The sequence below is a fragment of the Burkholderia plantarii genome (assembly GCF_001411805.1).
GTDB lineage: Bacteria > Pseudomonadota > Gammaproteobacteria > Burkholderiales > Burkholderiaceae > Burkholderia > Burkholderia plantarii.
In genome coordinates this window covers 3422162-3478876 of the sequence record NZ_CP007212.1, presented here as the reverse complement: position 1 = coordinate 3478876, position 56715 = coordinate 3422162, and the positions used below count along the sequence as shown (strand labels likewise).

The 56715-nt window shown below is 68.0% G+C and carries 51 protein-coding genes (2 of these 51 only partly in view); 28 read left to right on the top strand and 23 right to left on the bottom strand.

Features of this window, described 5'->3' with window-relative positions; all coding sequences use genetic code 11:
• On the top strand, positions 1-848 hold the 3' portion of the coding sequence (locus bpln_RS14885) for a 2-dehydropantoate 2-reductase (RefSeq protein ID WP_055139168.1). It extends 196 nt beyond the left edge of the window; 848 of the gene's 1044 nt are visible here — the last part of the coding sequence; its start codon lies off the left edge, out of view; its stop codon occupies positions 846-848.
• 75 nt (positions 849-923) lie between these two features.
• On the opposite strand, the gene bpln_RS14880 is transcribed toward bpln_RS14885, so the two are convergent.
• The 3 genes from bpln_RS14880 to bpln_RS14870 all read right to left on the bottom strand — a co-directional run bounded on the left by bpln_RS14880 (position 924) and on the right by bpln_RS14870 (position 5358).
• Entirely contained in the window at positions 924-2177 is a 1254-nt protein-coding gene (locus bpln_RS14880) for a sensor domain-containing phosphodiesterase (protein ID WP_042626734.1), read from the bottom strand.
• Positions 2178-2454: 277 nt separating this feature from the next.
• On the bottom strand, positions 2455-3888 hold the full coding sequence (gene mdtD, locus bpln_RS14875; RefSeq protein ID WP_042625826.1) for a multidrug transporter subunit MdtD: 1434 nt from the start codon (positions 3886-3888) through the stop codon (positions 2455-2457).
• A gap of 234 nt (positions 3889-4122) precedes the next feature.
• Positions 4123-5358, bottom strand: a complete 1236-nt coding sequence (locus bpln_RS14870) for a citrate synthase family protein (protein ID WP_055139167.1) — start codon at positions 5356-5358, stop codon at positions 4123-4125.
• 137 nt (positions 5359-5495) lie between these two features.
• Between bpln_RS14870 and bpln_RS14865 the strand changes: the two genes are divergently transcribed.
• Complete coding sequence (locus tag bpln_RS14865) at positions 5496-6911, top strand: CoA transferase (protein ID WP_055139166.1); 1416 nt, start codon at positions 5496-5498, stop codon at positions 6909-6911.
• A gap of 115 nt (positions 6912-7026) precedes the next feature.
• Here the strand turns inward: bpln_RS14865 and bpln_RS14860 are convergent, their stop codons facing one another.
• On the bottom strand, positions 7027-7773 hold the full coding sequence (locus tag bpln_RS14860) for a GntR family transcriptional regulator (RefSeq protein ID WP_055139165.1): 747 nt from the start codon (positions 7771-7773) through the stop codon (positions 7027-7029).
• Positions 7774-7943: 170 nt separating this feature from the next.
• On the opposite strand from bpln_RS14860, the gene bpln_RS14855 reads away from it, so the two are divergent.
• The gene (locus tag bpln_RS14855; protein ID WP_042625822.1) at positions 7944-8786 is read left to right on the top strand and encodes an aldo/keto reductase; all 843 of its coding nucleotides are present in this window, start codon (positions 7944-7946) and stop codon (positions 8784-8786) included.
• Between the two features lie 24 nt (positions 8787-8810).
• On the opposite strand, the gene bpln_RS14850 is transcribed toward bpln_RS14855, so the two are convergent.
• Complete coding sequence (locus bpln_RS14850; RefSeq protein WP_042625821.1) at positions 8811-9845, bottom strand: HoxN/HupN/NixA family nickel/cobalt transporter; 1035 nt, start codon at positions 9843-9845, stop codon at positions 8811-8813.
• A gap of 151 nt (positions 9846-9996) precedes the next feature.
• Between bpln_RS14850 and bpln_RS14845 the strand changes: the two genes are divergently transcribed.
• Both bpln_RS14845 and bpln_RS14840 read left to right on the top strand, forming a co-directional pair.
• Positions 9997-10458, top strand: a complete 462-nt coding sequence (locus bpln_RS14845; protein ID WP_042625820.1) for a MarR family winged helix-turn-helix transcriptional regulator — start codon at positions 9997-9999, stop codon at positions 10456-10458.
• A gap of 104 nt (positions 10459-10562) precedes the next feature.
• Complete coding sequence (locus bpln_RS14840; RefSeq protein WP_055139164.1) at positions 10563-11879, top strand: MFS transporter; 1317 nt, start codon at positions 10563-10565, stop codon at positions 11877-11879.
• A 150-nt stretch (positions 11880-12029) separates the two neighbouring features.
• Here the strand turns inward: bpln_RS14840 and fusA are convergent, their stop codons facing one another.
• From fusA to bpln_RS14825, 4 genes are all read right to left on the bottom strand, one after another.
• Positions 12030-14141: an elongation factor G gene (fusA, locus tag bpln_RS14835; protein WP_042625818.1), complete on the bottom strand. Its 2112-nt coding sequence runs from the start codon at positions 14139-14141 to the stop codon at positions 12030-12032.
• A 439-nt stretch (positions 14142-14580) separates the two neighbouring features.
• The gene (locus bpln_RS14830) at positions 14581-15090 is read right to left on the bottom strand and encodes a DUF192 domain-containing protein (protein ID WP_042626733.1); all 510 of its coding nucleotides are present in this window, start codon (positions 15088-15090) and stop codon (positions 14581-14583) included.
• Between the two features lie 184 nt (positions 15091-15274).
• On the bottom strand, positions 15275-15475 hold the full coding sequence (locus bpln_RS34045) for a hypothetical protein (RefSeq protein ID WP_080937235.1): 201 nt from the start codon (positions 15473-15475) through the stop codon (positions 15275-15277).
• 258 nt (positions 15476-15733) lie between these two features.
• Positions 15734-16312, bottom strand: coding sequence for a pseudouridine synthase (locus bpln_RS14825; protein WP_042625817.1), 579 nt, complete (start codon positions 16310-16312; stop codon positions 15734-15736).
• A gap of 223 nt (positions 16313-16535) precedes the next feature.
• On the opposite strand from bpln_RS14825, the gene icd reads away from it, so the two are divergent.
• On the top strand, positions 16536-17792 hold the full coding sequence (gene icd, locus bpln_RS14820) for an NADP-dependent isocitrate dehydrogenase (RefSeq protein WP_042625816.1): 1257 nt from the start codon (positions 16536-16538) through the stop codon (positions 17790-17792).
• Between the two features lie 168 nt (positions 17793-17960).
• Complete coding sequence (locus bpln_RS14815) at positions 17961-20189, top strand: NADP-dependent isocitrate dehydrogenase (RefSeq protein ID WP_042625815.1); 2229 nt, start codon at positions 17961-17963, stop codon at positions 20187-20189.
• 188 nt (positions 20190-20377) lie between these two features.
• On the opposite strand, the gene bpln_RS14810 is transcribed toward bpln_RS14815, so the two are convergent.
• Positions 20378-20605 carry a hypothetical protein gene (locus bpln_RS14810; protein WP_042625814.1) on the bottom strand — a complete coding sequence of 76 codons (228 nt, stop codon included), beginning with the start codon at positions 20603-20605 and terminating at the stop codon, positions 20378-20380.
• A gap of 626 nt (positions 20606-21231) precedes the next feature.
• Here bpln_RS14810 and bpln_RS14805 point away from each other — a divergent pair.
• The 6 genes from bpln_RS14805 to bpln_RS14780 all read left to right on the top strand — a co-directional run bounded on the left by bpln_RS14805 (position 21232) and on the right by bpln_RS14780 (position 27969).
• Entirely contained in the window at positions 21232-23622 is a 2391-nt protein-coding gene (locus tag bpln_RS14805) for an ATP-binding protein (RefSeq protein WP_042625813.1), read from the top strand.
• A 4-nt stretch (positions 23623-23626) separates the two neighbouring features.
• The gene (locus tag bpln_RS14800; protein WP_055139163.1) at positions 23627-24361 is read left to right on the top strand and encodes a methyl-accepting chemotaxis protein; all 735 of its coding nucleotides are present in this window, start codon (positions 23627-23629) and stop codon (positions 24359-24361) included.
• Positions 24358-24894 carry a hypothetical protein gene (locus bpln_RS14795; protein ID WP_055139162.1) on the top strand — a complete coding sequence of 179 codons (537 nt, stop codon included), beginning with the start codon at positions 24358-24360 and terminating at the stop codon, positions 24892-24894. Before bpln_RS14800 ends, bpln_RS14795 begins: the two co-directional genes overlap by 4 nt.
• Positions 24895-24929: 35 nt before the next feature.
• Positions 24930-25892 carry a chemotaxis protein CheX gene (locus tag bpln_RS14790; protein WP_042625810.1) on the top strand — a complete coding sequence of 321 codons (963 nt, stop codon included), beginning with the start codon at positions 24930-24932 and terminating at the stop codon, positions 25890-25892.
• A 23-nt stretch (positions 25893-25915) separates the two neighbouring features.
• On the top strand, positions 25916-26281 hold the full coding sequence (locus bpln_RS14785) for a response regulator (RefSeq protein ID WP_042625809.1): 366 nt from the start codon (positions 25916-25918) through the stop codon (positions 26279-26281).
• Positions 26282-26361: 80 nt separating this feature from the next.
• Positions 26362-27969 (top strand): multicopper oxidase family protein, encoded by a 1608-nt coding sequence (locus tag bpln_RS14780; RefSeq protein ID WP_042625808.1) that lies wholly within the window; start codon positions 26362-26364, stop codon positions 27967-27969.
• A 70-nt stretch (positions 27970-28039) separates the two neighbouring features.
• Here bpln_RS14780 and bpln_RS14775 read toward each other — a convergent pair whose 3' ends face one another.
• Together bpln_RS14775 and bpln_RS37370 are read right to left on the bottom strand one after the other, a co-directional pair.
• The gene (locus bpln_RS14775) at positions 28040-28243 is read right to left on the bottom strand and encodes a cold-shock protein (RefSeq protein WP_004196460.1); all 204 of its coding nucleotides are present in this window, start codon (positions 28241-28243) and stop codon (positions 28040-28042) included.
• A gap of 170 nt (positions 28244-28413) precedes the next feature.
• On the bottom strand, positions 28414-28608 hold the full coding sequence (locus bpln_RS37370) for a hypothetical protein (RefSeq protein ID WP_141755323.1): 195 nt from the start codon (positions 28606-28608) through the stop codon (positions 28414-28416).
• A 167-nt stretch (positions 28609-28775) separates the two neighbouring features.
• Here bpln_RS37370 and clpS point away from each other — a divergent pair, with 167 nt between their 5' ends.
• Positions 28776-29090 (top strand): ATP-dependent Clp protease adapter ClpS, encoded by a 315-nt coding sequence (clpS, locus tag bpln_RS14770; protein WP_013699144.1) that lies wholly within the window; start codon positions 28776-28778, stop codon positions 29088-29090.
• A complete protein-coding gene (gene clpA, locus bpln_RS14765; protein WP_042625807.1) occupies positions 29087-31384 on the top strand; it encodes an ATP-dependent Clp protease ATP-binding subunit ClpA in 2298 nt (765 codons plus the stop codon). The genes clpS and clpA overlap by 4 nt, the downstream gene beginning before the upstream one ends.
• A gap of 229 nt (positions 31385-31613) precedes the next feature.
• Here the strand turns inward: clpA and dut are convergent, their stop codons facing one another.
• The 5 genes from dut to bpln_RS14740 all read right to left on the bottom strand — a co-directional run bounded on the left by dut (position 31614) and on the right by bpln_RS14740 (position 37866).
• The gene (gene dut, locus bpln_RS14760) at positions 31614-32060 is read right to left on the bottom strand and encodes a dUTP diphosphatase (protein WP_042625806.1); all 447 of its coding nucleotides are present in this window, start codon (positions 32058-32060) and stop codon (positions 31614-31616) included.
• Positions 32061-32142: 82 nt separating this feature from the next.
• Entirely contained in the window at positions 32143-33354 is a 1212-nt protein-coding gene (coaBC, locus tag bpln_RS14755) for a bifunctional phosphopantothenoylcysteine decarboxylase/phosphopantothenate--cysteine ligase CoaBC (protein ID WP_055139161.1), read from the bottom strand.
• Positions 33355-33439: 85 nt separating this feature from the next.
• Positions 33440-33940 (bottom strand): signal peptidase II, encoded by a 501-nt coding sequence (gene lspA, locus bpln_RS14750; RefSeq protein WP_042625804.1) that lies wholly within the window; start codon positions 33938-33940, stop codon positions 33440-33442.
• Between the two features lie 2 nt (positions 33941-33942).
• Complete coding sequence (gene ileS, locus bpln_RS14745; RefSeq protein ID WP_055139160.1) at positions 33943-36780, bottom strand: isoleucine--tRNA ligase; 2838 nt, start codon at positions 36778-36780, stop codon at positions 33943-33945.
• A 105-nt stretch (positions 36781-36885) separates the two neighbouring features.
• Positions 36886-37866 carry a bifunctional riboflavin kinase/FAD synthetase gene (locus tag bpln_RS14740; protein WP_042625802.1) on the bottom strand — a complete coding sequence of 327 codons (981 nt, stop codon included), beginning with the start codon at positions 37864-37866 and terminating at the stop codon, positions 36886-36888.
• A 123-nt stretch (positions 37867-37989) separates the two neighbouring features.
• Here bpln_RS14740 and purN point away from each other — a divergent pair, with 123 nt between their 5' ends.
• The 6 genes from purN (at position 37990) to nadC (ending at position 44976) form a co-directional block, all read left to right on the top strand.
• Positions 37990-38649 (top strand): phosphoribosylglycinamide formyltransferase, encoded by a 660-nt coding sequence (gene purN / locus bpln_RS14735; RefSeq protein WP_055139159.1) that lies wholly within the window; start codon positions 37990-37992, stop codon positions 38647-38649.
• Positions 38646-40040: an RsmB/NOP family class I SAM-dependent RNA methyltransferase gene (locus tag bpln_RS14730; protein ID WP_055139158.1), complete on the top strand. Its 1395-nt coding sequence runs from the start codon at positions 38646-38648 to the stop codon at positions 40038-40040. The genes purN and bpln_RS14730 overlap by 4 nt, the downstream gene beginning before the upstream one ends.
• Positions 40041-40050: 10 nt before the next feature.
• Positions 40051-41448: a mechanosensitive ion channel family protein gene (locus tag bpln_RS14725; protein ID WP_082465296.1), complete on the top strand. Its 1398-nt coding sequence runs from the start codon at positions 40051-40053 to the stop codon at positions 41446-41448.
• Positions 41449-41666: 218 nt separating this feature from the next.
• Positions 41667-42863, top strand: coding sequence for a DesA family fatty acid desaturase (locus tag bpln_RS14720; RefSeq protein WP_042625799.1), 1197 nt, complete (start codon positions 41667-41669; stop codon positions 42861-42863).
• A gap of 110 nt (positions 42864-42973) precedes the next feature.
• Positions 42974-44101, top strand: coding sequence for a quinolinate synthase NadA (gene nadA, locus bpln_RS14715; protein ID WP_042625798.1), 1128 nt, complete (start codon positions 42974-42976; stop codon positions 44099-44101).
• Positions 44098-44976 (top strand): carboxylating nicotinate-nucleotide diphosphorylase, encoded by an 879-nt coding sequence (nadC, locus tag bpln_RS14710; RefSeq protein WP_055139157.1) that lies wholly within the window; start codon positions 44098-44100, stop codon positions 44974-44976. The genes nadA and nadC overlap by 4 nt, the downstream gene beginning before the upstream one ends.
• 119 nt (positions 44977-45095) lie before the next feature.
• Here the strand turns inward: nadC and nadB are convergent, their stop codons facing one another.
• The 4 genes from nadB to radC form a co-directional block, all read right to left on the bottom strand.
• On the bottom strand, positions 45096-46676 hold the full coding sequence (gene nadB / locus bpln_RS14705; RefSeq protein ID WP_055139156.1) for an L-aspartate oxidase: 1581 nt from the start codon (positions 46674-46676) through the stop codon (positions 45096-45098).
• Between the two features lie 199 nt (positions 46677-46875).
• Positions 46876-47043: a 50S ribosomal protein L33 gene (rpmG, locus tag bpln_RS14700; protein WP_007586229.1), complete on the bottom strand. Its 168-nt coding sequence runs from the start codon at positions 47041-47043 to the stop codon at positions 46876-46878.
• 17 nt (positions 47044-47060) lie between these two features.
• A complete protein-coding gene (gene rpmB / locus bpln_RS14695; RefSeq protein ID WP_004186391.1) occupies positions 47061-47294 on the bottom strand; it encodes a 50S ribosomal protein L28 in 234 nt (77 codons plus the stop codon).
• Between the two features lie 347 nt (positions 47295-47641).
• Positions 47642-48454 carry a RadC family protein gene (gene radC / locus bpln_RS14690; RefSeq protein ID WP_055139155.1) on the bottom strand — a complete coding sequence of 271 codons (813 nt, stop codon included), beginning with the start codon at positions 48452-48454 and terminating at the stop codon, positions 47642-47644.
• 127 nt (positions 48455-48581) lie between these two features.
• Here radC and bpln_RS14685 point away from each other — a divergent pair, with 127 nt between their 5' ends.
• From bpln_RS14685 to bpln_RS14655, 7 genes are all read left to right on the top strand, one after another.
• Positions 48582-49037 carry an FKBP-type peptidyl-prolyl cis-trans isomerase gene (locus bpln_RS14685; RefSeq protein WP_042625794.1) on the top strand — a complete coding sequence of 152 codons (456 nt, stop codon included), beginning with the start codon at positions 48582-48584 and terminating at the stop codon, positions 49035-49037.
• A gap of 2 nt (positions 49038-49039) precedes the next feature.
• The gene (gene ispH, locus bpln_RS14680) at positions 49040-50020 is read left to right on the top strand and encodes a 4-hydroxy-3-methylbut-2-enyl diphosphate reductase (RefSeq protein ID WP_042625793.1); all 981 of its coding nucleotides are present in this window, start codon (positions 49040-49042) and stop codon (positions 50018-50020) included.
• A 139-nt stretch (positions 50021-50159) separates the two neighbouring features.
• Positions 50160-51128: a hypothetical protein gene (locus bpln_RS35600; protein ID WP_158512036.1), complete on the top strand. Its 969-nt coding sequence runs from the start codon at positions 50160-50162 to the stop codon at positions 51126-51128.
• A 211-nt stretch (positions 51129-51339) separates the two neighbouring features.
• The gene (locus bpln_RS14670; protein ID WP_042625791.1) at positions 51340-52290 is read left to right on the top strand and encodes a branched-chain amino acid ABC transporter permease; all 951 of its coding nucleotides are present in this window, start codon (positions 51340-51342) and stop codon (positions 52288-52290) included.
• A gap of 10 nt (positions 52291-52300) precedes the next feature.
• Complete coding sequence (locus bpln_RS14665) at positions 52301-53473, top strand: ABC transporter permease subunit (protein ID WP_042625790.1); 1173 nt, start codon at positions 52301-52303, stop codon at positions 53471-53473.
• Between the two features lie 24 nt (positions 53474-53497).
• Complete coding sequence (locus tag bpln_RS14660; protein ID WP_042625789.1) at positions 53498-54271, top strand: ABC transporter ATP-binding protein; 774 nt, start codon at positions 53498-53500, stop codon at positions 54269-54271.
• Entirely contained in the window at positions 54271-54987 is a 717-nt protein-coding gene (locus bpln_RS14655) for an ABC transporter ATP-binding protein (protein ID WP_055139153.1), read from the top strand. Before bpln_RS14660 ends, bpln_RS14655 begins: the two co-directional genes overlap by 1 nt.
• A 140-nt stretch (positions 54988-55127) precedes the next feature.
• On the opposite strand, the gene bpln_RS14650 is transcribed toward bpln_RS14655, so the two are convergent.
• Positions 55128-55577 carry a GNAT family acetyltransferase gene (locus tag bpln_RS14650; protein ID WP_055139152.1) on the bottom strand — a complete coding sequence of 150 codons (450 nt, stop codon included), beginning with the start codon at positions 55575-55577 and terminating at the stop codon, positions 55128-55130.
• Between the two features lie 19 nt (positions 55578-55596).
• Positions 55597-56715 carry the 3' portion of an acetylornithine transaminase gene (locus tag bpln_RS14645; protein ID WP_055139151.1) on the bottom strand. 66 nt of this gene lie beyond the right edge of the window, so 1119 of the gene's 1185 nt are visible here — the last part of the coding sequence; the start codon falls outside the window, past its right edge — the gene reads right to left on this strand; the stop codon is at positions 55597-55599.

The window sequence follows — 56715 nt, the reverse complement described above, 5'->3', positions numbered from 1 at the left end:
ATACGCGCGCGCTGGCCGAGGCCGACGCGGTGCTCGTCACGGTCAAGTGCGCGGCCACCCCGGCCGCGGCCGCCGCGCTCGAACCGGTGCTGCGCCCCGGCACGGTGGTGATCAGCTTCCAGAACGGCGTGCGCCAGGCCGATGCGCTGCGCATCGCGCTGCCGGGCCGCACGGTGCTGGCCGGCATGGTGCCGTTCAACGTGATCGCGCGCGGCGACGGGGTGTTCCACCAGGGCTCGGCGGGGCAACTCGCGGTGGAGGCGTCGCCGCGGCTCGCGCCGGTGGCCGCCGCGTTCGAGCGGGCCGGGCTGCCGCTGCGCGTGCGCGAGGACATCGTCGCCGTGCAGTGGGCCAAGCTGCTGTTCAATCTCAACAACGCGATCAACGCGCTGGCCGCGATGCCGCTGCGCGAGCAGCTCGGCACGCGCGACTACCGGCGCTGCCTCGCGCTCGCGCAGGCCGAGGCGCTGCGCGTGATGCGCCGCGCCGGCATCCGCCCCGCGCGGCTCACGCCGCTGCCGGCCGGCTGGCTGCCGACCGTGCTGTCGCTGCCCGACGCGCTGTTCATGCGGCTCGCGGGCGCGATGCTGGCGATCGATCCGCTCGCACGCTCGTCGATGGCCGACGACGTCGCGGCCGGCCGCGCGACCGAGGTGAACTGGCTGAACGGCGAGATCGTGCGGCTCGCGGCCGAGCTCGGGCTCACCGCGCCGATCAACGCGCGGCTGCGCGAACTCGTGCAGCTCGCCACGCGCGATCGCGCGCGCACGCGCTGGCGCGCCGACGTGCTGCTGCATACGCTGCGCGATTCGGTCCACGATCTGCCGGTGATCGCCGACGAGACCTGAGCCGGCTCGTGAGCGAGAGAAGTCGTCCGATGGCGGCGAGCAGGCAACGAAGGCGCCGCGCCGTCGCCGTCGCGCTCACCAGTTGATGTCGACGCAGAGCACCTGCATGCCGTCCGCGCGCGGCACGGCCACCGAGGCGGTCACGCACAGATGCGCCTCGTTGATCGACAGGTAGGGCGGCGTCACGCGCACGCGTCCCGGCGCGCGCATCGCCTCGATGAAGTACGGGCGCCTCGCCCAGCTCGCGCCTTCCGAGTGCAGCAGCGGCCGGAAGCGTTTCGCGCGCTGCGAGGCGCGCGTGCGCGGCAGCACGTTGTCGCCGATCTGGCGGCCGGAGGAATCGAGCACGAAACAGCGCGCGGTGTCGGGGAGCGCGAGCAGCTCGCCGGTGGCGCTCTCGACCTCGTCGCCGGCGGCGAGCCGCGTGCCGGACTGCTGGAGCGCGATTACATACGGCGCGAGGCGTGCCTGCTGGCCTCGCTCGCGCTCGGCCACGCGCAGGCGCAGCGCGGCCGACAGCGTGTCCATCGCGCCCGCGGCGGCCTGCGGCTGCACCGGCTCGACGCTCGGTCCCGAGAAATACTGGCCCTGCACGAAATCGACGTTGCACTCGAGCGCGATCAGCGCGTCGCGCTCGGTGGACAGGCCGCCCATCATCACGAGCTGCCCCGATTCGTGCAGCAGCGAGACGAGCCCCGGCAGCACGCGTTCGAGATGCGAGTGCTCGCTCGCCTGCGCGAGGATGCCGCGATCGAGCGCGACGATGTCGGGATGCAGATGCCAGACGCGGTCGATGTTCGAATGCTTCGCGCCGAAGCCGCCCAGCGCGATCAGGAAGCCGGCCTTGCGCAGCCCGTCGACGATCGCGCCGAAGCGCGGGGTCTCGCCGCCCGCCTGCTCCGGCACTTCCAGCACCACGCGCTGCGGCGGCAGGCCGAGCGCCTTCAGGTTGGCGAGCAGCGCGTCGCCGTAGATGGTGTCCATCAGCGCGGCCGGATGCAGGCTCAGGAAGAGCCATTCGTCGTGGCTGTCGAACGCATGGAAATTGCCGAGGTGCAGCGATTCGGCGAGCCGGCCGAGTTCGAGCAGATCCCCGCGCCGCGCCGCCTGCGTGAAGACTTCATGCGACGGCACCGGCTGGCCGTCGGCGCCGCGCGCGCGCAGCGAGGCGTGATAGCCGATCGCGCGCCGGTGCGAGACCGAGAACACGGGCTGGAACACGCTGAACACCGTGTAGTCGCCGTACAGCACGGTGCGCCGGTTGCCGTCGTCGCCCGCGACGGGGCGCGGCGGCTGGAAGCCGGGGGGATCGATATCGATCATGGTCATCATGATGTCGGCCGGGAAGAGGATGACAGTTTACCTACCCGGAGTGACCGAGCAAGAAACATGCGCGCGAGAGGCTGCCTGCCCGAGTCCGGCCGCATGGCCCGCGCTGGCCGATCGCGCGATCCGGCGCCTTGGGCGGGCACCGATCCCAGGCGGTTTCGGTCGATGTCGTTCGATTCGCGCACCGTGTTGGTGCGGCCGGTTCGCGCCTCGATGCGCCGGCGCGTGCAACGGCGGCGGCGCGTTTTTTCATCGCGCCGTCCCGTTCCACCCGGCGTCAGGCGCGTTCCGAGGGATCGGTTTTCTTCGCGCTGCCGCGCACGTCCGGCGCGAGCTGCGCGAAGATCCACGCCGAGCCGGCCGTGATGATGCCGACGCAGAAGAACGTCGCATGGAACGCCGGCAGCGTGTGGGTGGGCGTCACGCTGCGCATCACGCCGGTGAAGGTCGCGAGCAGCGCGCCCGCCACCGTCACGCCGAGGCTCATCGACAGCATCTGCACCAGCGAGAACAGGCTGTTGCCGCTGCTTGCGCCGCCGGTGCCGAGGTCCTTCAGGGTGAGCGTGTTCATCGCCGTGAACTGCATCGAATTGAAGCCGCCGAACACGGCGAGCTGCAGCACCTGCACCCACACCGGCACGTTGTCGCGCATCAGCGCGAAGCTCGCCATCAGCAGCCCGACCATCACGGTGTTGACGAGCAGCACCTTGCGGTAGCCGTGACGCTGGATCAGGTGTGTGATCAGCCGCTTCGAGAACATCCCGACCACCGCCACCGGCAGCATCATCAGGCCGGCCTCGAACGCCGAATAGCCGAGGCTCACCTGCAGCAGCAGCGGAATCAGGTACGGCATCGCGCCGCTGCCGATCCGCGCGAACAGGTTGCCGAGCAGGCCGACGCTGAAGGTGTGGATGCGGAACAGTTCGAGCGAGAAGATCGGATGCGGCGCGCGCACCGCGTAGAGCCCGTAGGCGACGAACGCGGCGAGGCCGAGGATCATCAGCACCAGCACGGCGGCGTGGTCCATGCCGAGGTCGGCGAGTCCGTCCAGCGAGAGCGACACCGCGATCATGCCGACCGTCAGCAGCAGGTAGCCCTTCAGGTCGAAGCGGCCGGCGGCCGGGTCGCGCGAGTCGGGCATCGAGTAGAACGTCGCGATGCAGCCCACCACGCCCACCGGCACGTTGATCAGGAAGATCCAGTGCCACGACGCGATCTCGACGAGCCAGCCGCCCAGCGTCGGCCCGATCAGCGGGCCGATCAGGCCCGGGATCGCGACGAACGACAGCGCCGGCAGGTAGCGCTCGGCCGGGAACGTGCGCAACACGGCCAGCCGCCCGACCGGCAGCAGCATTGCGCCGCCCACGCCCTGCGCCACGCGCGAGGCCACCAGCTGCGGCAGCGTGTGCGCGCTCGCGCAGAGCAGCGAGCTGGCCGAGAAGATCAGGATCGCGCTGAAGAACACGCGGCGCGTGCCGAACGTATCGGCGAGCCAGCCCGAGACCGGGATCATCACCGCCATCGTCAGCGAGTAGGCGATCACCACCGACTGCATGCGCAGCGGCGATTCGCCGAGGCTCGCGGCCATCGACGGCAGCGCGGTATTGACGATGGTCGCGTCGAGCGTCTGCATGAAGAAGCCGGTCGCGACGACCCACAGCATCACGGTCAACGACGATTCGCTCGGGGTAGGGGCGGCGGGACGGGACATGGGCAGGCTCGTGGTCGCGAAACAGCCGTCATTGTAAAAAAATAAGCCGGCACGCGCAGGAGATTCGGGGGCGGATGGTTGGACGAGACCCGCGCGCGGCGCGCGGGAGGCCGCGGTGCGTGAGTGGTGAGCGTGGCGGCGTTGGTCGGGCCGTGGGGCAGCGCCGGAGCGGGCTGCCCGTGAGCCGCCGGCGCGGGATCACGCCGCCGGGTCACAGGCATGCATCGCGCCGTTTCAGGCCGGCGCCGCGTCGGCGCCCACGTAGCGCGCGCGTGGCCGGATCAGCTTGCCGTCGTGCTGTTGTTCGAGCGCATGCGCGATCCAGCCCGTCACGCGGCCGGCCGCGAACAGCACGAACGCGGCGCCGTCCGGCAGCGCCAGCGCGCGTTCGAGCAGCGCGAGCGCGAAATCGATGGTCGGCCGCTCGCCGGTGACCGCCCCGACGCGCGTGGCCACCTCCAGCCCCACCCGCAGCGCCGCGTTGCGCGGCGCGGCCACGCGCAGCGCCTCGATCAGGGAGGCCGCGCGCGGGTCGCCGGCCGGGTAGAGCGGATGGCCGAAGCCCGCCAGGCGCGTGCGGCCGCCGGCCTCGCGCATGTCCTGCGCGAGCCGCGCGGCGAGATAGCGGTCGAGATCGGCGGCGCGCCCGGCCTCGTCGAGCAACGCGCGGGCCAGCGCCGTCTCGCCGCCGTGGCGCGGCCCCGACAGCGCGGCGAGCCCGCCCGCGATCGCGCCGAACAGGTGCGTGCCGGTGGATGCGATGCAGCGCACCGCGAACGTCGACGGGTTGAGTTCGTGATCGGCGCACAGCACGAGTGCGCGGCGCAGCAGCCCGGCGCCGGCGCGGCCGCGCACCGCCCAGGCGATCGCGAACTGCCGGTGCGCCGGCAGCATCGACGGCACGGTGCCGGCCAGCGCGGCGACGGTCGCGCGCAACAGCGCCGCGGCCATCTCGCCCCGTGCCTCGCGGCCGGGGTCCGACAGGCGCGGCAACCGCGCCGCCGCGGCGGGCAGCATCACGAGCGCGCGATCGAGCGGCGCGCTGCCGGCCCATTCGCGCAGTGCGTCACGCCAGCGGGCGGCATCGAATCCCGACAGGCAGGCCTCGGCCCGCACGGCGCTGGGCGCGCAGTCCCACAGCAGCGCCGCCACGTCCTCGAGCGAGGCGGACGCGGCGAGCGCCACCGCGTCGCGGCCGCGATAGCGCAGCACGCCGTCGGCGATCTGCGTGATCCGCGATTCGAGCACCGGCAGCCCCCAGTCGAGCGTGCGTTCGGCCACGCCGCCCGCGCGTTTCGCGTCGGCGCGCCGACGCGCGAGCAGCGTGACCTCGTCGGCGTCGTAGCGGCGCCGCTTCGACGCGCCGTCGGGCCACGAGCCCAGCAGCCCGCGGCTCACGTAGGCGTAGAGGGTTGGCAGGCTCACGCCGAGCCGCCGGGCGGCTTCGGTCGCGCTGAGTCGGGCCGTCACGATCGCTCCCTGCGCGCCATGGCACGCGGTTGTCCGGATGACTATTTATGCATTGATTCCGCCGATCAAGATTGATCGGCCGGCGCGGCAATTCTAGACTCGTCCCACACTTTTCGAATCCGGCAGGAGACACGACGATGGATGCGCGACTGGCTTTGCAAACCCTGTGGCAGACGGCGCTCGGCGATCCGGCCGCGCTCGCGCGCGTCGATCTCGCCGACGACGGCGACCCTGGCGACGGCGGCGCGGCGCTGCCGTCGGTGCATCGGGTGGGCGCGCTGGCGGCCTCGACGATCGCGGCGGCGGGGCTGGCCGCCGCCGAATGCCTGCGCCTGCGCGACGGCCGGGAACAGCGCGTGGCCGTCTCGCAGCGCGACGCGCTCGCGGCGTTCCGCAGCGAACGCTACCTGCGTGTCGACGACGCGCCGCCGCCCGACCCGCGCGACCCCGTCACCGGTTTCCACGCGACGCGCGACGGCCGCTGGATCCAGCTGCATGCGAACTTCGCGCATCACCGGCAGGGCATCGTCAAGGTGCTTGGCTGCGCCGATACGCGCGAAGCGATCGCCGCCGCGATCCTCGAACGCGACGGCGCGGAACTCGACGCGACGCTGGCCGAGGCGGGGCTGTGCGCCGCCTTGATTCGCAGTCCGGAGGAATGGGCGGCGCTCGACGCGGCACGCGCGCTCGAACGCCAGCCGCTGTTCGAGATCGAGCGCATCGGCGACGCGCCGCCGCGCGCGATCGGCGCCGGCTCGCCCCACATGCCGCTCGCCGGGGTGCGCGTGCTCGATCTCACGCGCATCATCGCCGGCCCGGTGGCGGGGCGCACGCTCGCGCAGCATGGCGCCGACGTGCTGCTCGTCAACGGCCCGCACCTGCCGAACATCGCGGCGCTCGTGATCGACAACGGGCGCGGCAAGCGCTCCGCGCAGCTCGACCTGCGCGACGCGGCGGGCCGCGCGGCGCTCGACGCGCTCGCGGCCGGCGCCGATGTGTTCCTGCAGTCGTACCGGCCCGGCTCGCTGGCCGCGCGCGGCTTCGGCGACGAGGCGCTGGCGGCGCGCCATCCCGGCATCGTCTGCGTGTCGGTCTGCGCCTATGGATACGAGGGGCCGTGGGCGATGCGGCGCGGCTTCGACAGCCTCGTGCAGTCGGCGAGCGGCATCGCCTGGCGCGAGCAGCAGGCGACCGGCGCGGCCGGCCCCGTGCATCTGCCGTGTCAGGCGCTCGATCACGCCACCGGCTATCTGGCCGCGTTCGGCGCGATGGCGGCGCTGGCGCGGCGCGCGCGCGAGGGCGGCAGCTGGCGCGTGCGCGTCTCGCTCGCGCAGACCGGGCGCTGGTTGCAATCGTTCGGCACGCTCGACGCGGGCCGCGAGGTGCCGGACTGGCCGCTCGAGGCGGTGCGCGACTGCCTCGCCCCGCCGCTGGTGTCGCCGTTCGGCGTGGTCCACGGCGTGCGGCCCGCCGAGCGGCTGTCGCTGACGCCGCCGCGCTTCGCGCGTCCGCCCGTGCCGCCGGGCACCGATGCGCCGCGCTGGCTCGCCTGAGGGCGGCGGGTTCGATCCATCTGATGGATCGGACGGGCTTGGGGCGTGAGGCGCGGCGCCCGGCCCGCCGCGATCATGGAACCGGCGGCGGCCCCGCCGCCGCGCGCGCCCAAGGCTACTTGCGCAACTCGACGACGAAGTCGTAGTAGTCGTTGCGGCAGTAGGTGTCCGTCAGCTCGATCGCGCGCTGGTCGGTGGTGTAGCCGATCCGCGTGATCAGCAGCAGCGCGTCGTGCGGCGCGATGCCCATCTGCTGGGCGATTTCCTCGCTCGCGTTGACGGCGCGGAAATGCTGCAGCGCGCGCACGATCGGCGTGCCGCGCTGTTCCAGCCAGCTGTAGAGCGAATCGCCGATCGAGGCCGGATCGGGGATCAGCGTGGCCGGGAACGTCGAGTTCTCGACCGCCATCACGATGTCGTCGGCGAGCCGCAGCCGCTTGAGCCGCGTGACCGACGCGGCGGGCGAGAGCCCCAGCTGGATCACCTCGTCGCGATTGGCGGGCTGCACGCTGCGCGCGATCCAGCGCGAGCTCGGCGTGAAACCGCGGCGGCGCAGCATCTCGCTGAAGCTCGACAGCCGCGAGAGCGGATCCTCGTAGCGCGGCTGGATGAAATTGCCGGCGCCGTGGGTGCGGCGGATCAATCCTTGCTCGACCAGCAGCGCGATCGCCTTGCGCGCGGTGATCCGCGACACGCCGAGCGCCTCCGACAGCACGCGCTCGGACGGCAGCGCCTCGCCGGCCGTCCAGCGGTTCTCGTGGATCGCTTCGCCGAGCTTGCGCGCGAGTTGCAGGTACAGCGGCGTGTCGTTGTCCGGGTCCGGGCGCAGATCGTGCCAGCGGTCTTCCGTCGGTGGCTTCATGAGGGGGGCGTGAAACAGGGTGGGGTCATTTTATGACATTCGCGCGCCGTGGTTGCGGCCGGCCGGCCCGCCTCGGTGATAGTCCGTATGCCGGCGCGCCGGACGCGGCGCCGCGCGCGACTCGCTACACTGGCAGTCCGGCATGGTGCCGGACTACTGGCGAGGACGAGATGGCGAACACGATCGACATGATTGCGCTGCCCGACGGCGAGCGGGTGGCGAAGCTCGGGCAGGGCACCTGGGAGATGGGCGAGCGGCCCGCGCGCCGTGCCGCCGAGATCGCCGCGCTGCGGGCCGGCATCGAGGCGGGACTGACGCTGATCGACACGGCCGAGATGTACGGCGACGGCGCCACCGAGGAACTCGTCGGCGAGGCGATCCACGGTCTGCGCGACGGGCTGTTCCTGGTCAGCAAGGTCTATCCGCACCATGCCGACCGCCGTCACATGATTGCCTCGTGCGAGGCGAGCCTGAGGCGGCTCGGCACCGACCGGCTGGATCTCTACCTGCTGCACTGGCGCGGCGGCGTGCCGCTCGACGAGACGCTGGAAGCGTTCGAGAGCCTGCGCGCGGCCGGCAAGATCCGCCATTGGGGCGTCAGCAACTTCGACACCGACGACATGGAGGAGCTGGTCGCCGCGGGCGGTGCCGGCTGCGCGACCAACCAGATCCTCTACAACCTCGCGCGGCGCGGGCCGGAATTCGACCTGCTGCCGTGGCAGGCCACGCGGCACATACCGGCGATGGCGTACAGCCCGATCGACCACCTGCGCCTGCCCAAAGGCACCGTGCTCGACGAGATCGCGCGCGAGCGCGACGCCACGCCCGAGCAGGTCGCGCTGGCCTGGGTGCTGCGCCGTGACGACATGATCGCGATTCCGAAGGCGGGCAGCGTCGAGCACGTGCGCGCGAACCGCGCGGCGCTCGACCTGGTGATCGACGACGCGGCGCTGGCCCGGCTCGACGTGGCGTTTCGCCCGCCGCGCGAGAAGCAGCCGCTGGAAATGCTGTAGGCGGTTGGGGACGGCCCGCGCCGTTCAGACGAGCTGCGAGCTGGCGCGGCGCCAGCGATGGAACAGGATCGAGCCGACCCAGCAGGCGAGGAACAGCCCGACGATCGCATAGCCGATCATGCCGAAGCGATCGTTGATCGCGGCGATCAGGTCCCAGCCGCCGCCGGCCAGCCCGAGCCGGTCGGCGACGAGGCCGAGCGCCTCGACGCCGCCGATCACGAGCGCGACCGCGGCCGAGACGAAGGTGATGCTGAGGTTGTAGGCGAGCTTGCGCCGCGGGTCGTCCATCGCCCAGCCGTAGGCGTGGACCATCAGCACGTTGTCGGTCGAATCGATCAGCGTCATGCCGGCCGTGAACAGCGCCGGGAACACCAGCACCGCGTGCAGCGGCAGCCCCTGGTTGGCCTGCGCGGCGGCGATCGCGAGCAGCCCGATCTCGGTGGCCGTGTCGAAGCCGAGCCCGAACAGCAGGCCCACCGGATACATGTGCGCGCTCTTCGTGACGAGCCGGAACAGCGGGCGCAGCAGGCGCGTGAGCAGGCCGCCCGCCGCGTGACGGTGGCCCGCGTGATCGTGATCGGCGGCCGGTGCGTCGGGATGCGCGGCGGTCGCGCGCGCGCGCCGGTAGCGGCGCCAGATGTCGCGCAGGATCACGAGATTGACGATCGCGAGCACGAGCAGGAAGCTCGCCGACACCGCCGTGCCGATCGTGCCGCCCACCGCCTTGAAGCCGTCGAAGCGCGTGCGCAGTGCGAGCGCGGAGATCGCGATGCCGAGCGTGGCGACGATCACGATCGTCGAGTGGCCGAGCGAGAAGAACAGACCGACCGAGAACGGCCGCTTGCCTTCCTGCATCAGCTTGCGCGTGACCGTGTCGATCGCGGCGATGTGGTCGGCGTCCACCGCGTGGCGCAGGCCGAAGCCATAGGCGAGCGCGGCGGTGCCGAGCAGCAGCGGATGGTCGCGCAGCGCGACGAGCGCCCAGATCCAGGCGGCGAGGTTTGCGCCGAGGAGCGAGGCGTAGAGCGTGAACAGCTGGCGGCGAGGCGAGACGGGCATGGCGTGGCGTCGGATCGGTCGCCGGGATCGGCGGATTCGGGGATTCTGACACGAGCAAAATTCCGGCGGTATGGCCGGACGAGCCGCGCACGCGAAACCGATTATGCAGTTTAACTGTGCAGTTTTCCTGTAAAATTGATAACGTGCGCGAATGGTTGAAATCCCCAATTCCTTCGACCCCACCGCTTCCTCCGGCGACGCCGAGCTGGCCGGCGAGCTGCGGATCGCGCTCGGCAAGCTGATGCGGCGTCTGCGCGAGCAGGCGCGCAGCGGCGATTTCACGTCCTCGCAGCGTTCGGTGCTGCTGCGGCTCGAACGCGACGGGCCGGCCACCGTGTCGGCGCTCGCGCGCGCCGAAAGCGTGCGTCCGCAGTCGATGCGCGCCACCGTCGCCGCGCTCGAGGCGCAGGGCGCCGTGGTCGGCACGCCCGATCCGGCCGACGGCCGGCAGACGCTGATGGCGCTTGCCGACGCGTTTCGCGAGCGCCTGCAGGCGAGCCGCGCGGCGCGCGAGGACTGGCTCGGCCGCGCACTCGACGCGCAGCTGTCGGCGCGCGAGCGGCGCGAGCTGGCGGCGGCCGTCGCGCTGCTGCAGCGGCTCGCGGAGTTCTGAGCCATGCGCGCGCATGCCGCTTCGATGCCGGTCGTTGCGCCGAACGCGCCGGCCGGCGCGCGTCTCCGCGATGACCCGAGTCGCCGTTGCCGTGGAGAACGCGAATGAACCTGGCCCGCTCGTTCCGTTCGCTACGCAATCCGAACTATCGGCTCTGGGCCGCCGGCGCGCTCGTCTCGAACGTCGGCACCTGGGTGCAGCGCACCGCGCAGAGTTGGCTCGTGCTTACCCAGCTGACGCGCCACGACGCTTCGGCGGTCGGCATCGTGATGGCGCTGCAATACGCGCCGCAGATGCTGCTGCTGCCGTGGACCGGCTATGCGGCCGACCATTTCGACCAGCGCAAGCTGCTGCGCGCGACGCAGGCGCTGATGGGCGTGCTCGCGTTCGGGCTCGGCGTGATCGTGGTGGCCGGCGTGGCGCGGCTGTGGCACGTGTACCTGTTCGCGCTGCTGTTCGGCAGCGTGGCCGCGTTCGACGCGCCGGTGCGGCAGACCTTCGTCACCTCGCTGGTCGGCGACGCCGACCTCGCCAACGCGGTCGCGCTCAATTCCACCGTGTTCAACGCGGCGCGCATGATCGGCCCCGGCGTGGCGGGGCTCGTGATCTCGTCGATCGGCACCGGCTGGGCGTTCGTTGCGAACGGCCTGTCGTTCGGCGCGGTGCTGGTGTCGCTGTCGCGGCTGCGCGTCTCCGAGCAGCATCCGGGCGCGCGTTCGCGGCGCGCGCAGGGCGGCCTCGCGGCCGGCGTGCGCTACGTGCGCGGCCGGCCCGACCTGCTCGCGATCCTCGCGATGCTGTTCCTGATCGGCACCTTCGGGCTCAACTTCCAGATCTACATCGCGACGATGGCCGTCGACGTGTTCCATGCCGGCGCGAGCGGCTTCGGGCTGCTGTCGTCGATCATGGCGATCGGCACCATCGCGGGCGCGCTGGTGGCCGCCGGCCGCGACCGGCCCACGCTGCGCACGCTGCTTGGCGGCTGCGTGGTGTTCGGCATCGGCTGCGCCTGCGCGGCCCTCGCGCCGGGCTTCTGGATCTTCGGCGCGATGCTGGTGGTGGTCGGCGTCGCCGCGCTGACCATCACCAATTCGTCGAACAGCCTGATGCAGCTGTCCACCGAGCCGGGCATGCGCGGCCGCGTGACGGCGCTGCGCGTGGCGATCGTGATGGGCGGCACCCCCATCGGCGCGCCGATCGTCGGTTGGGTGGCGGACCGCTTCGGGCCGCGCTGGTCGCTCGGCGTGGGCGCGGCGGCCGGCATCGCGGCCGCCGTGGTGGCGCTGCGCGCGATGCGTCGGCAGGCCCGCGAAGCGCGGGCCGAGGCCCGGACAAGCGACGAATCCGGAGGGCATGGAAGCGATGCCGCAGTCGAGCACGAGGCGGACGGCGGCGCCTCCCGCCCGCCCCCGTCGCACTGAGGCGCCGCGCCGGGAGCGGCCGCGGCGCAGGCTTGCGCGGGCATCGACGCGCGATTCTCCGCGCCATGAAAAAGCCCGCCTGGAGCGAACTCCGGACGGGCTTTCCGTCAGGCGCGCCTCATCGCAACGAGGCGCGCCCGCTCACCGGTTTCAGCGCCCCTTCGCGCTGATCACCGCTTCCGACACGTTGGCCGGCGTTTCCGCGTAGTGCTTGAACTCCATCGTGTAGGTCGCGCGGCCCTGCGTGGCCGAGCGCAGCGAGGTCGAGTAGCCGAACATCTCCGAGAGCGGCACCTCGGCGCGCACCACCTTGCCGCCGCCGCCGGCGATGTCGTCCATGCCCTGCACGATGCCGCGCCGGCTCGACAGGTCGCCCATCACGTTGCCCATGAAGTCCTCGGGCGTCTCGACTTCCACCGCCATCATCGGTTCGAGCAGCACCGGCTTGGCGCGGCGCATCGCTTCCTTGAACGCCATCGAGCCGGCCATCCGGAACGCGTTTTCGTTCGAATCGACGTCGTGGTACGAGCCGAACGTCAGGTGGACCTTCACGTCGACGATCGGGTAGCCGGCCAGCACGCCGCTCTTGAGCGTGTCCTGGATGCCCTTGTCGACGGCCGGGATGTACTCGCGCGGAATCACGCCGCCCTTGATCTCGTCGAGGAACTCGTAGCCCTTGCCCGGGTTCGGCTCCAGCGTGACGACCGCGTGGCCGTACTGGCCGCGCCCGCCGGACTGCTTGACGAACTTGCCCTCGACGTCCTTGGCCGTGGTGCGGATGGTCTCGCGGTACGCCACCTGCGGCTTGCCGACCGTGGCCTCCACGCCGAACTCGCGCTTCATGCGGTCGACCAGGATCTCGAGGTGCAGCTCGCCCATCCCGGAGATGATCGTCTGGCCCGATTCCTCGTCGGTCTGCACGCGGAACGACGGGTCTTCCTGCGCGAGACGGTTCAGCGCCAGGCCCATCTTCTCCTGGTCGGCCTTGGTCTTCGGCTCGACGGCCTGCGAGATCACCGGCTCCGGAAACTCCATGCGCTCGAGGATGATCGGCGCGTTGACCGCGCACAGCGTGTCGCCGGTGGTGGCGTCCTTGAGGCCGACCGCCGCGGCGATGTCGCCCGCGCGCACCTCCTTGATTTCCTTGCGCTCGTTGGCGTGCATCTGCAGGATCCGGCCGAGGCGCTCCTTCTTGTCCTTGGTCGCGTTGAGCAGCGTGTCGCCCGATTCCACCACGCCCGAATAGACGCGGAAGAAGATCAGCTGGCCGACGAACGGGTCGGTCATGATCTTGAACGCGAGCGCCGAGAACGGCTCTTCGTCGCTCGGATGGCGCTCGGCCTGCTTTTCCGGGTCCTGGTAGTCGTGGCCAAGGATCGCCGGCACGTCGACGGGCGACGGCAGGTAGTCGATCACGGCGTCGAGCATCGCCTGCACGCCCTTGTTCTTGAACGCGCTGCCGCACAGCATCGGCACGATCTCGTTGGCGATGGTGCGCTGGCGCAGCGCCGCCTTGATCTCGTCCTCGGTCAGCGAGGCGTGGTCGGTCAGGTACTTGTCGAGCAGCTCCTCGCTCGATTCCGCGGCCGCTTCCACCATCTTCTCGCGCCACTCGTGCGCGAGCTCGACGAGGTTTGCCGGGATCTCTTCATAGCTGAACTTCACGCCCTGGCTTTCGTCGTCCCAGAGGATCGCCTTCATCTTGACGAGATCGACCACGCCCTGGAAATGATCCTCCGCGCCGATCGGGATCTGGATCGGCACGGCCACGCCCTTCAGGCGGTCGCCGATCTGCTTCTGCACGCGGAAGAAGTCCGCGCCGATGCGGTCCATCTTGTTGACGAACGCGATGCGCGGCACCTTGTACTTGTTGGCCTGGCGCCAGACCGTCTCGGACTGCGGCTGCACGCCGCCCACCGAGTCGTACACCATGCAGGCGCCGTCGAGCACGCGCATCGAGCGTTCCACCTCGATCGTGAAGTCGACGTGCCCGGGGGTGTCGATGATGTTGATCCGATGCTCCGGATAGTTACCGGCCATGCCTTTCCAGAACGCGGTCGTCGCGGCCGACGTGATCGTGATGCCGCGCTCCTGCTCCTGCTCCATCCAGTCCATCGTGGCCGCACCGTCATGCACTTCGCCGATCTTGTGGCTCACGCCGGTGTAGAACAGGATGCGCTCGGTCGTCGTGGTCTTGCCGGCGTCGATGTGAGCGCTGATCCCGATATTTCTATAGCGCTCGATGGGGGTTTTGCGGGGCACGTGAACCTCCTGTGGTTCCTGAACGAATCGAACCGGCCGACATGACCGGTCCGCTACTGCATTTTCGAGATTTCAAGCATAGCCTGTACAGGTTGCTTTTGCAGGTGGGGGCGCCGGGCGGCGAATCAACCGGTGGCGCGGCAGGGGCGTTCGGGCGGCGGGCGGCGGGGTGGGGGCGGCCGCGCCGATTCAGCCGGCAAGGCTCGGGAGGCGGCTCGGCAGCGCCTGGGGGCGGGCCGCAAACCCTCGCGGGTGGCCGCGATGCGCGACGCTGGCACCGTCCCGGCCGGCCCGGCCGGCCGCGCACTGTATACAATTAGCGCTGGATCACGGCCGGCGGCGGGAATCGTGCGGCGGCGCCTGCGCGGCTGGCGCGAGGTTGCACCTGCCGGCAATCCCGCCGGCCCGGTGCCCCGTCGCGTCGCGCCTTGGTCGAGCCTTATTGCGGCGCCGGCAGCCCGTCGATCTTCATGCCGGGCTTGATTCCCTTCGCGTCGAACCAGCCCTTGCTCATTTCGAGCGCATAGACGCCATTGTTGCGCGGGCAATGATTGTCGGTGGTCTCGGCGCGCATTTCGTCGATGTCGGTGATCGTGCCGTCGGCGCGCATGAACGCGATCGACAGCGGGATCAGCGTGTTCTTCATCCAGAAGCAATGCACGGCGTTCTCGCCGAACGCGAACAGCATCCCTTCGTTCGGGGCGAGCTGGCTGCGGTACATGAGTCCCTGCTCGCGGTCCGCGTCGTTGGCGGCGATCGCCGCGTCGATCACGTACATGCCCACGCGCAGCTTGGTGCGCGGGAACTCGCTCGGCTGCTTGGCACCCGGCGGGATGCCGTTCGACTGCGCGACGGCGGGCGCGATGCCGCCCGCGGCAAGCGCGAGCGCGACGGGGAACACGGCGGTCCGCACGAGGCGGGCGAGCATGGGGCGCGGGGAGAGTCGCACGACGAGGCTCCTGATCGGGTAATCGAGGGCTGCATGGTACGCGATGCGCGCGCTCCGGTGCAGCAATGGCATGACGGCAGGGTGACGGTGCAAAAAGAAAAGGCAGATCGCCTCGCGGTGATCTGCCCTTCAACGGCGCGGGAACCGGACTACGGGCTCCCTGCGCTGCTTACGGCCTGCTTACTTAGTTCGAAGCAGCTGCCGGTGCTGCTGCGTCGCTGGCAGCGGCCTTCTTCTTTGCGTGCTTCTTCGTTGCGTGCTTCTTGTGCGTTGCCTTCTTCGCCGGTGCCGAAGCGGCTTCCGGAGCGGCAGCCGGTGCCGAAGCTTGTGCGAATGCAGCCGTTGCGAACAGGCCAGCGACCAGAGCGGCGATCAGTTTGTTCATCTTGTGTTTCCTCAGCTTTAGTTAATTAACCAAATGACCCGGCATAGGAGTCAGTTCGTCTAACGAGGCCATCCACCTTTCGGTTGACAGACGCGGCAAGAAAAAAAATTCCTTGGCGCTGCGGACACGCGGCTGCGATTCGTGCGTCGCGGACGACGCGGGTTTCGCGGCTTGGCGCCAATGCCGGATAGCTTCGGTCGGCATCTGCGTGAAATAACGGACGGTCGGGAGGATTGGTTGACGCGAGTCACGAAACTTTCATTCGACCGGCGCAAAACCTTCCCAGGGCGCGCGCGGCGGCAGTTCGACGGTCTCGCCGGGCGCGAGGCCGAGCGCGAACAGGTCGAGCGCGCCGACGCCGACCCGCACCAGCCGCAGCGTCGGGAAACCGACCGCGGCCGTCATCCGGCGCACCTGGCGGTTCTTGCCTTCACTGATCGCGAGTTCGATCCAGGTGGTCGGGATCGCCGCGCGAAAGCGCACCGGCGGTGTGCGCGGCCACAGCGCGGCGGGCGGCTCGACGAACGACGCGTGGCACGGGCGCGTGACGTAATCGCCGAGATCGACGCCGCGCGCGAGCGCCTTCAGCGCGGCCGCGTCGGGCGCGCCCTCGACCTGCGCCCAGTAGCGCTTGACGAGCTTGTGGCGCGGCTCGGCGATGCGCGCCTGCAGCGCGCCGTCGTCGGTCAGCAGCAGCAGGCCCTCGCTGTCCGCATCGAGCCTGCCGGCCGGATAGACGCCCGGGGTGCGCACCCAGTCGCCGAGCGACGGCCGGGTTTCGTGCGGCGAGAACTGGCAGATCGTGCCGAACGGCTTGTTGAGGGCGAGGAGGGGCATCGGGCGGGCTGCGCGGCTCGCGCCGCGTCGTATGGCAAATGGCGGAATCTTAATGCATAATACGGAACGGCAGGTCTTTTGTCTTATATAAGACTTGGTGACGGGCGGCGGCTTCGCGGCGGCACGGCCGGTCCGGGCGCTAGAATAGCGGCAACGTTTCTGTGCATCAGCCAGGCAAACAACCCGCTTTCCAATCAGCCCAGCCATATCACTGGAGTCGACCATGCCGTATCAGCACATCGTCGTGCCGGACGGCGGTGACAAGATCACCGTCAACGAGGACTTTTCGCTCAACGTGTCGGACCAGCCGATCATCCCGTACATCGAGGGTGACGGCTCGGGTGCCGACATCACGCCGGTGATGCTGAAAGTCGTGAACGCCGCGGTCGAGAAGGCCTACGGCGGCCGCCGCCGGATCCACTGGATGGAGATCTACGCCGGCGAGAAGGCGACGCGGATCTACGGCGACGATGTCTGGCTGCCCGAGGAGACGCTGCAGGCCGTGAAGGAGTACGTGGTCTCGATCAAGGGGCCGCTGACCACGCCGGTCGGCGGCGGGCGCCGTTCGCTGAACGTGACGCTGCGCCAGGAGCTCGACCTCTACGTCTGCCTGCGCCCGGTGCGCTATTTCAAGGGCGTGCCCTCGCCGGTGCGTGCGCCGGAGAAGACCGACATGGTGATCTTCCGCGAGAACTCGGAAGACATCTATGCCGGCATCGAGTGGCCGGCCGGCTCCGAGCAGGCGAAGAAGGTGATCCGTTTCCTGCAGGAGGAGATGGGCGTGAAGTCGATCCGCTTCCCCGACAGCTCGGCGCTCGGCGTCAAGCCGGTGTCGCGCGAGGGCACCGAGCGCCTGGTGCGCAAGGCGATCCAGTACGCGCTCGACCACGAGCGCAAGTCGGTGACGCTGGTCCACAAGGGCAACATCATGAAGTACACCGAGGGCGCGTTCCGTGATTACGGCTACGCGCTCGCGCAGAAGGAATTCGGCGCCGAGTTGATCGACGGCGGCCCGTGGATGCGCTTGAAGAATCCGAAGACGGGCGGCGAGATCGTCATCAAGGACGCGATCGCCGATGCTTTCATGCAGCAGATCCTGCTGCGCCCGGCAGAATACGACGTGATCGCCACGCTGAACCTGAACGGCGACTATCTTTCCGATGCGCTCGCCGCGCAGGTCGGCGGGATCGGCATCGCGCCGGGCGCCAACCAGTCCGATTCGGTCGCGATGTTCGAGGCGACCCACGGCACGGCGCCGAAGTACGCGGGCAAGGATTACGTGAACCCCGGCTCGGAAATCCTGTCTGCGGAGATGATGCTGCGCCACCTCGGCTGGACCGAGGCGGCCGACCTGATCATCTCGTCGATGGAGAAGTCGATCCAGCAGAAGCGCGTGACGTATGACTTCGCGCGGCTGATGGAGGGCGCGACGCAGGTGTCGTGCTCGGGTTTCGGCAACGTGCTGATCGAGAACATGTAGGCACGATGCGGTAGTGCCGGATCCGTTCCGGCCACCCCGGCGCCAGGCCGATGCCGCCGGGGTGAGCACTGAGGTTGGTCGGCGCTTCTTCTCGGTCGGTTCGATCGCGGCCCGTTGGGTTCGCTGTCAGCGATCTTCTGTCAATTTTCTCGTAGCAACGCATCAACCATGTCCACCTCGTCCAAGATCATCTACACCCTCACCGACGAAGCTCCGGCGCTGGCGACCTATTCGCTGCTGCCGATCGTCAAGGCCTTCACCCGCTCGTCGGGCGTGGCCGTCGAAACCCGCGACATCTCGCTGGCCGGCCGCATCATCGCCGCGTTCCCCGAGGCGCTCACGCCCGAGCAGAAGATCAGCGACGATCTCGCCGAGCTCGGCCAGCTGACGCTGCGCCCCGAGGCGAACATCATCAAGCTGCCGAACATCAGCGCCTCGGTGCCGCAGCTGAAGGCCGCGATCGCCGAACTGCAGGCGCAGGGCTACAAGCTGCCGAACTATCCCGACGAAGCGACCAGCGACGCCGAGAAGGACGCCAGGGCCCGTTACGACAAGATCAAGGGCAGCGCCGTGAACCCGGTGCTGCGCGAAGGCAACTCGGACCGCCGCGCGCCGCTGTCGGTCAAGAGCTACGCCCGCAAGCACCCGCACAAGATGGGCGCCTGGACCGCCGATTCGAAGTCGCACGTCGCGCACATGAGCGACGGCGACTTCTACGGCAGCGAGAAGTCGGCGCTGATCGGCGCGGCCGGCAGCGTCAGGATCGAGCTGACCACGGCCGACGGCACCAAGAAGGTGCTGAAGGAAAAGACCGCGGTCAAGGCCGGCGAAATCATCGACGCCTCGGTGATGAGCCGCACCGCGCTGCGCAGCTTCATCGAAGCGCAGATCGCCGACGCGAAGGCCAAGGACGTGCTGTTCTCGGTCCACCTGAAGGCGACCATGATGAAGGTCTCCGATCCGATCCTGTTCGGCCAGTTCGTGTCGGTGTTCTACGAGGACGTGCTGACCAAGCACGCCGAGACGCTCGTCAAGATCGGCTTCAACCCGAACAACGGCATCGGCGACCTGTACGCGCGCCTGAAGGACGTGCCGGCCGAAACGCGCGCCGAGATCGAAGCCGACATCAAGGCCCAGTACGAAAAGCGCCCGCACCTCGCGATGGTCAATTCGGACAAGGGCATCACGAACCTGCACGTGCCGAGCGACGTGATCGTCGACGCCTCGATGCCGGCCATGATCCGCGATTCGGGCGGCATGTGGGGCGCGGACGGCAAGCTGCACGACGCCAAGGCCGTGATTCCGGACCGCTGCTACGCGGGCGTCTACCAGGCCGTGATCGACGACTGCAAGCAGCATGGCGCGTTCGATCCGGTCACCATGGGCAGCGTGCCGAACGTCGGCCTGATGGCGCAGGCGGCCGAGGAATACGGTTCGCACGACAAGACGTTCCAGATCACCGCCGACGGCGTGGTGAGCGTGACCGACGAAGCCGGCAACGTGCTGCTCGAGCAGCCGGTGAAGTCGGGTGACATCTGGCGCATGTGCCAGACCAAGGACGCGCCGGTGCAGGACTGGGTCAAGCTGGCCGTGAACCGCGCGCGCGCCTCGAACACGCCGGCCGTGTTCTGGCTCGACGCCGCGCGCGCTCACGACGCGCAGATCATCAAGAAGGTCGAGCAGTACCTGAAGGATCACGACACGAGCGGCCTCGATATCCGCATCCTGCCGCCCGTCGAGGCGACGCGTTTCTCGCTCGAGCGCATCCGCGCCGGCAAGGACACGATCTCGGTGACCGGCAACGTGCTGCGCGACTACCTGACCGACCTGTTCCCGATCATGGAACTGGGCACCAGCGCGAAGATGCTGTCGATCGTGCCGCTGATGGCCGGTGGCGGCATGTTCGAAACCGGCGCGGGCGGTTCGGCGCCGAAGCACGTCCAGCAGTTCAACGAGGAAGGCTTCCTGCGCTGGGATTCGCTCGGCGAATTCCTCGCGCTGGCCGCCTCGCTCGAGCACCTCGGCAACGCGTACCACAACCCGAAGGCGCTGGTGCTCGCGAAGACGCTCGACCAGGCCACCGGCAAGTTCCTCGACGAGAACCGCTCGCCGGCACGCAAGGTGGGCGGCATCGACAACCGCGGCAGCCACTTCTACCTGAGCCTGTTCTGGGCGCAGGCGCTGGCCGCGCAGACCGAGGACGCGGAGCTGGCCGCGCAGTTCGCCGGTGTCGCGAAAACGCTGGCGGAAAACGAGGCCCGCATCGTCGAGGAACTCGGTGCGGCGCAGGGCAAGCCGGTCGACATCGGCGGCTACTACCGTCCGGACGCCGCACTGACGAGCCAGGCGATGCGCCCGAGCGCGACGCTCAATGGCGTGATCGACGCGCTGGCGTAAGCCGCGCGGGCGGTGCCGAGGCCGGGGTCCGGCGCGCGAGCGCGCGGCGGCGCTAGCGAGGCACCGAAACCAGAGCGGCGCGCGCGGTGAGCTACACCGCGCGCGCCGCGCAGCCGTCCGCGCGAGGATCGCGCGGCGGCGGCGAACGGCGGACGCGTGTGACGAGGCACGCGCCCGCCGTTCGCCGTTTACACATGAACGATTTCCCAATCGTCGATCTGCCCGGGAATCTCGAGCGTCGACGTGTCGACCTCGTCGAGCGCCTCGCAGTGCGCACCGCGCGCGAGATGATCGACCGCGTGCTCCGGGCTCTTGAACTCGCCCAGCGATTCATTGCCGAACGTCGCCTCCCAGCCTTCGTTGCCCGGCAGGATGTAGAACGACCCCTGGTCCGATCCATAGCGAAATCCCTTCATTTCAGCCTCCGTCCATCATTCAAGAAAGAAATCGATGCGTTCCCGCCGCGCGGCGGGAACCGGCTCGTCGACGTCCGCGCCGATAGCGGGCGAGGGGGCCAGCGGATCGCGGCCCTCGCGTTGCGTCGATCCATGGAAACCAGTCTACGTGGGCGGCGCGCGCTGATCGAGCGCGTAGAGCGGCTGCTCGAAACAAAAATTAACTATTAAAAACAATGGTTTGTGAGCGATGTTTCGAATGGCGGAACGTGTTGCGACATCGCGAAAACGTCCTTTGGTGCTCCGCATCATGATTTTTTACGACACGCGGCAGCGTTCCGTATCGTGAAAAATAGCGGACTTCGGCGGCGGGCGAGCAGGGGGCGACGACAGGGGTAGCGGGCGGGATGAAAAAGGGCGCGATCGAGCCGCCATTCGGCGGTCGGTTAACGGCGGTGATTTTCGAAACTTGAGGCTTCGTTCGCGAAACGGCGGCGAAACCCTTCATTTCGTGCTCGATTCCCGGGGGGTCATCTTCAAGTCATATGGCGGTAGCCATAATGCGCCCGCCCGGCGATTCGTCCGATTTTCAAAGTCGAGCGGACGGGCGGGCCGGACTCACACACATGGCTGCTACGGGGATTCACATGACCATCCGACATCGCATTACGTTGCTTGTCGCACTGATGTTCGTTGCGCTCGCAGCGATCGGCGGCTACGCCGTCTATCAGGCGCAGCGCAGCGCGGCAAGCGTTCGTCAGGTGACGCAGGGCGTCGTACCGAGCGCACTCGCTTCTTCCGATCTCGTCGCCGACCTGAAGGACGTTCAGATCGCGATGATGACGCTCGTCTACGCCCCCGACGCGAACATGGCGTCGCAGGCGCTCACGGAACTGAATACCAAGGAAGCGTCGCTGCGCGCGGCGCTCGACGTGCAGAGCCGCTCGGCGACGGGCCAGGCACAGACCGGGCTGATCTCGCAGGCGCGCGACAGCCTCACCAACTACTTCGACGCGATCCACGACACGGCAAAGATGAAGTCGGAGGGCAAGAACGAACTGGCGCAGGCCTACCTGTTCGCCAACGTCGCCCAGTACCGCGACGAGCTCGAAGGCATCATCGAGACGCTGCGCATCGAGAAGAACCGCCAGAAGGACGAGGCGATCGCCACGCTGAACGGCATGCTGGCCACCACCACGATGACGATCGCGATCGTCGCGGGCATCGTGATCGTGGTGCTGATCGGCGTCGGCCTGATGCTCTATCGCCAGATCGTGCGCCCGCTCGGCCGGATGCAGGAGATGATGAGCGAGATCGCGTCGAGCCAGGACTTCACGCGCCGCGTGCCGGTGGGCCGGATGGACGAAATCGGCCGCTCGATCGTCGCGTTCAACGGCATGATCGAGACCATCCAGCGCAACGCCGCGCAACTCAAGCAGCGCACCGCCGACATCCAGGCGATGCTGCAGAACATGCAGCAGGGCATCCTGACGATCGTGCCGGGCGGCACCGTGCATCGCGAGTACTCGGCGTTTCTCGAGCGCATCTTCGAGACCGGCGACATCGCCGGCCGGCCGGCCATGCAACTCGTGTTCGCCGATTCGGACGTCGGTTCGGATGGCCTCGCGCAGATCGAGGCGGCGATCGACGCGTGCCTCGGCGAGGACGGCATCAACTTCGAGTTCAACCAGCACCTGCTCGTCAACGAGATCGGCAAGCGCATGCCGAACGGCGCCGAGAAGCGCCTCGACCTGTCGTGGTCGGCGATCACCGACGAGACCGGCACCATCGTGCGCCTGATGCTCTGCGTGCGTGACGTGACCGAACTGCGCGCGCTGTCGGCCCAGGCCAACGAGCAGCGCCGCCGCCTGGAGATGATCGGCGAGATTCTCGCGGTCAGCCAGGACAAGTTCCACGACTTCGTCGAGAGCGCCACCGGCTTCCTGCACGAGAACGAGCGCATCATCCGCCAGCACGAGCGCGCCGACAGTTCCGCGCTCGCCGAGCTGTTCCGCAACATGCACACCATCAAGGGCAACGCGCGTACCTACAGCCTCCAGCATCTGACCAACATCGTCCACGAGGCCGAGCAGGTCTACGACGAGCTGCGCAGCGCGGACGCGGCGCGCGAGTGGGACCAGCACGAGCTGATGAGCGACCTGGCGCGCGTGCGCGAGGCGCTCGATCATTACGCGACCATCAACAACGTGAGCCTGAACCGTCGCGGCCCGGCCACCGGCGCCGAGCCGGATCGCTATCTGGTGGTGGAGCGCGCGCGGATCCATGAAAGCCTGCGCCTGCTCGATTCGGCCGATCCGTCGGACCCGCACAACTGGCTGACGATGCGCGATTCGGTGCGCGACACGCTGCGCCTGCTCGGCACCGAAACGCTCGGCGGCATGATCGCCGGCGTGACCGAATCGCTGCCGGCGCTGGCCGCCGATCTCGGCAAGGCGGCACCGGTGGTGCGCATCGACGACAACGGTTATCGCGTGCGCAGCGAAGCGGCGACGGTGATCAAGGACGTCTTCATGCACCTGCTGCGCAACGCGCTCGACCACGGCATCGAAGCGCCCGAGGCGCGGCGCGCCTCGGGCAAGGCCGACGAAGGCACGATCGACATCGAGGTCGGCGTCGACGCCGGCATGCTGCAGATCACCGTCAGCGACGACGGTCGCGGCCTCGCGCTGGCGCGGATCCGCTCGATCGCCGGCGAACGCGGCTGGCTCGACGACGCGGCCCTGGCGAACGACGACGATGCCGTCGCCGCGCTGATCTTCCGCCCCGGCTTCTCGACCGCCAGCGCCGTCACCGACGTGTCGGGCCGCGGCGTCGGCATGGACGCGGTGCGCAGCTTCGTGGTGCGCGCCGGCGGCAGCATCTCGCTGCGCTTCACGGACGATCGTCAGGGCGCCGCGTTCCGGCGCTTCCAGACCATCGTCAGCCTGCCGGACAACTACGCCGTCGACAGCGTCGGCATCGAGGTCGCGAACGCCGACGAAGCGGCGCGCGACGACCAGGCGATCGATCGGGCGTAACACGATGATGGGTGGAATCTGGGTAGCAGGACTGGTGGTGGTCGCGATCGCGGCCGTCGGATTCGGCTGCGTGATGTACCTGCGCGCGACGCGCGCGCAGGCCGAAGTGGGCCGGCTCGAGGCCGAGCAGGACGCGGCCGGCGCGCGCGCGGCGGCGGCGGAAGCCGACTGGGCGGCGCGCCGCGTCGAGGACGCGGAGCAGGCGGCCGCGCGCGAGCAGTCGCTCAACGAGTCGCTAGAGGACGCCGCCGCGCAGATCGCAGCGGTGCGCGAGTCGCTCGCGAAGGCCGAGGACGAGCGTGACGCCGCGCGTGCGCTGGCCGGGCGGATCGCCACCGAGTCGGCGCGGCTGCGCGGCCTGACCGGCACGTTCGAGCGCTGGCACGAGCAGATGAGCTCGCTGATGACGCAGAACCAGGACATGCACGCGAAGAATCACGAGCTCTCGTCGATCGTCGCGCACGTGCTGATCGTCTCGCTGAATGCCTCGATCGAGGCCGCGCGCGCCGGCACGGCGGGGCGCGGCTTCTCGATCGTGGCGAGCGAGGTGCGTTCGCTCGCCTCGCGTTCGCAGGAGCTTTCCAAGAGCTACCAGGACAGCCTGAACCGCAACGACCTCGTGACCACCGCCACGTTCCAGGACATCCAGGCGGGCGGCAAGATGATCACCGCCTCGCTCGGCAACGTCGACCTGCTGGCGACGCAGCTGCGCGACCGGCTCGAACGGAGCGAATCGTGATCGGCGCGAACGCGCGCGAGAGCTTCGAGCGGATCTTCTTCGGCGCGGCGCGGGCGCGGCTCGCGACCGACGGCGTCTGCGAGATCACGCCGCGCGCGGCGCCGGACGTGTCGCGCGGCGTCGAGGTGATCGTGCTGACCATCTCGTCGCTGCGCTTTCGCCTGCTCCTGCTGCTGCACTACCGCGACGACGAGGCGACGCGCGCCTGTTACATCGGCAGCGACGGCGCGACCGGGCGGCGGCCGCTGCGCGAGGCGTTCATGGAAGTCGCGAACCTCTGCTGCGGCGCGATCAACCAGGCGCTCGTCGGGCATTTCCCCGATCTCGGGATGTCGACGCCGTATGGCCTGAACGGCGCGAGCGCCGCGCATCTGATCGAGCTGAAGCCCGACCACGTGGCCGCGTATGACCTGATGGTGGGCGGCTCGGTGCGGCTGGGCGCGACGCTCTGCGTCTGCGCGAACGCGCACGTCGACTTCGTGGCCGAGACGCTCGACGTCGATTCGGGCGCGGGCGAGCTCGAAATGTTTTGATGGAAGAACCGAACGAACCCTCGGCAGGAGAAGGAATGACGACACACGATACGCCCGTCAGCAAGGTGCTGGTGCTCGACGACAGCGAGACCCATCTCGATGCGATCCGCCGGTTCTGCGACGAGCACAATCTGGTCGGGCTCAAGGCGCGTCGCAACCGGCTGCTGAAGGTGCTGCGCTCGAACATCGACCTCGGCGCGGTGCTGCTCTCGTTCGACTACGGCGGTTCGGCCGACGAGGCCGCCGCGGTGGCCGCGCAGATCGACGCGCTGCGCCCCGAACTGCCGATCATCGTGCGCCGTCCCGACGGCAGCGGCGACGAAGGCCTGCCCGAAGCGCTCAAGCGCGTGGCCTGCGCGAGCTACGCGCTGCCCGATCTCGAGCCGCTGCGCCGCGCCGTCGACGAATATCTGTTCAGCCTCGCCTACCCGAACGCGCTGGTGCGCGGCATCGAGGAGATCACCGAGGCGCGCCTCGCCACGATCTTCCGCGGCATGACGATCGAATGCGAAACGCCGTGCATCGTGCGCGACCAGATCATCTTCGGCGAGGTGTTCAGCCTGATCGCGCTGGAAAGCGCGTGGTGCCGCGGCTACATGATGATGCAGACCGACGAGCAGCCGATGCTCGACTTCGTCGCGGCGATGCACCCGGACGACAAGGCGCCGGACTTCCGCGACCTGAACGGCGTGCTCGGCGAGCTGACGAACCTGGTCTGGGGCGCGTTCAAGGATCGCTTCCTCGGCAGCGGCGGCGTGCCGGCCTCGAGCTCGGTGCAGGTGCCGCTGCTCGTGAACCACAAGCACAAGTACATCTCGTTCGGGTCCGAGAACCCGCAACTGTGTTTCAAGTATCGGGTGACCGACGACAAGTCGGGCCGCACCGTCACGCTGCACCAGCGTTTCGTGTTCAGCCTGCAATGGTCGCCGGAGTCGTTCGACGATCATGCGCAGGCGGTCGGCGAGATGGTCGACGCGGGCGAGCTCGACTGGTTTTAAGCAACAGACGGAAGACAACGAACATGGCAAAGATTCTGGTAGTGGACGATTCGAGCACGGTACGCGACGAAGTGGCGGGTTTCCTGCGCAAGAACGGGCTCGAGGTGGAAACGGCGGTGGACGGCAAGGACGGCCTGGCGAAGCTGAAATCGAGCCCGGGCATCCGCCTGGTGGTCAGCGACGTGAACATGCCGAACATGGACGGCCTGACGATGGTCGAGAAGATCCGCAGCGAACTCGGCAATGCGTCGGTCAACGTCGTGATGCTGACCACGGAAAGCAGCCCGGCGATGAAGGAGCGCGGCAAGGCGGCCGGCGTGCGCGGCTGGATCGTCAAGCCGTTCCGCGGCGAGGCGGTGCTCGAGACGTTCCGCAAGCTCGCGGTCTGACGCGAAACTGCGCGCTTTGCCGCTGCCGCGGCGTGCGCGCCGGTGTATCGTCATTGCTTCTCTGACACGGGACTCGATCGATGATACGCAGGCAATTTCTCCGCCGCGCGCTCGGTGCGGCGGCTTCGCTCGCATTCGTGCGCGGCGCGCTCGCGAAGACGCCGGCGGCGGATGCGTCGCATGGCATGGCGCCGATGCGCGGCATGGCGGGCATGGACGGCATGCAGGCGGCGCCGGCGGCTTCGGCCACGGCGGCCGGTGACGGCACACTCGCAGCCGCCGACGCGCTGCCCGCCGGCGCGCCGCTCGCGCCGCTGCGCGTGCTCGCCAACGAAAGCACGACACCGGGGCAATTCCGCGCGACGCTCGTCGCGCAGCCGGTCGCGCGGCAGCTGCTGCCCGGCGCCGCGCCCACCACCATGTGGCTCTACGGCGAGGCGGTGACGGGTTCCGCCGTCGGCCCGCTGATCGAGCTGCACGAGGGCGACGCCGTCGAGATCCGCGTCGTCAATCATCTGCCGCAGCCGACCACGATTCACTGGCATGGCCTGCCGGTGCCGCCCGACCAGGACGGCAACCCGCTCGCGCTGATCGAGCCCGGCGCGTCGCGCACCTACCGCTTCACGTTGCCGGAGGGCAGCGCCGGCACTTACTGGTACCACCCCCATCCGCACATGATGACGGCCGAGCAGGTGTTTCGCGGCCTGGCCGGGCCGATCGTGGTGCGCGCGGCTGACGATCCGCTCGCCGGCTGGCCCGAGCGCCAGCTGTTCGTGTCGGACCTGAAGCTGGCCGCCGACGGCACGATCGCCCCGAACGACATGATGGACTGGATGAACGGCCGCGAAGGCCAGTTCGCGCTCGTCAACGGCGCGCGCCGCCCGCATCTGGAGGTGGCCGGCGACGAGCGCTGGCGCGTCTGGAACGGCAGCAGCGCGCGCTTCCTGAACCTGTCGTTCGACGACGGCCGCGCCTTCGAGCAGGTCGGCACCGACGGCGGCCTGTTCGAGCGGCCGCGCCGCGTAACGGCGCTGCTGCTCGCGCCGGGCGAGCGCGCCGAGCTGCTGGTGCGCGCGGGCGGGCACGCCTCGCGCGCCGTGCTGCGCGCCGCCACCTACGACCGCAGCAAGATGGCCATGGCAATGTCCGATGACGATGATTCGTCGTTGCCGCCCGATCCGCCGCTGCCACTCGCGGACCTGAGCTTCGCGCCGGCGCCGGCGCGCGCCGTGCCGGCCGTGCTGCGCGCGGTGCCGCCGCTCGGCAAGCCGGTGGCGCGCAAGTCGGTGACGTTCGGCGAGGCGATGGACATGAACGCGATGATGGCCTCGGCGCCGGGCACGCGCCCGGCCGGCATGCGTTTCATGGTGAACGGGCAGACCTGGTCGCCGCATCGCGCGACGTTGACGAGCCGGCGCGGCGACGTCGAGCTGTGGAGCATCACGAACACCACCGACATGGACCACCCGTTCCATCTGCACGGCACGCAGTTCCAGGTGGTCGAGCGCGAACTGCGCGGGCGACGCACGCCCGAGCCCTACCGGGCGTGGCGCGACACCGTAAACGTCAGGAAGGGCGAGACGGTGCGGATCGCCACGGTCCAGCACGAGGCCGGCGAGCGGATGTTCCACTGCCACATCCTCGAACACGAGGATCTTGGCATGATGGGCACCTTGAAGGTTGTCTGAGGCCGCCCGCTTGGGGCTGGCGAAAAAAAACCCGGCTAGAAGCCGGGTTTTTATCGAGAATCCAATGCGTTCAGGCTGCCTGGATATTCGAAGCCTGCTTGCCCTTCGGGCCTTGGACGACCTCGAAGCTCACCTTCTGGCCTTCCTTCAGGGTCTTGAAACCCTGCATGTTGATGGCCGAGAAATGTGCAAACAGATCTTCGCCGCCTTCATCGGGCGTAATGAAGCCGAAGCCCTTCGCGTCATTGAACCACTTGACGATACCAGTTGCCATACCTACTTCCCCTGTCACTCAGTCGTTACCACGAGCACGCTCGAAAAGCTAAACGACCGGCAAATGCAGCCGTTCCCCCCTCACAAGCTCACCTCGGCCCATTTTCCGTCGTCAAGAAAGACAAAAAGAAAAAAGTGCCAGCTTGATTGTTGGCGCTCTTTATTTGAGTGTCAAGGGGAATTTGTCGGCGGTTTGAGGGTCGTTGTAAAGAACCCATTTTCAGGGTTTATCCGGCTTTCCAGCGTCATGCGCGTGCCAAGCAGCAATACTTGAAAAGCCCCATAATCGGCCCATATGCCAGACTCGGACGACAGGCCTTCGAGCTTGCCGGGAATATGGGATACTCGATCCGAGCGTCGCGTCACGGTAGCGGTTCCGTGGTCGCATGCATGACGGGGGGGCCGGTGCCGCGAGCCGGATCTCACGTCGCGCACACCACGCAGATCTGTGAGCATGCAGTCAGAACGGTGCCGGCCGCAAGGCTGGTTAATGACAGGATTGCGGGCCTGTCCGAGTTGTTTAGAATGGGTGTATGGCGATCATCCCGGACAAGCAGGACAACACCGTCCTGGAACGCAGCGAGCAGAAGCTGAAGCCGCCTTCGATGTACAAGGTGGTGCTGCTCAACGACGATTTCACCCCGATGGAATTCGTCGTGATGGTGGTGCAGGAGTATTTCAAGAAAGACCGCGAAACCGCTACGCAGATCATGCTGAAGGTACATCGCGAGGGACGGGGGGTATGTGGGGTCTATACGCGGGACATCGCGTCGACCAAAGTTGAGCAAGTCGTTACCCATGCGCGGCAGGCAGGGCATCCGCTGCAGTGCGTGATGGAGGAAGCATGATTGCCCAGGAATTGGAAGTCAGCCTGCACATGGCGTTCATGGAAGCGCGCCAGGCGCGGCACGAATTCATAACGGTCGAACACCTGTTGCTTGCGCTGCTGGACAACCCGACGGCGGCCGAAGTGTTGCGTGCATGCGCGGCCAACATCGAGGACCTGCGCCAGAACCTGCGCAATTTCATCCACGACAACACACCGACTGTGCCCGGTACCGACGACGTCGACACCCAGCCGACGCTCGGTTTCCAGCGCGTGATCCAGCGCGCCATCATGCACGTCCAGTCGACGTCGAACGGCAAGAAGGAAGTCACCGGTGCGAACGTGCTGGTGGCGATCTTCGGCGAGAAGGATTCGCACGCCGTCTATTATCTGCAGCAGCAGGGCGTGACGCGCCTGGACGTCGTGAACTTCATTTCGCACGGCATCGCGAAGACAGGCAGCGCCGACGCGGCGAAGGCGGGCGAAGGCACGCCGGAGTCCGAGGATGCGAATGCGCAGAAGGAAACGCCGCTCGCGCAGTTCACGCAGAACCTGAACCAGGCAGCGAAGGACGGCCGCATCGATCCGCTCATCGGTCGCGAGACCGAGGTCGAGCGCGTCGTGCAGGTGCTCTGCCGCCGCCGCAAGAACAACCCGCTGCTGGTCGGCGAGGCCGGGGTCGGCAAGACCGCGATCGCCGAGGGCCTGGCATGGCGCATCACGCGCGGCGAGGTGCCGGACATCCTCGCGAACGCGCAGGTGTTCTCGCTCGACATGGGCGCGCTGCTGGCGGGCACGAAATACCGCGGCGACTTCGAGCAGCGTCTGAAGACCGTGCTGAAGGAACTGAAGGAGCGGCCGCACGCGATCCTCTTCATCGACGAAATCCATACGCTGATCGGCGCGGGCGCCGCCTCGGGCGGTACGCTCGACGCGTCGAACCTGCTCAAGCCGGCGCTGTCTTCGGGCAACCTGAAGTGCATCGGCGCGACCACCTTCACCGAATATCGCGGCATCTTCGAGAAGGACGCGGCGCTGTCGCGGCGCTTCCAGAAGGTCGACGTGAACGAGCCGAGCGTCGAGCAGACGGTGGCGATCCTGCGCGGGCTCAAGTCGCGCTTCGAGGAGCATCACGGCGTCAAGTATTCGTCGGGCGCGCTGTCGGCGGCCGCCGAGCTGTCGTCGCGCTTCATTACCGATCGGCACCTGCCGGACAAGGCGATCGACGTGATCGACGAAGCCGGCGCCGCGCAGCGGATCCTGCCGAAGTCGAAGCAGAAGAAGACGATCGGCAAGGCCGAGATCGAGGAAATCATCTCGAAGATCGCGCGGGTCCCGCCGCAAAGCGTTTCGCAAGACGATCGCAGCAAGCTGCAGACGCTCGATCGCGACCTGAAGAGCGTGGTGTTCGGCCAGGATCCGGCGATCGACGCGCTGGCTGCCTCGATCAAGATGGCGCGGGCGGGCCTCGGCAAGCTCGACAAGCCGATCGGCGCGTTCCTGTTTTCCGGCCCGACCGGCGTCGGCAAGACCGAAGTGGCGCGCCAACTCGCGTTCACGCTTGGCATCGAGCTGATCCGCTTCGACATGTCGGAATACATGGAGCGCCACGCGGTGAGCCGGCTGATCGGCGCGCCGCCGGGCTACGTCGGTTTCGACCAGGGCGGCCTGCTGACCGAGGCCGTCACGAAGAAGCCGCACTGCGTCCTGCTGCTCGACGAAATCGAGAAGGCGCATCCGGACATCTTCAACGTGCTGCTGCAGGTGATGGACCACGGCACGCTGACCGACAACAACGGCCGCAAGGCGGATTTCCGCAACGTCATCATCATCATGACGACGAACGCGGGCGCCGAGTCGATGCAGAAGGGCACGATCGGTTTCACGACGCGCCGCGAAACCGGCGACGAAATGGCCGAGATCAAGCGCCTGTTCACGCCGGAGTTCCGCAACCGTCTCGACTCGACCATCAGCTTCCGCTCGCTCGATGAGGAAATCATCATGCGCGTGGTCGACAAGTTCCTGATCCAGCTGGAAGATCAGCTGCATGAGAAGAAGGTGGATGCGCTGTTCACCGACGCGCTTCGCAAGTACCTGTCGAAGCACGGCTTCGATCCGCTGATGGGTGCGCGGCCGATGCAGCGTCTGATCCAGGACACGATCCGTCGCGCGCTGGCCGACGAGCTGCTGTTCGGCAAGCTGGTCAGCGGCGGCCGCGTGACGGTGGACGTCGACGAGAACGATACCGTGCAGTTGTCGTTCGACAACTCGGCCGAGCCGCCGAAGCCGAGCGAAGAGACAGTCGAAGTCGAGTAATTCGATCGGGTCCGGCGACCCGGTCCGCACGCGGCGACGCGTGATCCGAACGGCGCGGGATTCATCCCGCGCCGTTTTCCGTTTCTTGCGCGGCCGATCGTTGAGTGTTCGATTCACGCGTGCGCTCGGAGCGCGCCGCCGGTCCGCGATTCGAATGGAATAAACACACTAATCGCCGCCCCGTGCGGCTGCCTCGGTGGCCCGAACGGCGGGCGCCGTCCGGCGTGTGTCAGCCGCGGCCGGTACTGCCGAAGCCGCCTTCACCGCGCTCGCTCTGCGCGAATTCCTCGACGACATTGAAGCTCGCCTGCACCACCGGCACGATCACGAGCTGGGCGAGGCGCTCGAACGGATCGAGCGTGAACGCGGTCTGCCCGCGATTCCAGGTCGAGATCATCAGTTGGCCCTGGTAGTCGGAGTCGATCAGGCCGACCAGATTGCCGAGCACGATGCCGTGCTTGTGGCCGAGGCCCGAGCGCGGCAGGATCAGCGCCGCGTAGCGGGCATCGGCGACGTGGATCGCGAGCCCGGTCGGCACCAGCGTCGTCTCGCCCGGTTGCAGCGTGACGGGGGCGTCGAGGCAGGCGCGCAGGTCGAGGCCCGCGCTGCCCGGCGTTGCGTAGTTCGGCAGGTACTCGCGCATGCGCGCGTCGAGAATCTTGAGGTCGAGTTTCATGCGGCGGGTTGCTGGCAGGAGTCGTGGAATTGAAACGTGCGCCGGGACGCGGCTTGGGTCGCGACCCGGCGGCTTGCGTGAATCAGATCAGGCGCGTGTCGGGCAGGCGCTTTGCGATCTCGTCGATCAGCGTGTGCGCAAGCGTGGCTTTCGGCGCGCGCGGCAGGCGTGTCGTGCCGCTGGCCTCGAACAGCACGACTTCGTTGTCGTCGAGGCCGAACGTCAGCGGGCCGAGGTTGCCGATCAGCAGCGGCACCTGCTTGCGCCGGCGCTTTTCCTCGCCGTGGACGTCGAGGTCGCCGCTCTCGGCCGCGAAGCCGACGCAGTACGGCGCGTCGGGCAGCGCCGCGACCGTGGCGAGAATGTCGGGATTCTCGACGAAGTTCAGCACCGGCATCCGCTGGCCGGCCGTTTTCTTGATCTTGTGCTCGGCGGGTTGGTCGACGCGCCAGTCGGCCACGGCGGCCACCGCGATGAACAGGTCCGCGTCGGCCACCGCATGCATCACCGCGTCGTGCATCTGCTGCGCGGTCTGCACGTCCTCGCGGTAGACGCCCCAGGGCGTCGCGAGCGGCACCGGGCCGGCCACCAGATGCACCTCGGCGCCCGCCTGCTGCGCGGCGCGCGCGAGCGCGAAGCCCATCTTGCCGCTGGAGCGGTTGGTGAGCCCGCGCACCGGGTCGAGCGGCTCGAAGGTCGGGCCGGCCGTGATCAGCACGCGCTTGTGGGCGAGCCGCTTCGGCCGGAAGTGCGAGACGATCGCCTCGTAGATGGCGCCCGGTTCGAGCATGCGCCCGTCACCGACCTCGCCGCAGGCCTGCGCGCCCGAATCGGGGCCGAGCACGGCCACGCCGTCGGCGCGCAACTGCGCCGCGTTGCGCTGGGTGGCGGGGTTCTGCCACATCTGGCGGTTCATGGCCGGCACCACCAGCAGCGGGCAGTCGCGCGCGATGCAAAGCGTCGAGAGCAGATCGTCGGCGAAGCCGTGCGCGAGCTTGGCGAGGAAGTCGGTCGAGGCCGGCGCGATCACGATCGCGTCGGCTTCGCGCGACAGATCGATGTGCGCCATGTTGTTGTCGACGCGCGCGTCCCACTGGCTCGTGAACACGGGCCGTCCCGACAGCGCCTGCATCGTGACCGGCGTGATGAACTGCGTGGCCGCCTCGGTCATCACCACCTGCACGGTCGCGCCTGCCTTGGTCAGCAGGCGCGTGAGCTCGGCGATCTTGTAGCAGGCGATGCCGCCCGTCATGCCGATCACGAGATGTTTTCCTGCGAGTTCCTGATGTTCCAACTGGACCTCCGGTAACGAAACGGGCCGGCGCCACGCGGCCCGGCCCCGTCACGCGCCGCGCGGCTCGGGCGCGACGGCGCGGTGCTCAGCGCGTGCCGCGCACGCGGCGCAGCTCATCGTAGACGAGCAGCACGGCGCCGATCGTGATCGCCGAGTCGGCGAGGTTGAACGCCGGCCAGTGCGAGCCGCGCAGGTGGAAATCGAGAAAATCGATCACGTGGCCATACATCAGCCGGTCGATCACGTTGCCGAGCGCGCCGCCGAGGATCAGCGCGAGCGACAGGCTGAACAGGCGCTGGTGGCCGTGGCGCTTGAGCAGGTAGCAGATCACCAGCGTCGCGGCGATGCCGAGCGCGGTGAACGCCCAGCGCTGCCAGCCGCTCGCGGCCGACAGGAAGCCGAACGCGGCGCCGCGGTTGAACACCAGCGTGAGGTTGAAGAACCCGGTGATCGGGTGCATCACGCCGTAGCCGAAGGTCTTCAGCACCGCGATCTTGGTCAGCTGGTCGAACAGGATCACGATCAGCGAAATGCCAAGCCACGGCGCGAGCGAGCCGCTCGCGGATTTCGACAGGGTTTTCGCCATGTTTATGCAGCGCTCCGGGTTTCACCGTTTTCAAAGAGGTTGGAGAAGCAGCGGCCGCACAGCGTCGGGTGGTCCGCGTGCGCGCCGACGTCGGCGCGGTAGTGCCAGCAGCGCTCGCACTTCGCGTAGGTCGAGGCCGCCACCACGACCGCTTCGTCGGCTGGCGCCTCGACGCCCACCACCGTGGCCGCCGAGGTGATCAGCACGAACTTGAGATCGTCGCCGAGGCTCTCGAGCGCCTCGCGGCGCGCGCCGCTCGCGCGGATCTCGACCTCGGCCTGCAGCGACGAGCCGATCCGGTTCGCGGTGCGGGCTTCCTCGAGCGCCTTCGTCACGTCGGCGCGCACGGCGCGCAGCAGCGTCCACTTGTCGATCAGCGCGGCCGCGCCGTCGATCTCCGGATAAGCGTAGTAGGTTTCCGTGAAAATCGTGTCGCTGGCCGGCTGGAACACCTTCCACGCTTCTTCCGCCGTGAACGAGAGGAACGGCGCGAGCACGCGCAGCAGTCCCTGCGTGACGTGATAGAGCGCGGTCTGCGCCGAGCGGCGTGCGATCGACTGCGGCGCGCTGGTGTAGAGGCGGTCCTTCAGCACGTCGAGGTAGAAGCCGCCGAGATCCTCCGAGCAGTACGTCTGCAGCTTCGCGACGATCGGGTGGAATTCGTACTTTTCATAGTGGGCGAGCAGCTCGGCCTGCAGCTGCGCCGAGAACGCGATCGCGTAGCGGTCGATCTCGAGCCATTCGGCGGCCGGCAGCGCGTCCTTCGCGTAGTCGAAGTCGGACAGGTTCGCGAGCAGGAAGCGCAGCGTGTTGCGGATCCGGCGATAGCCTTCCGTCACGCGCTTGAGGATTTCCTCGGAGATCGCCAGCTCGCCCGAGTAATCGGTCGAGGCGATCCAGAGCCGCACGATCTCGGCGCCGAGCCGGTTCGACACTTCGTGCGGATCGATGCCGTTGCCGAGCGACTTGCTCATCTTGCGGCCTTCGCCGTCCACCGTGAAGCCGTGCGTGAGCAGGCCCTTGTACGGCGCGCGGCCGTCGATCATCGAGGCCGTCAGCAGCGACGAGTGGAACCAGCCGCGGTGCTGGTCCGAGCCTTCCAGATAGAGGTCGGCCGGGAACTGCAGCGCGTCCTTGTGCGAGCCGCGCAGCACGTGCCAGTGCGTCGTGCCCGAATCGAACCAGACGTCGAGCGTGTCGCGGTTCTTCTCGTAGAGGTTCGCCTCGTCGCCGAGCAGTTCGCGCGCGTCGAGCGTCTGCCACGCCTCGATGCCGCCCGCCTCGACGCGCTGCGCCACGGCTTCGAGCAGTTCGAGCGTGCGCGGATGCAGCTCGCCGGTTTCCTTGTGGACGAAGAATGCCATCGGTACGCCCCACTGACGCTGGCGCGACAGCGTCCAGTCCGGGCGGTTCGCGATCATGCTGTAGAGGCGCTGCTTGCCCCACGACGGATAGAACGCCGTGGCCTCGACGCCTTCGAGCGCGACTTCGCGCAGCGTGCGCCCGCCGTCGTTCGGCTGCGTGTCCATGCCGGCGAACCACTGCGAGGTGGCGCGGTAGATGATCGGCGTCTTGTGGCGCCAGCAGTGCATGTAGCTGTGCGTGTACTTCTCGCTGCGCAGCAGCGTGCCGGCCGCCTGGAGCGCCTCGACCACCTTCGGGTTGGCATCCCAGATCGCCAGGCCGCCGAACAGCGGCAGCGATTCGATGTAGCGGCCGTCGCCCATCACCGGGTTGATGATGTCGGCGTCGCTCATGCCGTGCGCCTTGCAGGAGACGAAGTCCTCCACGCCGTAGGCCGGCGACGAGTGGACGATGCCGGTACCGGTGTCGGTCGTCACGTAGTCGCCGAGGTAGACCGGCGCGGTGCGCTGGTAGCCGGGGTGGGCGCTCGCGAGCGGGTGATGGAAGCGCAGGCCCGAGAGCTTCGCGCCCGGCGTGGTGGCGATCGTGTTGCCGGTCAGCTTGAATGCGTCTAGGCAGGCGGCGACGCGTTCCTCGGCGAGGATCAGCAGGCCGCGCGGCGTGTCGACCAGCGCGTAGACGATTTCCGGGTGCGCGTTGAGCGCCTGGTTCGCCGGGATGGTCCACGGCGTGGTGGTCCAGATCACGATGCCGCCGTCCTGGCGCGGCAGCGCCGCCAGCCCGAACGCCTGCGCGGTCTTTTCCGGCTCGGCGAACGCGAACAGCACGTCGATGGTCGGATCGGTGCGGTCCTTGTATTCGACCTCCGCCTCCGCCAGCGCCGAGCCGCAGTCGAAGCACCAGTTCACGGGCTTCAGGCCGCGGTAGACGAAGCCCTTCTCGATGATCTTGCCGAGCGCGCGCAGTTCTTCCGCCTCGTTGACGAAGTTCATCGTCTTGTACGGGTTCTGCCAGTCGCCGAGCACGCCGAGCCGCTTGAAGCCGAGCTTCTGCTTCTCGATCTGCTCGGTCGCGTAGGCGCGCGCCTTCTGCTGCACCTCGGCGGCCGGCAGCGACTTGCCGAACTGCTTCTCGATCTGGATCTCGATCGGCATGCCGTGGCAGTCCCAGCCCGGCACGTAGGGCGCGTCGAAGCCGGCCATGTTGCGCGACTTGACGACGATGTCCTTCAGGATCTTGTTGACCGCGTGGCCGAGGTGGATGTCGCCGTTCGCATAGGGCGGGCCGTCGTGCAGTATGAACTTCGGCCGGCCGGCGCTGGCCGCGCGGATCTTCTCGTAGACGCCGCGATCCTCCCAGTCCTGTACCCACTGGGGTTCGCGCCTGGGCAGGTCGCCGCGCATCGGGAACGGCGTGTCGAGCAGGTTGACCGGATACTTGGCCTGCGGTTTCGAGTCGGCTTTCTTGTTGCTCATGTCGGGGGTCGCTATCTCTTCTCGGTGACGCTCGCGCGTCGTGAAATCGGGGGGCGGGCGCCGGGACGGCGCGGCGGGCGCATGCGGCGTCCGGGGCGGATCAGGTCAGCTAATTCGGTCGGTGGCCGAGGTCGCGAAGCCGGTCGCGCGGCCGCCGTGCGCGGCGAAATAGGCGCGTGTGTCGACGACGTCCTGCGCGATCGCGCGCGTCAGCGTTTCCAGGTCGATGAACTTGGCCTCGTCGCGCAGCTTCTTCAGGAATTCGACGCGCACGATCCTGCCGTAGGCGTCGCCGTGCCAGTCGAGCACATGGACTTCCAGCAGCACGCGTCCCGCGTCCACCACGGTCGGGCGCACGCCGAGGCTCGCCACGGCCGGCAGCGGGTGGTCGGCCAGGCCATGCACGAGGACCACGAAGATGCCCGACAGCGCGGGCCGCTTGTGCGCGATCGGCAGGTTCAGCGTCGGGAAGCCGAGGTCGCGGCCGAGCTTGAGCCCATGCGCGACGTGGCCGCTGATCGCGTAGCCGTGGCCAAGCGCGGCCTTGGCCGCGTCGAGGTCGCCGGCCGCGAGCGAGGCGCGCACGCCCGAACTCGAGATGCGCGCGCCGTTCGGCGCCGCGAGCGTGGCCATCTGCTCGACGTCGAAGCCGTAGCGCTGGCCCGCCTCGCGCAACGAGGCGAAATTGCCGGCGCGCTTCGCGCCATAGCAGAAATCGTCGCCTACCATCATCCAGCGCGCATGCAGGCCGTTCACGAGCGTCTGCTCGACGAACGCCTCCGGCGACTGGTTCGCGAACGTGTGGTTGAAATGTTCGACCACCACGCGATCGACGCCGTTCTCGCGCAGCGCTTCCAGCTTGTCGCGCAGCATCGCGATGCGCGGCGGCGCGCCGGCCGGATTGAAGAATTCGCGCGGATGCGGCTCGAACGTCATCACGCAGACCGGCAGCCCACGTGCGTCCGCCGCCGCGCGCACGCGCGCGAGCAGGGCCTGATGGCCGCGATGGACACCGTCGAAGTTGCCGATCGTCAGCGCGCACGGGGCGCGGCTCTCGGCGTTGGGCAGGCCGCGAAAGACTTTCACGATAGCGGGTGGCAGCGGGCGAGTGGGGCGGGCGGATGCCGCAAAGCACAAGATTATAAACGTTCGGACGGCAGGGCGGCTCGGGCGGCGGGAAACGGCTATCCCGGATGGTAAAATCCGCGGATGAAAAAACTTGTCATCCTGATTTCAGGTCGCGGCAGCAACATGGAGGCCATCGTCGATGCGTGCGAGCGCGAACGCTGGCCGGCCCGGGTAGCCGCCGTGATCGCAAACCGGCCCGACGCGGCCGGTTTGTCGTTTGCGGCCGCGCGCGGGATTCCCGCCGTCGCGGTCGATCACGGCGGGTACGACGGCCGTGAGGCGTTCGACGCCGCGCTGGCGGCCGAGATCGACCGCTTCGACCCGGACCTCGTGGTGCTCGCCGGTTTCATGCGGATCCTCACGCCGACCTTCGTCAGGCGTTACGAGGGCCGGATGCTTAACATCCATCCGTCGCTGCTGCCGAGTTTCAAGGGCATGCGCACCCACGAGGCGGCGCTGGCCGCCGGCGTGGCGCTGCACGGCGCGACCGTGCATTTCGTGATTCCCGAGCTGGACAGCGGCGCGATCGTCGCGCAGGCGGCGGTGCCGGTGCGCGACGGCGACACGGCCGAAACGCTGGCCGCGCGCGTGCTCGCGGCCGAGCACCAGCTCTATCCGCGCGCCGTGCGCTGGTTCGCCGAGGGCCAACTGCGGCTCGACGGCGGCCGCGCGGTGGTGGCGCCCGGCGCGTGCCGATGGCTCGTCGCCGATGACAACAACGAACAGGGTGAGGGTGTATGAAGCTGCATGGTTTTCTGATTGGCCAGACCGAGACGTTGCTCGCCGACGTCCTGAAATTCACCGGCCCCGCCGACGCCACCACCAGCCGGTTCTTCCGCGCGCATCCGAAGCTCGGCCATGCCGAGCGCGGCGTGATCGCCGAGGCCGTGTTCGCGGTGCTGCGCCGGAAGATGGAGTTCTCGCACCTGGCCGAAAGCGGCTCCGGCAGCCCGGCGCGGCGCCTGACGCTGCTCGGGCTGATGCAGACGGCGGGCCGCTCGGCACTCAAGCAGCATGTGTCGGAGGCCGAATGGGCGTGGCTCGATCACGTCGCGAAGATCGATCCGGCCAGCCTGCCACTGCGCGTGCGCACCAACCTGCCCGACTGGATCCATCAGGCGCTGGGCCAGCGCTTCGACGCCGAGGCACTCACGCAGTTCGCGGCCGCCGTCAACTATCCGGCGCCGCTGGACCTGCGCGTGAACGTGCAGAAGGCGACCCGCGAGCAGGTGCTCGACGCGCTGCGCATCTCGGGCATCGAGGCCGGCGAGACGCCGTTCGCGCCGAACGGCGTGCGCGTGGTCGGCAAGCCGGCGCTGACGCGGCTGCCGATCTTCCAGGACGGCATGGTCGAGGTGCAGGACGAGGGCAGCCAGCTGCTCTGCTCGCTGGTCGCGCCGCGTCGCGGCGAGATGATCGTCGACTTCTGCGCCGGCGCGGGCGGCAAGACGCTCGCGCTCGGTGCGGCGATGCGCTCCACCGGCCGGCTCTATGCGTTCGACATCTCCGAGAAGCGACTCGCCAAGCTCAAGCCGCGCCTCGCGCGCAGCGGGCTGTCGAACGTGAACCCGGTGCTGATCGACAGCGAACACGATGCGAAGATCAAGCGGCTCGCCGGCAAGATCGATCGCGTGCTGGTCGATGCACCGTGCAGCGGGCTCGGCACGCTGCGCCGCAATCCCGACCTGAAGTGGCGCCAGACGCGCGACTCGATCGACGAGCTCACGCCGAAGCAGGCCTCGATCCTGGCCAGCGCCGCGCGCCTCGTGAAGGCGGGCGGGCGGCTCGTCTACGCGACCTGCAGCGTGCTGGAAGCCGAGAACGAGGCGATCGTCACGCAATTCCTCGCCGCGCATCCCGATTTCGTGCTGGTGCCGGCCAACCAGGTGCTCGCCGAGCAGCGCATCGGGCTCGACACCGGCGAGTACCTGTCGCTGTGGCCGCATCGTCACGCCACCGACGGCTTCTTCGCGGCCGTCCTCGAACGCCGCCCGAAGCCGGCCGCCAAGGCGGAAAAATCGGCTGGAAAGGGAGTTGAAAAGCCGGCCGTGAAGCCGACGGAGCAGGCCGCCAACCCATCGACCGAGTCGGTGGCGGAGCAGCCTGCCGAGCCGGCTCCGGATCAGGCCTGACGGACCCGCGATGCAGGGCCTGCCGCCATCGCAACGGCTCGCCGGCGTGATCCGCGACTTCGGGCAGCCGGGGACCATCTGGCAGCTCGCGGTGCTGAGCGGGACGCTGCTGCTGGCCTGGTTAGCCGCGCGCTGGCTGCGCGGGCGCATCGACGCGCGGCGCCGGCGTGCCGGGCAGGTCGCTGGCGCCGGCGCCGGTTCCGAGAGCCTGAAGCGGGCTCTATTTCCGCTGGTGGGCGGCCTGTTCGTGCTGGTCGCGCAGGCGGTGGGCGAGCGCTTCTTCCCGACCGCGATCCTGCAGCTCGCGCTGGTGCCGCTGTTCGGCATCGCGCTGATCTACCTGCTGTTCTCGATCGCGCGCCGCGCGTTCGTGCGCAACGGCCGCGATCGCGACACGCATGCATGGCTGTCGATCGTCGAAAAGCTCGTCTCGGTGGGGGTCTGGGTCGCGATGGTGCTGACCGTGCTCGGCATCCAGCGCGACGTGGTCGACTGGCTCGACGGCGTGCGTTTCCATGTCGGCACCGCGCACTTGAGCCTGCTGTCGCTGCTGTCGGGCTGCCTCTGGATCGGCGTGACGCTGGTGGTCGCGATGTGGCTCGGCTCGCTGCTCGAGGATCGCCTCGCCCGCGCCACGACGCTCGACGCGAACCTGAAGGTGGTGCTGTCGCGGGTCGGCCGCGCGCTGCTGGTGGTGGCCGCGGTGCTGATCGGGCTGTCGCTGGTGGGCATCGACGTGACGGTGCTCGGCGTGTTCGGCGGCGCGCTCGGCGTCGGGCTCGGCTTCGGCCTGCAGAAGGTCGCGAGCAACTACGTGTCGGGCTTCATCATCCTGCTCGACCGGTCGCTCAGGCTCGGCGACGCGATCAACGTGGGCGGCTTGCAAGGGGTGGTCACGCAGATCCGCACGCGCTACACGGTGGTGCGCGGCCTGGACGGCTACGAGACGCTGATTCCGAACGAGAAGCTGATCACCGACGTGGTGCAGAACCAGTCATCGTTCCAGACGCGCGGCTACGCGAAGGCGGCCGTGCGCGTCGCCTACACGGCCGACGTCGAGGCCGCGCTCGCGCTGCTGGTCGAGGCGGCGCGCGGCGTCGAACGCGTGCTCGACGAGCCGGCGCCGGCCGCCTATCTGGCCGGCTTCGGCGCGGACGGCGTCGAGCTCGAACTCGGCTTCTGGATCGCCGACGCCGCGCTCGGCACCTCGGGCGTGCGCTCGGCCGTGAACCGTAATCTGTGGCGTCTGTTCGCCGAGCATCGCGTGGCGATCGCGCTGCCGCAGCGCGAGGTGCGCGTGGTCGGTGCGGGCCATGCCGGTGACGTCGTTGACGCCGGCCGTCCGGACGAATCGACTGGATTTGTCGCCGCCGCACCGGCGCGATCGGGCGGCCCTGCGCCGCTTTGATTCGTCCCTTTTGGATCGATTTAGATCGTATCTGGACTCCAAATCCTTGGATGTCCGGCATTAGACTGCAATCCCCTTGCGCCATAGCAACAATCATTCATTTTTGACAGTTGCCAGGAACGGATACAGTAAAATTGCGTCTACACGCGGTAGGCTTTCATTTTTATGACGTCGGCGGCCGCGTACCGGCGCCGTCTCTGAACCACGGGTAATTTGCCTTGCTGAATTCTGTGCTCGACTTCCTGGCCCACGGGCTGCTGCGCTTCTCGTGGTGGCAGATCGTGCTGTTTACGCTCGTTGCCACTCACATCACGATCGTTGCCGTCACCATTTACCTGCATCGCTGTCAGGCGCATCGCGCGCTCGATCTGCATCCGGCCGTCAGCCACTTCTTCCGGCTCTGGCTCTGGATGTCGACGGGCATGCTGACGGGCCAGTGGGCCGCGATCCACCGCAAGCACCACGCCAAGTGCGAGACCGAGGAAGATCCGCACAGCCCGCAGACGCGCGGCATCTGGAAGGTGCTGCTCGAAGGCGCCGAGCTTTATCGCAGCGAAGCGAAGAACGAAGAAACGATGCGCAAGTTCAGCCACGGCACGCCGAACGACTGGATCGAGCGCAACATCTATTCGAAATACACGATCCTCGGCGTGAGCCTGATGATGGTGATCGACGTGGCGCTGTTCGGCATCGTCGGCCTGTCGGTGTGGGCCGTGCAGATGATCTGGATCCCGTTCTGGGCGGCCGGCGTCGTCAACGGTCTCGCGCACTACTGGGGCTACCGCAACTTCAACTCGGCCGACGCGAGCACGAATCTGATCCCCTGGGGCATCGTGATCGGCGGCGAGGAAATGCACAACAATCACCACACGTTCGCGACCTCGGCGAAGTTCTCGAACAAGTGGTATGAGTTCGACATCGGCTGGATGTACATCCGCATCCTGTCGGCGTTCAAGCTGGCCAAGGTGAAGAAGGTCGCGCCGACGCCGCGCCTCGTCGCGCGCAAGGCCGTGCTCGACCAGGAAACGCTGCAGGCCGTGCTGTCGAACCGCTATGAGGTGATGGCGCGTTACGGCAAGGCGCTCAAGCGCGCCTACCGCCAGGAGCTCGCGCACCTGAAGGAACTCGGCGCGCGCGAGAAGTACCAGCTGATGCGCGGCGCGCGCAAGTGGTTCCACAAGGAAGAGGACGGCCTGGACGAACCGCAGAAGCGCCTGCTGCCGGAAATCTTCGCGAACAGCCAGAAGCTGCAGACCTACTTCCAACTGCGCCAGGAACTGGCCGCGATGTGGGACCGTTCGAACGCTTCGCGCGAACAGTTGCTCGTGCAGTTGCAGGACTGGTGTCATCGCGCGGAACAGAGCGGCATCAAGGCTTTGCAGGAATTCGCGACTCGCCTGCGACGCTACGCATAACCGGAAATCGATTAGAATTTCGGAACGTCACAAACCCCGCGCTGGCGGGGTTTTTTCTTTTGTGCCGCCGGTTTCGAGGCGGCCCATCGGCAGGGCAGAGGAGAAGGAAGATGCAAGCGGCGATCAAACCCGTCGAGTACGACCGGCCGGGCGCTACATGCGGCATCGGGCAGGCGTGGGCGAAGGTGCCCGACAGCCCGTCGGCGGTGGAGCGCGACGCCCTGAAGGCGCGAATCAAGGCGCTGCTGGTGCGCGAGAAGGCCGTGCTCGTCGCGCATTACTACGTCGATGCGGAGTTGCAGGAGCTGGCCGACGAGACGGGCGGCTGCGTGGCCGACTCGCTCGAGATGGCGCGGTTCGGCCGCGATCACGACGCGCAGACGCTGATCGTGGCCGGTGTGCGCTTCATGGGCGAGACGGCCAAGATCCTGAGCCCGGGCAAGCGGATCCTGATGCCTGATCTCGATGCCACCTGTTCGCTCGATCTCGGTTGTCCGGCCGATGAATTCTCGGCGTTCTGCGATGCGCATCCGGACCGCAAGGTGGTGGTCTACGCGAACACGAGCGCGGCCGTGAAGGCGCGCGCCGACTGGATGGTCACCTCATCGATCGGTCTCGAGATCGTCGCTGATCTGCATGCGCGCGGCGAGAAGCTGATCTGGGCGCCGGACCGCCATCTCGGCGGCTACATCCAGAAGAAGACCGGCGCGGACATGCTGATGTGGCAGGGCTCGTGTCTCGTCCACGACGAATTCAAGGGCATCGAGCTCGACCTGCTGCGCGCCGAGTATCCCGATGCGAAGGTGCTCGTGCATCCGGAGTCGCCCGAGGGCGTGGTCGCGCTCGCCGACGTGGTCGGCTCGACCACGCAGCTGATCGACGCCGCGGTCAGGCTCGACGCGCAGCGCTTCATCGTCGCGACCGATCTCGGCATCCTGCACAAGATGCGCCTCGCGGCGCCGGGCAAGACCTTCATCGAGGCGCCCACGGCCGGCAACAGCGCGACCTGCAAGAGCTGCGCGCATTGCCCGTGGATGGCGATGAACGGCCTCGCGAACCTGGCCGACGTGCTCGAACGCGGCCACAACGAGATTCACGTCGATCCGGCGCTAGGCCTGCGCGCGCGCGTGCCGATCGACCGGATGCTCGCGTTCGCCGCCGAGCACAAGCAGCGCGTGCAGGCCAGCGGCGACCTGCAGCGCGATGCGAAACTGTTCTCGAACGTGGGGGCGGCATGACGGCGGTCTCCACGATTTACGGCGAAATCGTCGCCGAATACGGCGCGGCCTTCGAGGCCGCGATCGCGCGCAACGTCGCCGACGCGATTGCCGAGGACGTCGGCAGCGGTGACCAGACCGGCCGGCTGGTCCCCGACGGTCTCGCGCGGCGTGCGCGCATCATCGTGCGCGAGCGTGCGGTGCTGTGCGGCGTGCCGTGGTTCGAGGCGGTGATGCGCGCGATCGATCCGTCGATCGACGTCGACTGGCGCTACCGGGAAGGCGACGTGATGGAGCCCGACGCCACCGTCTGCGAGCTGCGCGGCCCGGCCCGCTCGCTGCTGACGGCCGAGCGCAACGGCCTGAATTTCCTGCAACTGCTTTCGGGCGTCGCGAGCGCGACGCGCCGCTACGTCGATCTGATCGACGGCCATCGCGCGCGCATCCTCGACACACGCAAGACGCTGCCGGGGCTGCGGCTCGCGCAGAAATACGCGGTGCGCGTGGGCGGCGGCGCGAACCAGCGGCTCGCGCTGTACGACGGCATCCTGATCAAGGAGAACCACATCGCGGCGGCGGGCGGCGTCGGCGCGGCGCTCGACGCGGCGTTCGCGCTGCAGGCCGGCGTGCCGGTGCAGGTCGAGGTGGAGACGCTCGCGCAGCTCGATACCGCGCTCGCACATGGCGCGAAATCGGTGCTGCTCGACAACTTCACGTTCGAGATGATGCGCGAGGCGGTGCGGATCGCGGGCGGCCAGGCCGTGCTCGAGGTATCGGGCGGCGTCAATGCCGATACCGTCGTCGAGATCGCAGCGACGGGCGTCGACCGGATCTCGATCGGCGCGCTGACGAAGGACGTGCGCGCGACCGATTTCTCGATGCGTATTGTCGACTGATTGGTCGACTGATCGATCGGGCGGGACCAAAACGAAGCCGCGCGCGAAAGGGTTCGCGCGCGGCTTCGTTGTTTTCTGAAGCGGTTTCCCGACCCGGCCTGCCGGCCCGGGCGCCGCGCTCAGCGCCCCGGGGACAGCACGGTCGGCAGCGCTTTCGGCAGCGTGTCCGGCCAGTCGCGGCTGTAGTGCAGGCCGCGGCTCTCCCGCCGCGAGCGCGCGCTGTCGACGATCAGCGAGGCGACGTCGACGAGGTTGCGCAGTTCGAGCAGGTCGGGGCTGACGCGAAAGTTCGCGTAGTACTCGTGGATCTCGTCGCGTAGCAGCGCGATGCGATGCCGGGCGCGCGCGAGGCGCTTGTCGGTGCGCACGATCCCGACGTAGTTCCACATCAGCCGGCGCAGTTCGTCCCAGTTGTGGGCGACCACCACTTCCTCGTCCGGATCGGACACGCGGCTCTCGTCCCAGGCCGGCAGCGTGCCGTGCGAGGCGGGTTCGTAGCCGGCCGCCTCGATCGCGTCGGCGGTGGCGCGGCCGATCACGAGGCATTCGAGCAGCGAGTTGCTGGCGAGCCGGTTCGCGCCGTGCAGGCCCGTGTACGACGTCTCGCCGACCGCGTAGAGGCCGGCCAGGTCGGTGCGGCCAGCCAGATCGGTGACCACGCCGCCGCAGGTGTAGTGCGCGGCCGGCACGACCGGGATCGGCTCCTTCGCGATGTCGATGCCGAATTCGAGGCAGCGCGCGTGGATGGTCGGGAAGTGTTCGCGCAGGAACGACTCGGGCTGGTGGCTGATGTCGAGATAGACGCAGTCGATGCCGCGCTTCTTGATCTCGAAGTCGATTGCGCGCGCAACGATGTCGCGCGGCGCGAGTTCGGCGCGCGGATCGTGGGCCGGCATGAAGCGCGTGCCGTCGGGCAGCTTCAGCAGGCCGCCTTCGCCGCGCACCGCCTCCGAGATCAGGAACGACTTCGCATACGGGTGGTAGAGGCAGGTCGGATGGAACTGGATGAACTCCATGTTCGCGATCCGGCAGCCCGCGCGCGAGGCCATCGCGATGCCGTCGCCGGTCGCCGTGTCGGGGTTCGTCGTGTACAGGTAGACCTTGCCGGCGCCGCCGGTGGCGAGCACCGTGTGCGGCGCCTCGATCGTCACGGTCAGGCCGGTGCGCACGTCGAGCGCGTAGAGTCCGACGCAGCGCCCGCCGGCCAGGCCGATGCGGTCCGAGGTGATCAGGTCGATCGCGTGGTGGTTCTCGAAGAACGTGATGTTCGGATGGTGGCGCGCGCGCTCGCTCAGCGTCGCGAGCACGGCGTGGCCGGTCGCGTCGGCCGCGTGGATGATGCGGCGATGGCTGTGGCCGCCCTCGCGCGTCAGATGGAAACCGAGTTCGGCGGCCGCGTCGCGCGTGAACGGCACGCCCTGCGCGATCAGCCATTCGATCGCGGCGCGGCCGTGCTCGACGATGAAGCGCGTGGTGGTCTCGTCGCAGAGGCCGCCGCCCGCGATCAGCGTGTCGCTGACGTGGTTCTCGACGCTGTCGGCCGAATCGAGCACCGCCGCGATGCCGCCCTGCGCGTAGTCGCTCGCGCCTTCCATCATCGACCGCTTCGCGATCAGCGCGACCTTGCGCGTCTGCGCCAGGTTCAGCGCGACCGACAGACCGGCCAGACCGCTGCCGACGATCGCCACATCGAAATTCATCTTGCCTCTCCGTTTCCGCGCTTTGATCCGAGGTTTCCGCCGGCGCGGGGCCGCGCGGAAGGGCAGAGCATACCGCGTTCGCCACGGCCATGTGACACGGAGAAGACAAAAACCGGCATCGCGGACAAGCTGCGCGCCGGCAAAACAAAAAGCCCCGCGCGAGCGGGGCTTTTCGTGTCATCAGGCTGGAGACGGAAGATTACTTGATCTTCGTTTCCTTGTACGCCACGTGCTTGCGGACGACGGGATCGAACTTCATGATCTCCATCTTTTCCGGCATGTTGCGCTTGTTCTTCGTGGTCGTGTAGAAGTGACCCGTACCAGCGGTCGACTCGAGCTTGATCTTGTCGCGTGCGCCCTTTGCCATGTTCGTGCTCCTTGGACTTAAGCTTCGCCGCGTGCGCGCAGGTCAGCGAGCACGGAATCGATGCCGTTCTTGTCGATCAGGCGCAGGCCGGCGTTCGAGACGCGCAGACGCACCCAGCGGTTTTCGCTTTCCACCCAGAACCGGCGATTTTGCAGATTCGGCAGGAAGCGACGCTTCGTCTTGTTGTTGGCGTGGGAAACGTTGTTGCCGCTCATCGGCGCTTTCCCAGTTACTTGGCATACGCGTGCCATGAGAGCACTCCTAATACGCTGAATTCGGGTTCAATGGCCGGTGAAGTTTCTTCGCTCAACGACTGCGGACCCGCTGCCGTCTTGGAAAGACCAAGCCATTGGTGATGGCCGGACCTTTCGTCCCTTCTTGGCTTCAGAACTGGTTGGAAAAAAGTCAGACGGCGATTCTAACAGAAAAAATTCAGGAAAATCAACCCAATTTCCCCATCCGGTTCGCGGGCGGATCCGCGACCCGGTTCGCCGCCGTCCCGACGGACATGGGGACATGTCGGAGCGGCCAGTCCGGCGCGGCTGCCGGCGTGGCCGCGAGGGCCGCCGCCGGTGCCGCCGCGCGCGTCTCGCGCCGGTCACATCAGGCCCGCCTGGGCGAACGAGAACGTCTCGCTCGCGCCCACCACGATGTGATCGATCAGCCGCACGTCGACGAGCGCGAGCGCGTCGTGCAGCACGCGCGTGAGCCGCCGGTCCTCGGCACTCGGGCGCACCGCGCCGGACGGGTGATTATGCGCCACGATCAGCGCGGCCGCCTTCAGTTCCAGCGCGCGCCGCACGATTTCGCGCGGATAGACGGCCATCCGCGTCAGCGTGCCGTGGGTGGCTTCCTCGTCGCGCACGAGCCGGTGCTGCGCATCCAGATAGAGACAGACGAACACCTCGCGCGCCCGGGTGCCGATCGTGAGCCGCAGGTAATCCTCTACGGCGCCCGGCGAATCGACGAGCGGGCGCTCGCTGGCGCGTTCGACGAGCGCCCGGCGCACCAGTTCGGTGGTGGCGATCATGACCGCGGTGCGCGCCGGGCCGACGCCGGGCAGTTCGCTGATGGTGTCCGGATCCGCGTCGAGCAGCGCGCGCAGCGACCCGAAGTGCCGCAGCACCGCTTCGGCGATGCCGGCCGTGCTGAACCCGGCGATGCCGTTGCCGAGCAGCAGCGCGAGCAGCTCGTGATCGGCCAGTGCGGCGGGGCCGCGGTCGAGCAGCCGTTCCCGTGGCCGGTCCTCGTGTTCGTTTTTGCGCCGGCGTCTGCGTTTGCGGACGGCCGGCGCCGGGGGAGGGCGAAGCGCCGGGGCGGCGTCGGGGCCGGCCGTTGGGTCGGCCGTGGGGCCGGCGGGAGCGGCCTCGGGGGCGGCGGCGCCGGCCGTGCGATTGCTGTCCGAACGCATGCGATGATTCTCCGGGTGAGGAACGCCCGGCGGCGGCCGTGGTCCGACATTCCGCCCCGCGCGCTCAGGTGACTTACAATAGCGGTTTTGCGTTGTGCCGCCCGGCGGCGGACTGAACGAGTAACTCATGAGCCTCATCGATATCTCAGAAGTGAAGCCCGGTTCCCACGTCACGCTTCATTACCGGCTCGCGCTCGCCGATGGTGTCGACATCGTCAACACTTTCACCGACAAGCCGGCTACCCTGCTGCTCGGTGCAGGGCAACTCGCCCCCGCGCTCGAGACCATTCTGCTCGGGCTGAAGACCGGACACCATTCGACCTTCCAGCTAGCGGCTGGCGAGGGGTTCGGTCCCCGCAATCCAGAGATGATCCAGCGCGTCAGCCTGAAGACGCTGCGCGAGAACGGCATGGTCGGCGACGACTTCACGCCCGGCGACCTGATCGAATTCAACGCGCCGGACGGCGGCCGCTACGCTGGCGTGCTGAAGGAGGTCGGCGAGACCTCGGCGCTGTTCGACTTCAACCACCCGCTGGCGGGGCAGGCCATTACGTTCGAAGTGAAAATCATCGGGATCCTGTAACCATGAGCTCCACCGATACGCTATCCGGCCCCACCGTCGCGGCCGATGCCGAAATCCTGCTCGCCCAGCCGCGCGGCTTCTGCGCCGGCGTCGACCGCGCGATCGAGATCGTCGAGCGCGCGATCGCGATGCATGGCTCGCCGATCTACGTGCGCCACGAGATCGTCCATAACAAGTACGTGGTCGAGGATCTGAAGACGAAGGGCGCGATCTTCGTCGAGGAACTCGAGGAAGTGCCGTCGGGCAACACGGTGATCTTCAGCGCGCACGGCGTGTCGAAGGCGGTGCGTGACGAGGCTGCGGTGCGTGGCCTGCGTATCTATGATGCGACCTGCCCGCTCGTCACGAAGGTCCACGTCGAAGTCGCGAAGATGCGCCAGGACGGCGTGGACATCGTGATGATCGGCCACAAGGGGCACCCCGAGGTCGAGGGCACGATGGGCCAGGTCGAGCGCGGCATGCACCTGGTCGAGAGCGTCGAGGACGTCCTCGCACTGGAACTGCCGGATCCCGAGAGCGTCGCGCTCGTCACGCAGACCACGCTGTCGGTCGACGATGCGGCCGAGATCATCGCCGCGCTCAAGCGCAAGTTCCCGGCGATCCGCGAGCCGAAAAAGCAGGATATCTGCTACGCGACGCAGAACCGCCAGGACGCCGTGAAGTTCATGGCGCCGCAGTGCGACGTGGTGATCGTGGTCGGCAGCCCGAACAGCTCGAATTCGAGCCGCCTGCGCGAAGTCGCGGAAAAGCGCGGCGTCGATGCCTATATGGTGGATTCGCCGGACCAGATCGATCCGGCCTGGGTGGCCGGCAAGCGGCGGATCGGCGTGACCGCCGGCGCCTCGGCGCCCGAGGTGCTGGCCCAGGCGGTGATCGCGCGCCTGCGCGAACTCGGCGTGCGCAACGTGCGCGCGCTCGAAGGCATCGAGGAAAACGTCTCGTTCCCGCTGCCACGCGGCCTCAACCTGCCGGCGGCCGGCTGAGCGGGAATTCCCTCCCCCGGGATTTTCCCCGATTCGTCGGATCAATCCCGGCGACCGGCATCGCCCTCTTACCAAAGCGCGCCTCGGCGCGCTTTTGTTTTACCCTCCATTCCCCTTCATTTTTTCGTTTTGCAACTGCTTGCTTCGGATTTGGTGCAACCTGGTTGCGCTGATTTTCACGCGATTGTTCAAAAATTTGGTTGCAATGCAGGAAAACCCTGTCGAATCAGGAATATTGGTCATCCAGAAATTGGAGTTACAATGCGCGCGTTTTGAGGCTGGAATGCGTTGCAGACAAGGGTTTTGCAATGCGCAGGAGACCGATTTAATGCCGCGTCGGTTGGCCGTCGCCCGCTCGGTGGTAACCCGGGTTGCAATGGGGCGCGACGCCGTGACGCGAAATCTGGCGGCGGTGATCGAGAGGGTATCCGGCAGATCTGGGGCCGGATCGAAAACGGGTCGCGGCCAGGACGCGACGGACGGGAAGCAAAACGGGAAGCAGAACGATAACGAGGTCTGTTTGGGGATCGAAGCAATGCATTTGCGTGAGCCGAAGGGCGCGCAAAGCCGGATGACGGCCCGCGAATGGCCGGCGTGTGCCGAAACAGGCACACAAATTGCTCAAATGTCGGAGCAGGTCGATGGGGCGAGAGCGCGCGACGCGACGGCCCGGATGGCACCGGCCTGCGCACTCGGCATTTTTGGCGGTTTGGGTTTGAGTATTGTGCAGATTACGTCTTTCTCGAGTCGGACGATCGTCCGCGGCGCACCGGTGGTGTGCATGGATGTGCCCGTTATCGGGGCAGGCATTGCCGGTGACGTCGAGCGGCCCGTCGCCGGACCGGCTGTCGGCCCGCGTGTCGGCGTCGCCCGGAGCAGGCCGGCGCGGTCCGCCGCGCGGCCGGGCCGGATCTCGCGTCGCCCGTCGCGGCGCGGCGCGGTTCGCGCCACCTTTCTCAGGACCGTCCCGGGTCGTTCGCGTGCAGGTCATGCGGCGGCCGGCGCGCGCGCGAATGCGGGCATGCGGGATGCGGCTGGCTCCAACGTTCGGATGCCTAACGACTTCAAGGAGGCCAGGATTATCGTCCTCGATGTCGTGAAGATGTAGCGACGGGACTCGTGACGGCACCGGAATCGTGCGGTGCCGTTTTTGTATCCGTCCCGGCGGCGCGCAAGGTTTCACGGGCCGCGCGGCGTGGCCGGGATGTCATCACCCTTATCGGTATTTATTCGTACCCGCAGTGCAACCGGGATCGCGTATCCGCCGCTCATCGGCGCGGGACAGCGGTTCTCCGGTGGCACGGATCAAGGAGCTTTTAATGGATATTTTCGTCCAGCAGGTCATCAACGGACTGGTGCTCGGCAGTGTCTACGCCATCATCGCGTTGGGCTACACGATGGTGTACGGCATTCTCGGCATCATCAACTTCGCGCACGGCGACGTGCTGATGATCGGCGCGATGGTGGCGTTGTCGGCGATCACCGTGTTGCAGAACCATTTCCCGGGGCTCGGCAACATCGCGACGCTGACGATCGGTCTCGTGATCGCCGCGGCGGTGTGCGCGGTGGTGGGCTTCACCATCGAACGCGTCGCCTACCGGCCGCTGCGCCGCGCGCCGCGTCTGGCTCCGCTGATCACCGCGATCGGCGTTTCGATCCTGCTGCAGACCGCCGCGATGATGATCTGGTCGCGCAACCCGCTGCCGTTCCCGCAGTTGCTGTCGACGAATCCGCTCAACGTGATCCAGCCGACCGACGCGACGCCGGGCGCGGTGATCTCGCCCACCGAAATCGTGATTATCGCGGTGGCGTTCATCGTGATGGCCGGCCTGCTGCTGCTGGTCCACAAGACCAAGCTCGGCCGTGCGATGCGCGCGATCTCGGAGAACCCGAACAACGCCAGCCTGATGGGCGTGAACCCGAACTTCGTGATCTCGGCGACCTTCATGATCGGCTCGGCGCTGGCCGCGCTGGCCGGCGTGATGATTGCGTCCGAATACGGCAACGTCCACTTCTACATGGGCTTCATCCCGGGCATGAAAGCGTTCACGGCCGCGGTGCTGGGCGGGATCGGCAACCTCGGCGGCGCGATGGTGGGCGGCGTGCTGCTCGGCCTCATCGAGCAGCTCGGGGCCGGCTACATCGGCAATCTGACGGGCGGCGTGTTCGGCTCGAACTACCAGGACGTGTTCGCGTTCGTCGTGCTGATCATCGTGCTCGTGTTCCGTCCGTCCGGCCTGCTCGGCGAACGTGTGGCCGATCGCGCATAAGGAGACCAACATGACTTCCATTCAACCGATCGAAACCTCGACGACGCTCATCGAAGAGCGCAATACCGCGAAGACGCTCGCCATCGGCGTAGTGGTCGCGCTGCTGGTGGCCGCCGCGCCGTTCCTGATCGGCGCTGCCGGCGGCAACTACTGGGTCCGCGTGCTCGACTTCGCGATGCTGTACGTGATGCTGGCGCTGGGCCTGAACGTGGTGGTCGGCTTCGCCGGCCTGCTGGACCTGGGCTACATCGCGTTCTACGCGGTGGGTGCCTATGTTGCCGCGCTGCTGACCTCGCCGCACCTGACCACGCAGTTCGCCTGGATCGCGGCGATGTTCCCGAACGGCCTGCACACGCCGTACTGGGTGGTGGTGCCGGTGGCGATGGCGCTGGCCGCGCTCGCGGGCGTGCTGCTCGGCGCGCCGACGCTGCGCCTGCGCGGCGACTACCTGGCGATCGTCACGCTCGGCTTCGGTGAAATCGTCCGGATCTTCATGAACAACCTGGACCGTCCGGTCAACATCACCAACGGGCCGCAGGGGATCACGGGCGTCGCGCCGCTGCACTTCGGCAGCTTCAACCTGTCGCAGACGCACACGCTGTTCGGCTTCAGCATCACCTCGGTGTACCTGTACTACTACGTGTTCGTGATCTGCTCGCTGCTGGTGATCTGGGTCTGTACGCGTCTGCAGCACTCGCGCATCGGCCGCGCCTGGGCCGCGATCCGCGAGGACGAGATCGCCGCCAAGGCGATGGGCATCAACACCCGCAACGTCAAGCTGCTCGCGTTCGCGATGGGCGCCTCGTTCGGCGGCCTGTCGGGCTCGATGTTCGGCGCGTTCCAGGGCTTCGTGTCGCCGGAATCGTTCACGTTCTGGGAATCGATCGTGGTGCTGGCCTGCGTGGTGCTGGGCGGCATGGGCCACATCCCCGGCGTGATCCTCGGCGCGGTGCTGCTGGCCGTGTTCCCGGAAGTGCTGCGCTCGACCATGGGCCCGCTGCAGCACGCGCTGTTCGGCCATGAGATCGTCGACACGGAAGTGATCCGCCAGGCGCTGTACGGCCTCGCGATGGTGCTGATCATGCTGTACCGCTCGGAAGGCCTGTGGCCGGCACCGAAGCATGAGGACAAGATCGCCAGGATCTCGAAGCGCAACGGCAAGAAGACGGCGGTTCGCGCCTAACGGACGGATACGGAGAAACAAGCAATGAGCGAGAACATTCGACTGTCCGTGAAGGGCGTGAACAAGCGCTTCGGCGGCCTGCAGGCGCTGTCGGACGTCGGGCTGCAGATCCGCGAGGGCGAGATCTACGGGCTGATCGGCCCGAACGGCGCGGGCAAGACCACCTTCTTCAACGTGATCACGGGCCTCTACACGCCCGATTCCGGCGAATTCAAGCTGGACGGCACCGACTACACGCCGACCGCCGTGCATGAAGTGGCGAAGGCGGGCATCGCGCGCACGTTCCAGAACATCCGCCTGTTCGGCGGCATGACGGCGCTCGAGAACGTGATGGTGGGCCGCCACGTGCGCACGCGTCACGGCCTGATCGGCGCGGTGTTCCAGACGCCGTCCGAGCGTCAGGAAGAGCGCGAGATCAAGGAGCGCGCGATCGAGCTGCTCGATTACGTCGGCGTGCTGCAATACGCCGACTACACCTCGCGCAACCTCTCGTATGGCCACCAGCGCCGCCTCGAGATCGCGCGCGCGCTCGCGACCGATCCGAAGCTGCTCGCGCTCGACGAGCCGGCGGCCGGCATGAACGCGACCGAGAAGGTCGAGCTCACGCGCCTGCTCGACAAGATCCGCGCGGACGGCAAGACGATCCTGCTGATCGAGCACGACGTGAAGCTGGTGATGGGATTGTGCAACCGGATGACGGTGCTCGATTACGGCAAGGTGATCGCCGAGGGTCTGCCGCAGGACGTGCAGAAGGATCCGAAGGTGATTGAGGCATATCTCGGCGCAGGGGTGCATTGATGGCAGCGGCAATGTTGAAGATTTCGGGCCTGCAGGTGAACTACGGCGGCATCCAGGCGGTGAAGGGTGTCGACATGGAAGTTCGCCAGGGCGAGCTGGTCACGCTGATCGGCGCGAACGGCGCGGGCAAGACCACCACGATGAAGGCGATCACGGGCCTCAAGCCGTTCTCGGGCGGCGACATCACCTACGAAGGCCAGTCGATCAAGGGCGTGCCGGCGCACGAACTGCTCAAGCGCGGCCTCGCGATGGTGCCGGAAGGCCGCGGGATTTTCGCGCGCATGTCGATCCTCGAGAACATGCAGATGGGCGCCTACCTGCGCCACGACAAGGACGGCATCAAGTCCGACATCGAGCGCATGTTCGGCTTCTTCCCGCGCCTGCGGGAGCGCGCCACGCAGTTCGCCGGCACGCTGTCCGGCGGCGAGCAGCAGATGCTCGCGATGGCGCGCGCGATCATCAGCAAGCCGAAGCTGCTGTTGCTCGACGAGCCGTCGATGGGCCTCTCGCCGATCATGGTCGAGAAGATCTTCGAAGTGGTGCGCGAGATCTCCAAGGAAGGGCTGACCGTGCTGCTCGTCGAGCAGAACGCGCGGCTCGCGCTGCAGGCCGCCGACCGCGGCTACGTGATGGATTCGGGCACGGTCACGATGGAAGGCAACGCGAAGGACATGCTCGACGATCCGAAGGTGCGCGCCGCGTACCTGGGCGAGTGATTCGCCGGGGCGTCGCCTGACTGGCCGCGAGGCCGGTCGCGCGGCACCGGCAGCGTTCGGAAAAGCGCAAAAAAACAGGCCGCCACGGTTTTGCCGTGGCGGCCTGTTTCGTTTTGGGGCGCGTCCGCCTTGTCGGACGCTCAGGCTGGCATCGGCAGGCGCTTGCCGAACGACACCAGCTGCTCGACCTGATAGCCGAGCGCCGCGTAGAAGCGGCAGGCCTCGTCGTTGTCGGGGAGCACCTGCAGGTTGATCTTGCGGCAGCCGAGCGCCTCGAGCGCGGCCTCGGCGTGCGCCATCAGCGCGCGGCCGATGCCGAGCCGGCGCGTCTCGCGCGCGACCGCGAACGAGTAGAGCCAGCCGCGGTGGCCGTCGTAGCCGGCCATCACGGTGCCCGTCAGCCGCTCGCCGCGCAGCGCGACGAAGAACAGCTCCGGCTGGGTGGCGAGCTTGGCCTCGATCGAGCGTCGCGGGTCGCGATGCGGCACGCTCGCGTCCGAGTAGCCCGGAAACGCGTCGGCCCACAGCGCGAGCACGGGCTCGGTGTCGGCGCGCGCGAAGGCGCGGATCATCACGTCGTCGAGATGCATGGCCGGCTCCCGCCTCGCTTCAGAGCGTGTCGAGGATCGAACGCAGCATCGCCATCATCTGGTCGATTTCCTCGTTCGTCACGTTCAGCGCCGGCATGAAGCGCAGCAGGTTCGGGCGCGCCGCGTTCAGCAGCAGGCCGTCGGGCTGCATGTCGCGCGCCTTCTCGACGATCTGCGGGCCGATGTCCTTGCCGAGCAGCAGCGCGCGCAGCAGCCCTTCGCCGCGCTCGCCCGCGAAGCCGCGTTCCTCCGACAATTCGAGCAGGCGCCGCTTCAGGTATTCGCCGCGCTCGCGCACGCCCTCGAGGAAGCCCGGCGCGACGAGCTGCGAGATCACCGAATGGCCGACCGCCGTCATCAGCGGGTTGCCGTTGTAGGTGCCGCCCTGGTCGCCCGCCTCGAACACCGCGACGTCGGCCTTCGAGAGCAGCGCGGCGAGCGGCACGCCGCCGCCGATGCCCTTGCCGAGCGTCATGATGTCCGGCTCGATGTCCGCCAGCTCATAGGCGAACAGCGTGCCGGCGCGGCCGCAGCCGCTTTGCACTTCGTCGACGATCAGCAGCAGGTCGTGCTGCTTGGTCAGCGCGCGCAGCTGCTGCATGAATTCGCGCGTGGCCGGGATCACGCCGCCTTCGCCCTGGATCGGTTCGAGCATGACCGCCACGGTCTTCTCGTTGATCAGCTTCTCGACCGAGGCGATGTCGTTCAGGTCGGCCTTCGGGAAGCCCGGCACCTGCGGCGCGTAGATCGTGTCCCAGCCGGGCTTGCCGCTCGCCGACATGGTGGCGAGCGTGCGGCCGTGGAAACTGTGGTCGAACGTGATGATCTCGTAGGCGCCGTTGCGGAACTTGCGGCCCCACTTGCGCGCGAGCTTGATCGCGCCTTCGTTCGCTTCCGCGCCACTGTTGGCGAAGAACACCTTGTCGAACACGCTGTGCTGCGTAAGCAGCGCGGCCAGCTTGGCCATCGGCTCGTTGTAGAACGCCGGCGACGGGTTCAGCAGCGTCTCGGCCTGCGATTTCAGCGCCTCGATCATGCCTTCGTTGCAGTGGCCGAGCGCGTTCACCGCCCAGCCCTGGATGAAATCCAGATAACGCTTGCCGGTGTGATCGTAGAGCCACGAACCCTTGCCGTGAGT

Coding starts and splice junctions, on each gene's coding strand:
- nadA (WP_042625798.1), top strand. CDS start 42,974: ATGCAAGCGGCGATCAAACCCGTCGAGTACGACCGGCCGGGCGCTACA.
- bpln_RS34045 (WP_080937235.1), bottom strand. CDS start 15,475: ATGAACAAACTGATCGCCGCTCTGGTCGCTGGCCTGTTCGCAACGGCT.
- bpln_RS14825 (WP_042625817.1), bottom strand. CDS start 16,312: ATGCCCCTCCTCGCCCTCAACAAGCCGTTCGGCACGATCTGCCAGTTC.
- bpln_RS14805 (WP_042625813.1), top strand. CDS start 21,232: ATGACCATCCGACATCGCATTACGTTGCTTGTCGCACTGATGTTCGTT.
- bpln_RS14810 (WP_042625814.1), bottom strand. CDS start 20,605: ATGAAGGGATTTCGCTATGGATCGGACCAGGGGTCGTTCTACATCCTG.
- icd (WP_042625816.1), top strand. CDS start 16,536: ATGCCGTATCAGCACATCGTCGTGCCGGACGGCGGTGACAAGATCACC.
- bpln_RS14855 (WP_042625822.1), top strand. CDS start 7,944: ATGGCGAACACGATCGACATGATTGCGCTGCCCGACGGCGAGCGGGTG.
- rpmG (WP_007586229.1), bottom strand. CDS start 47,043: ATGGCAAAGGGCGCACGCGACAAGATCAAGCTCGAGTCGACCGCTGGT.
- bpln_RS14860 (WP_055139165.1), bottom strand. CDS start 7,773: ATGAAGCCACCGACGGAAGACCGCTGGCACGATCTGCGCCCGGACCCG.
- clpS (WP_013699144.1), top strand. CDS start 28,776: ATGGCGATCATCCCGGACAAGCAGGACAACACCGTCCTGGAACGCAGC.
- bpln_RS14660 (WP_042625789.1), top strand. CDS start 53,498: ATGAGCGAGAACATTCGACTGTCCGTGAAGGGCGTGAACAAGCGCTTC.
- bpln_RS14685 (WP_042625794.1), top strand. CDS start 48,582: ATGAGCCTCATCGATATCTCAGAAGTGAAGCCCGGTTCCCACGTCACG.
- clpA (WP_042625807.1), top strand. CDS start 29,087: ATGATTGCCCAGGAATTGGAAGTCAGCCTGCACATGGCGTTCATGGAA.
- bpln_RS14730 (WP_055139158.1), top strand. CDS start 38,646: ATGAAGCTGCATGGTTTTCTGATTGGCCAGACCGAGACGTTGCTCGCC.
- ispH (WP_042625793.1), top strand. CDS start 49,040: ATGAGCTCCACCGATACGCTATCCGGCCCCACCGTCGCGGCCGATGCC.
- bpln_RS14655 (WP_055139153.1), top strand. CDS start 54,271: ATGGCAGCGGCAATGTTGAAGATTTCGGGCCTGCAGGTGAACTACGGC.
- bpln_RS14790 (WP_042625810.1), top strand. CDS start 24,930: ATGACGACACACGATACGCCCGTCAGCAAGGTGCTGGTGCTCGACGAC.
- bpln_RS14880 (WP_042626734.1), bottom strand. CDS start 2,177: ATGACCATGATCGATATCGATCCCCCCGGCTTCCAGCCGCCGCGCCCC.
- mdtD (WP_042625826.1), bottom strand. CDS start 3,888: ATGTCCCGTCCCGCCGCCCCTACCCCGAGCGAATCGTCGTTGACCGTG.
- rpmB (WP_004186391.1), bottom strand. CDS start 47,294: ATGGCACGCGTATGCCAAGTAACTGGGAAAGCGCCGATGAGCGGCAAC.
- bpln_RS14785 (WP_042625809.1), top strand. CDS start 25,916: ATGGCAAAGATTCTGGTAGTGGACGATTCGAGCACGGTACGCGACGAA.
- dut (WP_042625806.1), bottom strand. CDS start 32,060: ATGAAACTCGACCTCAAGATTCTCGACGCGCGCATGCGCGAGTACCTG.
- bpln_RS14800 (WP_055139163.1), top strand. CDS start 23,627: ATGATGGGTGGAATCTGGGTAGCAGGACTGGTGGTGGTCGCGATCGCG.
- bpln_RS14850 (WP_042625821.1), bottom strand. CDS start 9,845: ATGCCCGTCTCGCCTCGCCGCCAGCTGTTCACGCTCTACGCCTCGCTC.
- ileS (WP_055139160.1), bottom strand. CDS start 36,780: ATGAGCAACAAGAAAGCCGACTCGAAACCGCAGGCCAAGTATCCGGTC.
- bpln_RS14780 (WP_042625808.1), top strand. CDS start 26,362: ATGATACGCAGGCAATTTCTCCGCCGCGCGCTCGGTGCGGCGGCTTCG.
- bpln_RS14865 (WP_055139166.1), top strand. CDS start 5,496: ATGGATGCGCGACTGGCTTTGCAAACCCTGTGGCAGACGGCGCTCGGC.
- bpln_RS14725 (WP_082465296.1), top strand. CDS start 40,051: ATGCAGGGCCTGCCGCCATCGCAACGGCTCGCCGGCGTGATCCGCGAC.
- bpln_RS14815 (WP_042625815.1), top strand. CDS start 17,961: ATGTCCACCTCGTCCAAGATCATCTACACCCTCACCGACGAAGCTCCG.
- nadC (WP_055139157.1), top strand. CDS start 44,098: ATGACGGCGGTCTCCACGATTTACGGCGAAATCGTCGCCGAATACGGC.
- bpln_RS14670 (WP_042625791.1), top strand. CDS start 51,340: ATGGATATTTTCGTCCAGCAGGTCATCAACGGACTGGTGCTCGGCAGT.
- bpln_RS14840 (WP_055139164.1), top strand. CDS start 10,563: ATGAACCTGGCCCGCTCGTTCCGTTCGCTACGCAATCCGAACTATCGG.
- purN (WP_055139159.1), top strand. CDS start 37,990: ATGAAAAAACTTGTCATCCTGATTTCAGGTCGCGGCAGCAACATGGAG.
- bpln_RS14665 (WP_042625790.1), top strand. CDS start 52,301: ATGACTTCCATTCAACCGATCGAAACCTCGACGACGCTCATCGAAGAG.
- radC (WP_055139155.1), bottom strand. CDS start 48,454: ATGCGTTCGGACAGCAATCGCACGGCCGGCGCCGCCGCCCCCGAGGCC.
- bpln_RS14650 (WP_055139152.1), bottom strand. CDS start 55,577: ATGCATCTCGACGACGTGATGATCCGCGCCTTCGCGCGCGCCGACACC.
- bpln_RS14775 (WP_004196460.1), bottom strand. CDS start 28,243: ATGGCAACTGGTATCGTCAAGTGGTTCAATGACGCGAAGGGCTTCGGC.
- lspA (WP_042625804.1), bottom strand. CDS start 33,940: ATGGCGAAAACCCTGTCGAAATCCGCGAGCGGCTCGCTCGCGCCGTGG.
- nadB (WP_055139156.1), bottom strand. CDS start 46,676: ATGAATTTCGATGTGGCGATCGTCGGCAGCGGTCTGGCCGGTCTGTCG.
- bpln_RS14845 (WP_042625820.1), top strand. CDS start 9,997: ATGGTTGAAATCCCCAATTCCTTCGACCCCACCGCTTCCTCCGGCGAC.